At 65.2% G+C, this 56562-nt stretch carries 52 protein-coding genes and 1 pseudogene (2 of these 53 running past the window's edge); 23 read left to right on the top strand and 30 right to left on the bottom strand.

Going from position 1 to position 56562, the window contains the following annotated elements:
• The 5 genes and pseudogenes from EH209_RS01385 to EH209_RS01365 all read right to left on the bottom strand — a co-directional run.
• On the bottom strand, positions 1 to 2958 hold the 5' portion of the coding sequence (locus tag EH209_RS01385) for a PAS domain-containing protein (protein ID WP_126661210.1). The gene continues 228 nt to the left of window position 1, outside the view; the window shows 2958 of its 3186 coding nt (coding positions 1-2958); the start codon lies at positions 2956 to 2958; its stop codon lies beyond the left edge, outside the window.
• Positions 2959 to 3058: 100 nt separating this feature from the next.
• Positions 3059 to 3429 (bottom strand): annotated as a pseudogene (locus tag EH209_RS01380) (gamma-glutamyltransferase); the annotation flags it as partial.
• A 27-nt stretch (positions 3430 to 3456) separates the two neighbouring features.
• Positions 3457 to 3786: a cupin domain-containing protein gene (locus EH209_RS01375; RefSeq protein ID WP_126661209.1), complete on the bottom strand. Its 330-nt coding sequence runs from the start codon at positions 3784 to 3786 to the stop codon at positions 3457 to 3459.
• Positions 3787 to 3864: 78 nt separating this feature from the next.
• A complete protein-coding gene (locus EH209_RS01370; RefSeq protein ID WP_126661208.1) occupies positions 3865 to 4980 on the bottom strand; it encodes a DNA-methyltransferase in 1116 nt (371 codons plus the stop codon).
• Between the two features lie 100 nt (positions 4981 to 5080).
• Positions 5081 to 5653, bottom strand: a complete 573-nt coding sequence (locus tag EH209_RS01365) for a hypothetical protein (RefSeq protein WP_126661207.1) — start codon at positions 5651 to 5653, stop codon at positions 5081 to 5083.
• Positions 5654 to 6108: 455 nt separating this feature from the next.
• On the opposite strand from EH209_RS01365, the gene EH209_RS01360 reads away from it, so the two are divergent.
• Positions 6109 to 6759 carry a hypothetical protein gene (locus tag EH209_RS01360; protein ID WP_126661206.1) on the top strand — a complete coding sequence of 217 codons (651 nt, stop codon included), beginning with the start codon at positions 6109 to 6111 and terminating at the stop codon, positions 6757 to 6759.
• Here EH209_RS01360 and EH209_RS01355 read toward each other — a convergent pair whose 3' ends face one another.
• Entirely contained in the window at positions 6760 to 7347 is a 588-nt protein-coding gene (locus EH209_RS01355; protein WP_126661205.1) for an NADPH-dependent FMN reductase, read from the bottom strand. It lies immediately after the preceding gene.
• Positions 7348 to 7493: 146 nt separating this feature from the next.
• Positions 7494 to 8453 (bottom strand): A/G-specific adenine glycosylase, encoded by a 960-nt coding sequence (locus EH209_RS01350; RefSeq protein ID WP_126661204.1) that lies wholly within the window; start codon positions 8451 to 8453, stop codon positions 7494 to 7496.
• A gap of 431 nt (positions 8454 to 8884) precedes the next feature.
• Between EH209_RS01350 and EH209_RS01345 the strand changes: the two genes are divergently transcribed.
• Entirely contained in the window at positions 8885 to 9208 is a 324-nt protein-coding gene (locus tag EH209_RS01345) for a hypothetical protein (protein WP_126661203.1), read from the top strand.
• A gap of 72 nt (positions 9209 to 9280) precedes the next feature.
• Here EH209_RS01345 and EH209_RS01340 read toward each other — a convergent pair whose 3' ends face one another.
• The 4 genes from EH209_RS01340 to EH209_RS01325 all read right to left on the bottom strand — a co-directional run bounded on the left by EH209_RS01340 (position 9281) and on the right by EH209_RS01325 (position 15866).
• Entirely contained in the window at positions 9281 to 9745 is a 465-nt protein-coding gene (locus EH209_RS01340) for a response regulator (RefSeq protein ID WP_126661202.1), read from the bottom strand.
• 244 nt (positions 9746 to 9989) lie between these two features.
• Positions 9990 to 11894, bottom strand: coding sequence for a DHH family phosphoesterase (locus tag EH209_RS01335; protein WP_126661201.1), 1905 nt, complete (start codon positions 11892 to 11894; stop codon positions 9990 to 9992).
• 123 nt (positions 11895 to 12017) lie between these two features.
• Positions 12018 to 12959, bottom strand: coding sequence for a cation diffusion facilitator family transporter (locus EH209_RS01330; RefSeq protein WP_126661200.1), 942 nt, complete (start codon positions 12957 to 12959; stop codon positions 12018 to 12020).
• A gap of 654 nt (positions 12960 to 13613) precedes the next feature.
• Positions 13614 to 15866, bottom strand: a complete 2253-nt coding sequence (locus EH209_RS01325) for an NADP-dependent malic enzyme (protein WP_126661199.1) — start codon at positions 15864 to 15866, stop codon at positions 13614 to 13616.
• Between the two features lie 206 nt (positions 15867 to 16072).
• On the opposite strand from EH209_RS01325, the gene EH209_RS01320 reads away from it, so the two are divergent.
• A complete protein-coding gene (locus EH209_RS01320) occupies positions 16073 to 16567 on the top strand; it encodes a Mov34/MPN/PAD-1 family protein (RefSeq protein WP_126661198.1) in 495 nt (164 codons plus the stop codon).
• Positions 16568 to 16678: 111 nt separating this feature from the next.
• Entirely contained in the window at positions 16679 to 17110 is a 432-nt protein-coding gene (locus EH209_RS01315; RefSeq protein ID WP_126661197.1) for an adenylyltransferase/cytidyltransferase family protein, read from the top strand.
• 23 nt (positions 17111 to 17133) lie between these two features.
• Here the strand turns inward: EH209_RS01315 and EH209_RS23820 are convergent, their stop codons facing one another.
• On the bottom strand, positions 17134 to 17289 hold the full coding sequence (locus EH209_RS23820) for a hypothetical protein (RefSeq protein WP_164721980.1): 156 nt from the start codon (positions 17287 to 17289) through the stop codon (positions 17134 to 17136).
• A gap of 294 nt (positions 17290 to 17583) precedes the next feature.
• Here EH209_RS23820 and ilvD point away from each other — a divergent pair, with 294 nt between their 5' ends.
• The 3 genes from ilvD (at position 17584) to EH209_RS01300 (ending at position 20411) form a co-directional block, all read left to right on the top strand.
• Positions 17584 to 19374 (top strand): dihydroxy-acid dehydratase, encoded by a 1791-nt coding sequence (ilvD, locus tag EH209_RS01310; protein ID WP_126661196.1) that lies wholly within the window; start codon positions 17584 to 17586, stop codon positions 19372 to 19374.
• Between the two features lie 437 nt (positions 19375 to 19811).
• The gene (locus EH209_RS01305; protein WP_126661195.1) at positions 19812 to 20198 is read left to right on the top strand and encodes a hypothetical protein; all 387 of its coding nucleotides are present in this window, start codon (positions 19812 to 19814) and stop codon (positions 20196 to 20198) included.
• 6 nt (positions 20199 to 20204) lie between these two features.
• Entirely contained in the window at positions 20205 to 20411 is a 207-nt protein-coding gene (locus EH209_RS01300; protein WP_126661194.1) for a helix-turn-helix transcriptional regulator, read from the top strand.
• Between the two features lie 43 nt (positions 20412 to 20454).
• On the opposite strand, the gene mobA is transcribed toward EH209_RS01300, so the two are convergent.
• The 3 genes from mobA to EH209_RS01285 form a co-directional block, all read right to left on the bottom strand.
• Complete coding sequence (gene mobA, locus EH209_RS01295; protein WP_126661193.1) at positions 20455 to 21081, bottom strand: molybdenum cofactor guanylyltransferase; 627 nt, start codon at positions 21079 to 21081, stop codon at positions 20455 to 20457.
• A gap of 85 nt (positions 21082 to 21166) precedes the next feature.
• Complete coding sequence (yqeC, locus tag EH209_RS01290; RefSeq protein WP_126661192.1) at positions 21167 to 21961, bottom strand: selenium cofactor biosynthesis protein YqeC; 795 nt, start codon at positions 21959 to 21961, stop codon at positions 21167 to 21169.
• 47 nt (positions 21962 to 22008) lie between these two features.
• On the bottom strand, positions 22009 to 22713 hold the full coding sequence (locus EH209_RS01285; protein ID WP_126661191.1) for a glycosyltransferase: 705 nt from the start codon (positions 22711 to 22713) through the stop codon (positions 22009 to 22011).
• Positions 22714 to 23820: 1107 nt separating this feature from the next.
• Between EH209_RS01285 and EH209_RS01275 the strand changes: the two genes are divergently transcribed.
• Entirely contained in the window at positions 23821 to 24150 is a 330-nt protein-coding gene (locus EH209_RS01275) for a hypothetical protein (protein WP_126661189.1), read from the top strand.
• A gap of 93 nt (positions 24151 to 24243) precedes the next feature.
• Here the strand turns inward: EH209_RS01275 and EH209_RS01270 are convergent, their stop codons facing one another.
• Both EH209_RS01270 and EH209_RS25240 read right to left on the bottom strand, forming a co-directional pair.
• Complete coding sequence (locus tag EH209_RS01270; protein ID WP_126661188.1) at positions 24244 to 25482, bottom strand: cation:proton antiporter; 1239 nt, start codon at positions 25480 to 25482, stop codon at positions 24244 to 24246.
• 843 nt (positions 25483 to 26325) lie between these two features.
• Entirely contained in the window at positions 26326 to 26499 is a 174-nt protein-coding gene (locus tag EH209_RS25240; RefSeq protein ID WP_449271906.1) for a hypothetical protein, read from the bottom strand.
• A gap of 213 nt (positions 26500 to 26712) precedes the next feature.
• Between EH209_RS25240 and EH209_RS01265 the strand changes: the two genes are divergently transcribed.
• The 5 genes from EH209_RS01265 (at position 26713) to EH209_RS01245 (ending at position 30753) form a co-directional block, all read left to right on the top strand.
• Positions 26713 to 27699 (top strand): beta-ribofuranosylaminobenzene 5'-phosphate synthase family protein, encoded by a 987-nt coding sequence (locus EH209_RS01265; RefSeq protein ID WP_126661187.1) that lies wholly within the window; start codon positions 26713 to 26715, stop codon positions 27697 to 27699.
• Between the two features lie 342 nt (positions 27700 to 28041).
• Positions 28042 to 28878: an RAD55 family ATPase gene (locus EH209_RS01260; RefSeq protein ID WP_126661186.1), complete on the top strand. Its 837-nt coding sequence runs from the start codon at positions 28042 to 28044 to the stop codon at positions 28876 to 28878.
• A gap of 80 nt (positions 28879 to 28958) precedes the next feature.
• A complete protein-coding gene (locus EH209_RS01255) occupies positions 28959 to 29822 on the top strand; it encodes a hypothetical protein (protein ID WP_126661185.1) in 864 nt (287 codons plus the stop codon).
• Positions 29819 to 30367 carry a hypothetical protein gene (locus EH209_RS01250; RefSeq protein WP_249038725.1) on the top strand — a complete coding sequence of 183 codons (549 nt, stop codon included), beginning with the start codon at positions 29819 to 29821 and terminating at the stop codon, positions 30365 to 30367. The genes EH209_RS01255 and EH209_RS01250 overlap by 4 nt, the downstream gene beginning before the upstream one ends.
• 56 nt (positions 30368 to 30423) lie before the next feature.
• A complete protein-coding gene (locus EH209_RS01245; RefSeq protein WP_126661184.1) occupies positions 30424 to 30753 on the top strand; it encodes a transcription factor S in 330 nt (109 codons plus the stop codon).
• On the opposite strand, the gene EH209_RS01240 is transcribed toward EH209_RS01245, so the two are convergent.
• Positions 30744 to 31154, bottom strand: coding sequence for a DUF5518 domain-containing protein (locus EH209_RS01240; protein WP_126661183.1), 411 nt, complete (start codon positions 31152 to 31154; stop codon positions 30744 to 30746). The two genes, EH209_RS01245 and EH209_RS01240, sit on opposite strands and share 10 nt — an antisense overlap.
• Before the next feature lie 241 nt (positions 31155 to 31395).
• Between EH209_RS01240 and EH209_RS01235 the strand changes: the two genes are divergently transcribed.
• Complete coding sequence (locus EH209_RS01235; protein WP_126661182.1) at positions 31396 to 32151, top strand: cupredoxin domain-containing protein; 756 nt, start codon at positions 31396 to 31398, stop codon at positions 32149 to 32151.
• A gap of 92 nt (positions 32152 to 32243) precedes the next feature.
• On the opposite strand, the gene EH209_RS01230 is transcribed toward EH209_RS01235, so the two are convergent.
• Positions 32244 to 33578 (bottom strand): 4Fe-4S ferredoxin N-terminal domain-containing protein, encoded by a 1335-nt coding sequence (locus tag EH209_RS01230; protein WP_126661181.1) that lies wholly within the window; start codon positions 33576 to 33578, stop codon positions 32244 to 32246.
• A gap of 270 nt (positions 33579 to 33848) precedes the next feature.
• Between EH209_RS01230 and EH209_RS01225 the strand changes: the two genes are divergently transcribed.
• From EH209_RS01225 to EH209_RS01215, 3 genes are all read left to right on the top strand, one after another.
• A complete protein-coding gene (locus tag EH209_RS01225) occupies positions 33849 to 34274 on the top strand; it encodes a high-potential iron-sulfur protein (RefSeq protein WP_126661180.1) in 426 nt (141 codons plus the stop codon).
• A 91-nt stretch (positions 34275 to 34365) separates the two neighbouring features.
• Positions 34366 to 35709 (top strand): DNA polymerase Y family protein, encoded by a 1344-nt coding sequence (locus EH209_RS01220; protein WP_126661179.1) that lies wholly within the window; start codon positions 34366 to 34368, stop codon positions 35707 to 35709.
• Positions 35710 to 35852: 143 nt separating this feature from the next.
• Complete coding sequence (locus tag EH209_RS01215) at positions 35853 to 37136, top strand: J domain-containing protein (RefSeq protein ID WP_126661178.1); 1284 nt, start codon at positions 35853 to 35855, stop codon at positions 37134 to 37136.
• Between the two features lie 788 nt (positions 37137 to 37924).
• Here the strand turns inward: EH209_RS01215 and EH209_RS01210 are convergent.
• From EH209_RS01210 to EH209_RS01200, 3 genes are all read right to left on the bottom strand, one after another.
• The gene (locus tag EH209_RS01210) at positions 37925 to 38557 is read right to left on the bottom strand and encodes a uracil-DNA glycosylase family protein (protein ID WP_126661177.1); all 633 of its coding nucleotides are present in this window, start codon (positions 38555 to 38557) and stop codon (positions 37925 to 37927) included.
• A 107-nt stretch (positions 38558 to 38664) separates the two neighbouring features.
• On the bottom strand, positions 38665 to 39981 hold the full coding sequence (locus EH209_RS01205) for a TIGR00341 family protein (RefSeq protein WP_126661176.1): 1317 nt from the start codon (positions 39979 to 39981) through the stop codon (positions 38665 to 38667).
• 213 nt (positions 39982 to 40194) lie between these two features.
• Positions 40195 to 40911, bottom strand: a complete 717-nt coding sequence (locus EH209_RS01200) for a helix-turn-helix domain-containing protein (protein ID WP_126661175.1) — start codon at positions 40909 to 40911, stop codon at positions 40195 to 40197.
• Between the two features lie 318 nt (positions 40912 to 41229).
• Between EH209_RS01200 and EH209_RS01195 the strand changes: the two genes are divergently transcribed.
• The gene (locus EH209_RS01195) at positions 41230 to 41721 is read left to right on the top strand and encodes a metal-dependent hydrolase (protein ID WP_126661174.1); all 492 of its coding nucleotides are present in this window, start codon (positions 41230 to 41232) and stop codon (positions 41719 to 41721) included.
• Positions 41722 to 41765: 44 nt separating this feature from the next.
• On the opposite strand, the gene EH209_RS01190 is transcribed toward EH209_RS01195, so the two are convergent.
• Positions 41766 to 42641 carry a cytochrome oxidase assembly protein gene (locus EH209_RS01190; RefSeq protein WP_126661173.1) on the bottom strand — a complete coding sequence of 292 codons (876 nt, stop codon included), beginning with the start codon at positions 42639 to 42641 and terminating at the stop codon, positions 41766 to 41768.
• Between the two features lie 181 nt (positions 42642 to 42822).
• Here EH209_RS01190 and EH209_RS01185 point away from each other — a divergent pair, with 181 nt between their 5' ends.
• Positions 42823 to 43932, top strand: coding sequence for a M24 family metallopeptidase (locus tag EH209_RS01185; RefSeq protein WP_126661172.1), 1110 nt, complete (start codon positions 42823 to 42825; stop codon positions 43930 to 43932).
• Between the two features lie 57 nt (positions 43933 to 43989).
• On the opposite strand, the gene EH209_RS01180 is transcribed toward EH209_RS01185, so the two are convergent.
• Both EH209_RS01180 and EH209_RS01175 read right to left on the bottom strand, forming a co-directional pair.
• Positions 43990 to 44697 carry a helix-turn-helix domain-containing protein gene (locus EH209_RS01180; RefSeq protein ID WP_126661171.1) on the bottom strand — a complete coding sequence of 236 codons (708 nt, stop codon included), beginning with the start codon at positions 44695 to 44697 and terminating at the stop codon, positions 43990 to 43992.
• A gap of 119 nt (positions 44698 to 44816) precedes the next feature.
• Entirely contained in the window at positions 44817 to 45905 is a 1089-nt protein-coding gene (locus tag EH209_RS01175; RefSeq protein WP_126661170.1) for a glutamate--cysteine ligase, read from the bottom strand.
• 338 nt (positions 45906 to 46243) lie between these two features.
• Here EH209_RS01175 and EH209_RS24500 point away from each other — a divergent pair, with 338 nt between their 5' ends.
• Positions 46244 to 47827, top strand: a complete 1584-nt coding sequence (locus tag EH209_RS24500) for a short-chain fatty acid transporter (protein WP_249038724.1) — start codon at positions 46244 to 46246, stop codon at positions 47825 to 47827.
• Between the two features lie 5 nt (positions 47828 to 47832).
• The gene (locus tag EH209_RS01160; protein WP_126661169.1) at positions 47833 to 49227 is read left to right on the top strand and encodes a TIGR00366 family protein; all 1395 of its coding nucleotides are present in this window, start codon (positions 47833 to 47835) and stop codon (positions 49225 to 49227) included.
• A gap of 80 nt (positions 49228 to 49307) precedes the next feature.
• On the opposite strand, the gene EH209_RS01155 is transcribed toward EH209_RS01160, so the two are convergent.
• Positions 49308 to 50900: a long-chain-fatty-acid--CoA ligase gene (locus EH209_RS01155; RefSeq protein WP_126661168.1), complete on the bottom strand. Its 1593-nt coding sequence runs from the start codon at positions 50898 to 50900 to the stop codon at positions 49308 to 49310.
• A gap of 301 nt (positions 50901 to 51201) precedes the next feature.
• Between EH209_RS01155 and EH209_RS01150 the strand changes: the two genes are divergently transcribed.
• Positions 51202 to 51729, top strand: a complete 528-nt coding sequence (locus tag EH209_RS01150) for a DUF7282 domain-containing protein (RefSeq protein WP_126661167.1) — start codon at positions 51202 to 51204, stop codon at positions 51727 to 51729.
• A gap of 133 nt (positions 51730 to 51862) precedes the next feature.
• On the opposite strand, the gene EH209_RS01145 is transcribed toward EH209_RS01150, so the two are convergent.
• Both EH209_RS01145 and EH209_RS01140 read right to left on the bottom strand, forming a co-directional pair.
• Positions 51863 to 52498 carry a fibrillarin-like rRNA/tRNA 2'-O-methyltransferase gene (locus tag EH209_RS01145; protein ID WP_126661166.1) on the bottom strand — a complete coding sequence of 212 codons (636 nt, stop codon included), beginning with the start codon at positions 52496 to 52498 and terminating at the stop codon, positions 51863 to 51865.
• A complete protein-coding gene (locus EH209_RS01140) occupies positions 52491 to 53378 on the bottom strand; it encodes an NOP5/NOP56 family protein (protein WP_126661165.1) in 888 nt (295 codons plus the stop codon). The genes EH209_RS01145 and EH209_RS01140 overlap by 8 nt, the downstream gene beginning before the upstream one ends.
• 222 nt (positions 53379 to 53600) lie before the next feature.
• Here EH209_RS01140 and trkA point away from each other — a divergent pair, with 222 nt between their 5' ends.
• Complete coding sequence (trkA, locus tag EH209_RS01135) at positions 53601 to 54935, top strand: Trk system potassium transporter TrkA (RefSeq protein WP_126661164.1); 1335 nt, start codon at positions 53601 to 53603, stop codon at positions 54933 to 54935.
• A gap of 1 nt (position 54936) precedes the next feature.
• Here the strand turns inward: trkA and EH209_RS01130 are convergent, their stop codons facing one another.
• Both EH209_RS01130 and EH209_RS01125 read right to left on the bottom strand, forming a co-directional pair.
• Complete coding sequence (locus tag EH209_RS01130) at positions 54937 to 56484, bottom strand: TrkH family potassium uptake protein (RefSeq protein WP_126661163.1); 1548 nt, start codon at positions 56482 to 56484, stop codon at positions 54937 to 54939.
• Positions 56481 to 56562 carry the 3' portion of a potassium channel family protein gene (locus EH209_RS01125; RefSeq protein ID WP_126661162.1) on the bottom strand. 590 nt of this gene lie beyond the right edge of the window, so only the last 82 of its 672 coding nucleotides appear in the window; its start codon lies beyond the right edge, outside the window; the stop codon is at positions 56481 to 56483. The genes EH209_RS01130 and EH209_RS01125 overlap by 4 nt, the downstream gene beginning before the upstream one ends.

The raw sequence follows: 56562 nt of genomic DNA, 5'->3' as shown, positions 1-56562 counted from the left end.
TGTCGATCGCGCCCGCGTCGCGCCCTCGCGGCGGGCGACGAGCGAGACCGCGAACTCGCGGCGGTTGAGTTGCGACAGCACGTTCCTGACCTCGACCGTCTCCGGAACCTCGACGACCGCTCGTGTCCCGGTATCGTCGGCGACGAGCGACCGCAGCGTCCCGCCGTGGGCGTCGACGGCGGCGCCGAGAAACGGGTCCGCGTACTGGAGTTGCAACAGCGTCTCCGCGTCGGTGTCGGCGATCACGGACGCGTCGTCGATTCCCTCTAGTTCGGCGACGGCGGCCGGATCGACGCCGTCCGCCTCGTCGACGACCGCGAACACCGTCGGCGTCCCGTCGTCGCGGATCGCCCCGCCCTCGAACTCGACTCGCGCGTCCAGTCGGTCGGCGAGGCGACCCAGCGGATTCGGCCCCTCGAGGGCGAGCTCGAGTTCAACTGCGGGAACGCTCTCGCTGTCCAGTGGGGTCTTTCGTTTGACGGCGTCGATCGAATAGCCGACGGTTTCGCCGAGTTCGGCGAGCATGGATCGGAGCGGCTCGTCGAACGCGTCCCGATCGTCGCTGTACAGCGTCAGGACGCCGTAGAGGAAGTCGTCGTAGACGAGCGGCACGGCGTATACCGATTGGAAGCTCCGGGAGAGGGCTTCGCCGCGCCAGGTCCCCTCGCGGATCGAATCGGCGACGTTCTCGACGAACACCGGCGACCGCGTCCGCGCCGTTCTACCCGCCGGTTCGGCGGCGGAGTCGTCGACGGTCGTCACCGACACCGCGTCGAGATACCCCCGTTCGTGGCCCGCCCGTCGGCGGGGCAACAGCTGATTCCCGCCCGGGTCCGGCTCGCCGATCCAGGCGAACGAACAGCACTCGAGGTCGGCGAGGCGCTGGCAGATCCCGCGTTCGATCTCGGCGCGGGAGTCGGCCATCAGGAGCAACTGTTCGAGGTCCTGACGAACCTGGCCGGCCGCGTTGAGCCGCTCGAGGTGTTCGTTCTGGCGCTTGAGCTCCCACTCGTGGCCGTGGAGCCGGCGCGTTCGAGTGATGCGGTCGAGCGCCGCTTCGGCCGTCCTGGCGAACAGTTTGGCGAGTTCGAACGTCTCCTCGTCGTAGCGTCCCGGTTCGGAATCGAGAGCGACGAGGACGCCGTGTTCGCCGATCGGGACGTAGAGACCGCTGCGAGCGTCCGTGGTCGGGTCGAACACCTGCGGAGCGTCCCTGACGTCGTCGAACCGGGCCGGCCTGTCGTCAACGAACGCCCGCCAGGCGAGGCTCTCGCCGGGACGGAGTCGCGGGGGCGATCCGACCGTCGACTCGAGGCTTGGCGAGTAGGCCGTCGGCACGAGTTCGTTTTCCCGGTCGTCGAACCGGTAGACGACGGTCTCGAGATCGAGAACGTCGTTCGCGACGTCGACCACGTACTCGCAGGCGGCCTGCTCCGATTCGACGGTCAGCAGGTGGCTCGTCGCCTCGTGGAGGGCGTTCAACGCCGTCTGATACTGGGCGCGTTCGGTGACGTCGGCGGCGATACCGATCACGCGGTCGACTGTGTCGTCCTCGACGATCGGCCGACACCACTGTTCGAACACCCGGCCGTCGAATTCGATCGAAGAGTGGGTCGACACGCCATCGAGAGCCGCCCTGAAGTCGGCGCGAATCGCGGGCTTGTCGTCGAAGACGTCGAACGCCGACTCGCCGATGATGCCGTCGGCGACCGCCTCGCTGCGCTCGAGGGCGCGCCCTTCCGCCAGCGCGATCGTCCCGTCGGCCTCGAGCTCGAAGAGAACGACGGGGACATTCCGGATGATCGTCTCCAGCTGTTCCGTCCGGTCCTGCAGTTTCCGTTCGCGCTCGACCCGGTCGGTCACGTCCTGGAAGTACACCGAGAGTCCGGACGGCGACGGGTAGAGGCGGACGTCGTACCAGCGGTCGGTCGGTTCGTAGTAGTGTTCGATCGACGCGGGCTCCTGGGTTTCCATCGCCTTGGTCGCGGCCGTCCGGAACGGCGTCTCCCGGAGCTCCGGAAACAACTCGAGGATCGGATGGCCGATCACCGTGGCGGGATCGACGCTGAGGAGGGTCCCCGCCCGGTCGTTGACGTACGTGAACCGCAGCTCCGAATCGAGTGCGTAGAACGCGTCGCTGATCCGTTCGAGCGAGCGCTCGAGTTCGCGCTCGACCTGGTGGACGGCCGTCACGTCGCGGATCGACGCGACGATACCGTCGATCTCGGTGTCCGACTCGCCGCCGGCGCGGTCCTCGGCGGCCAGCCGATTCGTGAGCACGGCCTCGTGGACGTACCAGGCGTCGTCGGCGTGCTGACAGCGGTACTCGACGGTCGTCGTCGTCCCCGGCTCGCTCGCACAGAGGTCGTCGAACGCGGTCCGGATCGACGCGACGTCGTCCGGGTGAACGAGGTCCAGATAGTGGGTTCCGACGAGCGTCTCGGGCCCGTAGCCGGCGATCCCCTCGGCCGACGGACCGACGGCCGAGATCGTGCCGTCGTCGTCGACGACGAACACCGCGTCCGAAGAGTGCTCGAGCAGCGCACGGAACCGCGTCTCCTGACGCGCAGCCGTGCGACGGACGGCGTCGAACTCGGCGGTTCGGCGCAGTCGGTTGGCGAGCAGCGACGACCGCTCGGCCGCGGCTTCGGGGATTACGTCCGTCGCCCCGTCGGCGCGGAGCCGATCGATCGACTCGTCCGCGGAAGAGTCGAGCGCGTAGACGACCGGACACTCCCCGTCGACCCGCTCGAGGACCGCTCGGTCGTCGGTGAGCAGGCAGTCCGTCTCGTCGAGGGACGCGTCCTCGAGTTCGGTCGCCGGATCGAGCGGCCCGCGAATCGCGATCTCGTCGTCGTCCGCGTCGATCCCCGCCGTCGCCCGTTGCAACCACGTCAACGTCCCGACCGCGAGGACGCGTACCGGGGTCTGTTCGGGAACCTCGAGGCCGCGATGCATAGCTATCGATGGGAGGGGCGCGGATAAAAACCTCGTGGGGCGGACAGGTTCGGCCGGGGCGGCTGCAACGGTGGGACGAACGCGATCCAAATCAGTAGCCGATCGCGACGCCGTCCTTCCGCGGCTCGGTCGCGCCCGCGAGCGTCTCGTCGTCGGTCTCCTCGAGCGCGGCCTGCACGGTCTCAATCGTCGCGTCGGCCGGCGCCGGACCACAGGAACGCAGCGCGCCGACTTCGCCGTCGGCGATCCGGTAGTGCGCGAAGACGTCGCCGCCGAGCCCGGTCGCGGTCGGTTCGACGACTTGAGCGCGGCCGCCGTCGCGACGGCGGCATCGAAGGCGTTCCCGCCGTCTCGGAGGATCGAGAGCCCCGCCTCCGCGGCCAGCGGCTGACTCGTCGCGACCATCCCCCGGTTGGCGTAGACGGTCGACCGCCGCGAGTCGAACCGATCGAGAACGATAGCGTCGGTCAGACGCCACCTACGGACGCCGCCGCCAAATTACGAGGGGAGCGGACAGAGGCTGGCCGTGAAGACGACGCGCTCGTCGGTCTCGTTTCGCGCGCCGTGGACGGCGCCGCGCTCGTGGTGGACGACGCCCGGCGCGTCGACCGTCTCGCTCTCGCCGTCCTGCACGACCGTGACCGCCCCCTCGAGGACGTGGAAGACGTTCGTACTCTCCGGATGGTCGTGAGCCTCGAGTTCGGCGTCCGGGCCGAGCGCGAACGCCTTGACGAGCACGTCGTCGCTGACGATCAGTTCCGCCGTTTCGACCTCGCCGTCGGCCGGCTCGAGCGCGTCGACCGCATCGGGGTATTCGTCGAGCGTCATACCCGGCGGTTCGACGTAGCGTCCCAAATGTCCATCGACGCGGTAAAACTAACCAGATAGACGAGCCTGCCGAGGCTGTCACTCGAGAGTCAGCGGTACGTGTTCGGCGCGGTACCCGTGTACAGCGTTCGCGTCTGCAGCGGCCTCGTCGGTGGACCCATCGTCCGTTCCCTCGTCGGCATCCTCGAGCGTGCCGACGGCCGCGACCTCCCGAAGCTGGAGGTTCCGTTCCATCTTCGTGACGACCGGCGTCTCGTAGTTCGCGGCCCGGTACTCGAAGGACTTCTCCTCCTCGCGGCGGCGAGCGACGAACTCCCGGTGGCGCTCGAGTCGCCGTCGCCCGACCGACCGCGAGAGCGCCGGCACGTCGTCGAGGCGGTCGTCGAACACCTCGAGGAACGACGACTCGAGTTCCGAGCCGACGGAGTTGCGACCGGCACACATCGCCGCAAGCGTGGTCGTGCCGGTCCCCCAGAAGGGATCGAGCACGGTGTCGCCGTAGGCAGAGTACATGCAGATCAGCCGGTAGGGGATCTCGAGGGGGTAGGCCGCCGACCGGTTGCGGAGGTCGTCGTGATCGTCCGAAAGCGCCTGCAGTTCGCCGCGAACGTCGGTCCAGACGTCGGTGAACCAGCGGTTGCGCTCCTCCCAGAAGTAGGCGGCCTCGTAGCGCCGGTCGGCGCCAGGTTCGAACGACCGGCTCTCGCCGCCCTTGCGGAAGACCAGCACGTACTCGTGTTCGAGGGTCACGTAGGCGTTGGGCGGGATCATCCCGCTGCCCATGAACTTCGCGGCGCTGTTGGCCGGCTTGCGCCAGAGGATGTCCGGCAGCGGATCGAACCCCCGCGACTCGAAGGCCTCGAGGACCCGCGCGTGGTTGGCGTAGACTCGGAAGCTGTCGTCGACCGACCGGGTCGCGTCGCCGACGTTGATACAGGCGATGCCGCCGTCGACCAGCACGCGCTCGAGTTCGTCCCAGACGCGGTCGAGCTGGGCGTGCATCGCGTCGAAGGCCGCGCGGCCGTCGCCGGCCTCGAGCGCGTCGCCGACGGCCGGATCGAGGCGGGTAAAGAGGTCGTCCCACATCTCGATCATGGGGTACGGCGGAGAGGTGACGACGAGCTCGACGGAGTCGTCGTCGATCGCGGCGAGATCCCGGGAATCACCGACGAAGACGCGGTGGGTCGTCTCCATTGCCTTGACGTGTCGGCGTCGACCCCTTAGCTTCTTCGTCAGACGGTGCCGCTGATCGAAAATCGAGCGCGTCGGTCAGCGCCGGGAATAATCAGCCGGCTTATTCTTCTTCCTCGTCTGCGTCCTCGGACTCCGCCTCGGCCTCGACCGGCTCCTCCTCTTCCTCGTCGTCACTGCCTCCGATATCGTCGCCCGTCGCGGGTTCGAACTCTTCGATCGGCTCCCACTCCTCTTCCTCACCCCCCGAAAGGCGGCGGCGAAGCACGGCGACGGCGGCGATCGCGCCGACGGTGATCAGGAGTTGCACCAGCCGGCTCGAGCCGCCCTCCGACTCGGTTTCGTCCTCCATTTCGGGTGTCATCTCGGTGATCGACTCCTCCTCGTCGCCGCCCGCTTCCATGACTTCCTCGATGATCTCCGGTTCCTCGATGTCCTCGAGGGACGTCTCCTCGAGTTCGGGAGTCTGTCGGCCCGCGAGGAAGCCAAGTGCCGCGCCGGCGCCGAAGAGGGCACCCGCCAGCGGCAGACCGGAACCGCCTCCGGAGTCCGCTCCGCCGGCCTCGTCGACGGCTTCGACGATCGAGTCGCGCAGCGGGGACTTCATGCCTAGCCCGACGGCTTCCTTGACGATAGTCTCAGACAACATCTTCTCCTGTTGCTCGCTTTCGGCCATAATCGCTCCCGACCACATCCCCGTAAATAGTTCTGTCCACAGTTTCCAGTGAACGAATCGGTTCCTGACCAGTTATGGTGCGGCTACCGACCGACGAACGTCGTCGTAACTGCTACCTACGTTCGGGCCCCGCGACTCGAGCGTCGGAGCGTTCGTCGACCGCGATCGATACCGCGTTTTCGACCGACGGCGTAGCGGTCTCGAACCCGATGGTTCGTCGGGTGGCTTCGGTTCCGGAACGCTATTGCCGCCCCTTCCAGCCCGTACCTGTTTGCCGATCATCCCGTATCCGCCTTGGTGTCGGTTCGTTCGCGGACTCGTTCGCGAAACCGGTTCGAGAAACGGACTATTAGCGCCCTATATATTCGGCTCGGACGAACGCGTCGTTACGAATCCATTACTATGTGACATAATGACTCCCATAACGAAAGGCCTCGCCTGTGACGTGGGCGGGTATGAGCGTCATCCGACAGCCCGGCGTCCTCGGTCGAACGACCCGACGCCGCGTCGTCGGGGTGACCGCGGCGTTTTCGACGGCCGCCGTCGAAGCGGTGGCCGTCGGGCTCTGGTTCGCGCTCGTGGTCGGATCACCGAGCGCGTCGACCGCACTCGCCGCGCTCGGAATCCTGTTCTGCGGCTCACTGCTCCGGGCGAGCGTGTTCGGGGCGACCGTCAGCGATATCGGCGACGTCCTCTGTCCCCAGCGGCTCGGCGTCGCCCTCCTGTTGACCGGGAGCTGGATCGTCTGGCTGCTCGCGGCCCAGCAGATCGGCGGCGTCGGGGGGATCGCCGTCGCGACCGTCTTACACGCCAGCCTCCTCATCGGGCAGTTCGTCCTCGAGCGACGCGCCTTCTGCTTTCAGTCCTCGTCCCTGACGACGCGCGCACCGATCGTGCCCGGCCTGTTGCTGGCCGTCGGCGCGGCGGCGCTGCTGGCGTCGGCCTGGTTTACCGACTGGGCGGTCGCCACGCCCCCGCTGTCGCTCGAGGCGACGACGATCGTTCTCCGGGTCGACGCGGTACAGGTTGGCGTCGTCGTCTTCGGCCTCATGGCCTTCCTCGCCCACCAGCGGCGGTTCGAACGGCTCCTCGAGCCCTGCCCCTGATCACTTCCCCTCGGCGCCGACGTTCTGGTCGCTCTGGAACGAGTCCGGATCCGGCTCGATCGTGGCGTACTGGACCGCGCGCCGACCGAGCGTCGCGACGCGCTCCTCGAGTTTCTCGTCGGCGAACGCACCGTCCTCGATCGCCGAGTGGGAGTTCGGGACGGCCGCCTCGTGGGGAATCACCCACGCGTTCAGTGCCCGACAGACCGACCGCATGTGCTCGAGGGCGGTGACAGGGAAGGCGCCGCCGGAAACCGCCAACAGTCCGACGGTCTTGCCCTGAAACTCGTCGAACCCGCAGTAGTCGAGGGCCGTCTTCAGCGGCGAGGAGTAGGAGCCGTGGTACATCGGCGAGCCGAGAACGATCGCGTCCGCCTCGCGGAGGCGGGTCGCCAGTTCCTCGGCGTCCCCCGCGTCCTCTCGATCTCGATCCGCGTCGAACGTCGGCAACTCGAACTCGCGCAAGTCGAGCAGTTCGGTCGTCGCGCCTCCGCGCTCGGCGGCCTCGAGAACGCGCTTGAGGGCGGCGCGGGTCGTACTCGCCTCGCGGAGACTGCCACAGACTGCGGTGACGTGAACGTCGGACATGGCCGAATCGTGGGCTTCGAGCGCCATATATGCGTCCCAACTGGAGGGGAATCGCCCTGCCCGCCCCCGAACGGAATCCTCCGTTCGGTCGGTGCCGCCGGGTCACGGCCGGGCGGTTCCTTGAGAATCTCGCGTTCCGTCGCTCGCTATCGTCGGAGCCGCGCTACGAGTCCGCCGTCCGCAGACTCCTCGAGGTCGACTAACCCATCGGACTCGAGGTCGGTCAGCAGCCCCGTGAGCCACTCGCGTCCGTACTCGCCGTCGGGAACGTAATCGACGCGGATGCGGTGACCCAGGGTGTCCAACTCGAGTTCGTCGTACTCCCGCAGGGTTCCGATCACCCGTCCGCGGAACTGGCGGCGACTCCCCTCGAAGCTCGGCTGTGTCGGGACGTCAGGCGCGGTGAAGTCGCCGCTGGCGTAGGCGTCACACCACTCGCGCCAGGGGCAGCCGACCTCGTCGCACTTCGGCGTCTGGGTGCAGGCGACGCCGCCGAGTTCCATGATCGCGTTGTTCCAGACCCGCGACTCGCCGTCGGGCATGAGTTCGCTCGCGGCCGTCTCGAACGCGGCGTCGTCGTCCGGGACGGAGAACGCGCGGTAGGCGACACGCTTGACGTTCGTGTCGACGACCGCGTCGCCGTTGTTGAAGGCGAAACTCGCCACGGCGTTGGCGGTGTAGGGGCCGACGCCCATCAGTTCCTGCAGTTCGTCGGGCGTTTCGGGGAAGTCGCCGCCGTACTCCGACTCCACTTGCCCGGCCGCCTCGTGGAGGTACTTCGCCCGGTTGTTGTAGCCGAGGCTATGATCCGTCCAGAAGCCGACGACGTCCGCTCGATCCGCGGCGGCGAGGTCGGCCGTCGTCGGCCAGCGCTTGAGGAACTCCTCCCAGGCCTCGACGACGCGGTCTAGTTGGGTCTGCTGGCTCATCACCTCGCTGACGAGGATCTCGTAGGGATCGTCGGTCCGCCGCCACGGGAACTCGCGGTGGTCGTCCTCGTACCACGCGATCAGGGCCTCGCGGACGGCCTCGAGGTCGTCGGGGAGCGACCAGTCCCCGTCGCCCGCACCCGAACCGGCGTCGGCATCGTCGTCGCTCTCACTCATCGGTCGATCTAGCGACCCGCCGGTCTTACTGGTGGCGGTTCGGGATCGATTCCAGTGGCAATTCGATCGCCGATCCGTCTCGCTTCGGCCGACTATTCCACGTGCAGTGGCGCGCTGACGGCGCGCCTGAGCACTGCGAAGGTGCGCCGGTGACTGTGTGCGAGGTCTTCGCGAGTGTCACGAGCGAACGGCTTGGAAGACGCTGTGCGTCTTCCAGTAGATGAGGAGCGACTATGGGGAGCGAACGAATCAGCTGGAGAAGATCGTGGGAATTCCCGGTGCCACGATAGCAGCGAGTTCGCCGCTCATCTCTCCGATGGACCGACTCGAGTGACGCAGTCCACTACCGAACGCACTGCTACGGATTCAACCGCTTCGGCTGGCGAGTCGACCACGAAAGCCCTATCCCGTCGGCTCGAGTCCCCTCCCGTATGAGCCTCGACGATCTTAACGACGACGTGACGGACGCCTACAGCGCGCTGGACGAGGACCTCACCGTCTCGCTGGACCGGGAGACGCACAACGAACTCGCCCTGCTCGAGACCGCCCTCGAGCCCGAGGAGACGGACGAACTCGTCCGGCGGGCGATTCACATGCTCTTCCAGTCGACGATCGATACTGGAAAGCTGGACTTCCAGCTGCGAACGGCCTACGACGTCACCTACGACGAGTACCTCTCGGGGATGACCTTTGAGGAGATGACCGGCGCGGATCAGTATCCAACGATGGACGACGAGCGGCGCTATCAATTCTAACTTCCAATTGAATCCCGCAGCTGACGCGGTACGCTGCGATTCGAAAGTAGTCGCTCCGCGGAACCGACTCCCTCAGAGCCGATCGATCCGGTTGGGGAGCCGCGCGGTCGCGATCCAGAACTCGGCGACTCGCGCCATCGTCTCGGCGAGCGCCGCGGGTTCGGACGGCGTCGGCAGGACGGCGTTAGCGCCCCGATTGTAGGCATCAGTGACGACGTCATCCTCTGGCTCGTCGACGGTCACGACGACCGGAATTCGGGCGAGCGTCGTTTGCTCGGCCATCCGCTCGAGCACCGCGAGTCCGTCCGGACCCGGGGCCGGAAGCCCCAGGCGGAGCACGACGAGACAGGGAGCCGGCGCGTCGGCATAGTCGTCGCGCCCCTCGAGAAACGCCAGCGCCTCGTCACCGTCCGAGACCACGTGCATGGTCGTCGCCCCCGTGTCCGAAAACCCGTCTCTCGTGTGGCGAGCGCGCTCCTCGGACGGTTCGACGAGTAACACGTCGGCCGGTTCCGCTGATTCGCTTCGATCGATCATCGAATCCGGTCACCTCGGTCCCATCGCCCGTCTCGGGGCTCGCTCTCGACCGTCGGCGAGACCGGGCGCTCGAGAGCAGTATCTCGTCCCCGGTTGTGACTGTCAGTCACCCGGTGTACGTCGATTCGTGTCGGGAGAGTTATGATACAGTTCATCGATGGCCGCTGCTCGGAACCGCGTCCGTCTCGGTTCGAGTCCGGTCGACGCCCGCTGGCGACAGTCGGACTCGAGTCGCGAGTCACCGTTAGTCGTCGATCGGCGCCGCGCTCGAGAGCGCTTCGTCGATCTCCGCGTCCTCCATCTTCTCGACTAAGGCGTCGATGACGTCCTCGCGTTTGCCCTTCACGAACTTGATCGAGCCGACGACGAGGTGGCCGCCGCCGGAGACGCCGCCGCCGGGAACCTCCTCCTCGAGTTCCGAGACCATGTTCGGAATGTCCAGCCGCACACCGTCGCTCCGGAGGACGGCGAAGTCTGGCCCGTAACCGACCGTGATCACGGGGTCGCCGGTCTCTTCGATCTTCCGGTCGTGGATTTCGCCCGTGGTCTTGCCCGGCGCGGGGTAGGTAAAGCGGTGGGCGTAGTTCTCGACGTCGATCCGGTAGAGGTGGGCGCCGTTGTCCAGGTCCTCGTGCTCGAGATGGGGCATCGCTGCGTCGAGTTGCTCGTCGACCTCCTCGCGGGCCCGGTCAGCGAAGAAGGAGACGAGTTCGCGGTGGCGGTCCTCGTCGGCCGAATCGATCTGGAGCAGGTCCTGGATCAGCTGGTCGCCGGAGTTGTAGCGCAGCCAGAAGGCGGCGTAATCCAGCGCTTCACTGAGATCCTGAAGTCGATCCTCGTCGTAGCCCTCCTCGGAAGCGAGCTCGAGATAGTCGTCCATCGCGTCGGCCTTCGAGCGGTCCGAGAGGCCCGCGACGGCGGGGACGTGTTGGAGTTCGTCGCCGAGGTCGGGGTAGATCATCCGCGCGAGTTCGACGCAGCACATCCCCGTCGTGATCCGGTAGTCCTCGTCGTGGAGGTAGGGGTTCACGTGGGCGTCGAGCAGGTCCTCGACGGCGTCGGGATCGGGGTGGTGGTGGTCGACGACCGCGATCGGGATGTCGTAGTGGGCCAGCGTCTCGTAGGCCGGAACGTCCTCGGCCGTCGAGCCGTTGTCCAGCATAAGAAGCAGGGGGAGCTGCTGGCCGTGTTTCTCGCGGTCCTCGAGGGCGAAGTTCAAGTCCCGCGTTGCGTCTTCCATCTCGTAGAACGGCGCCTTGGCGGGCAGGCGCTTGATGAGGTGGCGCGGGGCGTTCTCGTCCTCGTGGACGTCCGCGATGAATCGCTCGAGAGCGATCTGGACGGGGACGGCAGCGCACATGCCGTCGCCGTCGGCGTGGTGGCGGACGCGGATGGGCCGTCCCTCGAGGACGGTCCGGCGAAGCAACTTCGCGACCTCCCGCAGGTTCGGCCGCAGCTTCTCGAAGGCGGGCCAGTCGATCAGCGGCTCGACGTCGTGGGGTTCGGCGCGCTCTTCGAGGGCGTCCTCGAGGCGGTCGCTGGCCTCGTCGGCGTCCTCGTCCTCGAGTTTCGAGAGGCCGTCGACCTCGATCTGGATCGAGCCCTCGCGACGCTCGGGCGTGCCGGTTACGCGGACGACGTCGCCGACCTCGGTGGCGGGGTAGGCGCGGACGCCGGCCTCCTCGAAGGCGGCGCAGGGGACGACGCCGTACTCGTCGGCGACGTGGAAGATCGTCGGGCCGGCGGTCTGTTTGACCTGGACGACCTTCCCCTCGAGGTGGATCTGGTCGCCGATGTTCGCCTTGAGCCGGTCGGTGCCGGTCAGGGCGTAGTCGTGGGCAATGTTCTCGAGGGTGTACTCCGCGATGTCGACCGGCTCGAAGGCCATGTCGCCATTGTCGCGGACGCTCTCGAGTTCGACGACGAGCTCGTCGCCAACGGCGAAGGTGCCCTCGAGGACCGATTCGTGGACGAGCCCGGAGACGGACTCGGAGAGATCGACGAAGACGCCGTAATCGACGATACCGTTAATTTCGGCGAGATACGGTCGGTTTCGCTCTACATCCTCTGCCGTACACTCGGCAGCGAGATCGTAGACGACGGAATCCCCGTCATCTGCGCCGGGTTCCCCGGCGGACTCACGTGTCATCTTGAACCGTAGTTTGAGCCGGTCGCGTATAACCCTTGTCAAGAAGCGATACGCCGGCTCGAGAACATCTCCGCCGAATCATCGCTCGCCGAGACGTATCGACTATCGGACCGGAAGCCGGAGTCAGTGACCGTGCGTGTCGAGATGGACGATCTGATCGCTGGCTGCGGGACAGAGTTCGACGGTCGCGTGGTCGACCTCGTACCGTTCGAGTTGGTCGTGGACGCGCCGCGTCACCGCCTCGGCCTCCGCGAGCGTCTCGACGTTGGTCTCGAGGTGTGCGGTGGCGACGGTGAGCTGGCTGCAGACCTGCCAGGCGTGAAAATCCGCGACACGCTCGACTCCGTCGATACCCACGAGGGCCGTCCTGACAGCCTCGCCGTCGAGGGGCATCCGGTGGAAGAAGATCGCTCCGCTGCCGCGCAGCACCGTCACCGCCGACCACGTGATGACGACGGCGATGAGCGCCGCGATGACGGGGTCGATGACGTGGACGCCGGTCACCTCGATGACGGCCGTGGAGACGATGACGGCGACCGAGCCCCCGGCATCGCCGAGGAGGTGGTAGAACGCCCCCCGCTCGTTGAGGCTCATCTCGCCGCCGTGCAGGACGTAGACCGACCCGATGTTGACCAGCAGCCCGCCCGTCGCGATGGCGAGCGTCGGTCCGGTCCCAATCGCGACGGGCTGGAGGAATCGCTGATAGGACTCCCAGAGGATGAATCCGACCATCGGCAACAGTAGAAGGCCGTTGAGGAACGCGGCGAACGGCTCGAGGCGGTGGAGGCCGTACGACCACCGATCGCCGCCGTCGTGGCGGGCGGCGACGTAGGCGGCGGCGAACGCCATCACATAGGCGAGCGCGTCGAACAGCATGTGGAACGCGTCGCTGAGCAGGGCGACCGACCCGAACAACAGGCCGCCCGCGAGCTCGGCGAGGAATCCGAGGAGATTGATGGCGGAGACCGCGGCCAGTTTCCGACTGCTCGCCGAGGACGTGTCGTGGCCGTGGTCGTGCGAGCCGTCCGAGTGGTCGTGCCCGTGGACCGACTCGTGATCGGTCATTGTGTTCCGGCCTTGAGACGCTCTTCTTATTAAACCAGCTGCTATATACTGCGGTTTATTACACAGGACTTACTAGCTATATCCGGATCAGTTAGTAACAGTAAGTCGTTGCACAGGTTCGGTATTTAGATGGCCATGAAGATCTCGGTCAGTGCCAGACCGCTGGCAAACGCTTACCGAACGCAACGATACGTTAGTACATCGTGTGATTCTATCGAGTGTGATGTTACCAATAGTGTTTAGATGGAGTTCCGCTTAGAGACATTACAACCGAGTTCTTGGTACTGGGTATTTGGCAGGGAGACCGATAGTAGCGGGCCCAACGGTCGATATTCATCGCGAACCGAGGACGGATAGTGACCGCCCATACCACTGGACCGTCAGTATGTTCCTGTTCTCCATTCTCGTTCCGATACTCGGGTTGATCGCACTTTGTATACGGTATACCGGCGTTGCGGGGCGCAGTTGCTACCACAGGTTCGCATACCGAAGATACCTGTTACGGAGAAACGGAATCACGATACTGGACGGGCGGAACGCGGCCGGGACGACGCTGACGATTGATCCGTCAGACGCGATGCGAACGGATGGTCCGCCGGAGTACGAATCGACGCGGTGGGACCGGAGATCAGCGCCGGAGTCGGGTCGGTTCCGCTACTCGCCTTGCGCGTCGACGGTCGCGACGGCCGCGAGGTTCACGATGTCGCTGACCTCGTCGTCCCGCTGGAGGACGTGAACCGGGCGGTCCATGCCGACCAGCATCGGCCCGATCGCCTCGGCGCCGCCCAGCCGCTGGAGCAACTTGTAGCAGACGTTGCCCGCCTCGAGGTTGGGGAGGACGAGCACGTTCGCAGGTTCGTCGAGGTCGGCGAACTCGTAGTTGTCCTCGAGCAGTTCCTCGACGACGGCGGTGTCGGCCTGCATCTCGCCGTCGACGGGGAAGTCGACGTCGGGATCCGCCCGGAGCCGCTGTGCCGCCCGGCGGGGTTTGCGCGTTCCCTGGTTGTCGACGCTGCCGAAGTCCGAGTACGACAGGAGGGCGGCCCGCGGCTCGACGTTGAACCGCCGCGCGAGGTCGGCCGTGTGGCGTGTGATCTCTGCTAACACGTCCTCGTCGGGGTCCTGGTTGACCGTCGCGTCGGCGAGGAAGACAACGCGGTTCTTGAACGTCAGCATGTAGACGCCCGCGGCGTAGTCGGTGTCGGGCGCCGTGCCGACCACCTGCAGTGGCGGACGCAGCGCCGAGGGATAGTGGTTCGTGAGCCCGGTGAGCATTGCGTCGGCGTCGCCCTGGTCGACCATCACCGACGCGAAGTAGTCGCTGTCCCGGATCCGCTCTCGCGCCTCGGTCCTCGTCACGCCCTTGCGCCGGCGGCGCTCGTAGAGCGCCTCGGCGTATTCCTCGTAGTCGCCAGTCGACGGGTCGACGATCTCAGGGTCGAGCTCGAGGTTGAGATCGGCGACGGTGGCCCGGATCTCTTCGGCGTCGCCGATCAGCACCGGCCGCGCGAGGTCGCGGTCCTCGAGCTGGGCCGCCGCCCGGATGATCTTCTCGTTGGTCCCTTCGGCCAGCGCGAGCCGCTTCGGGTCGGTCTTGGCCTTGTTGAACACGGTTCGCATCATCTCGCGGGACTTGCCCAGGCGGGCCTCGAGGTCCTCGACGTAGGTCTCTAAGTCGAGGTCGGTGCGGGCGGCGCCGCTTTCGACCGCGGCGCGGGCGACGGCGGGCGCGACCTCGAAGAGCACGCGCGGATCGAGGGGTTTCGGAATGATGTACTCGGGGCCGAACTGCAGCGGCTGGTCGCCGTAGGCCTTGCGGACAGCGTCGGGGACGTCGGTCCGCGCGAGGTCGGCGATGGCCTCCGCGGCGGCGACCTTCATCTCCTCGTTGATCTCGCTGGCCCGGACGTCGAGCGCGCCCCGGAAGATGAAGGGGAACCCGAGGACGTTGTTGACCTGGTTCGGGTAGTCCGAGCGCCCAGTGGCCATGATGACCGTGTCGTCCCGGGCGTTCTTGGCCGTCTCGTAGTCGATTTCCGGGTCGGGGTTGGCCATCGCAAAGATGATTGGGTCCTCGGCCATGGACCGCACCATTTCCGGGTCGACAATCCCGCCGACGGAGAGGCCGACGAAGACGTCCGCGTCGACCATCGCGTCGGCGACGTCGCCCTGAGGAACGTCGCGGGCGAACTCGCGGCTGTAGGGATCGAGGTCGCCGCTTTCGGCCCGTTTGGTCGTCAGGATGCCGTCGATGTCGACCATCGTGATGTTCTCCTTCGGGACGCCCAGCGAGACGAAAAACCGGGCGGTCGCGATGGCCGCCGCGCCCGCGCCGGAGAAGGTAACCGAGAGCTCTTCCATATCCTTGCCGGCGATGTCGACGGCGTTGAGCAAGGCCGCACCAGAGATGATCGCGGTGCCGTGCTGGTCGTCGTGAAAGACCGGGACGTCCATTCGCTCGCGCAGTCGCTCCTCGATCGTGAAGCAGGCGGGCGCGGCAATGTCCTCGATGTTGACGCCGCCGAACGTCGGCTCCATCGCCGCGACCGATTCGACGAAGGCGTCGACGTTGTCGTGATCGAGTTCGATGTCGAAGACGTCGATGTCGGCGAAGCGCTTGAACAGCACGCCCTTCCCCTCCATGACGGGTTTCGACGCCTGAGCGCCGATGTCGCCCAGCCCGAGTACCGCCGAGCCGTTCGAGACGACACCGACGAGATTCCCTTTGGCCGTGTATTGGTAGGCGTCGTCTTCACGATCGGCGATCTCGCGACACGGCGCGGCGACCCCGGGCGAGTACGCCAGCGAGAGGTCGCGCTGGGTAGTCGTCGACTTCGTCGTGCGGATCTCGATCTTGCCGGGGGGCTCTTCGCGGTGGTACTCGAGCGAATCGTCGTCTAGTGACATAAATGCGAATACGGAGAGCCGCCGGAAAAACAGTATGCTAGTAGGGATAGATAATATATACACACCTAGTTGACGATCGACAGATATCACGGATGATCGGGACGATTACGCGGCGAAGCCGCAGCCGCCGGCCCGCCGCTCACCGCGGAGCCGTCGCCGAAACGACCATCGGAACGTTTAGCAACCGCAAGCACGCAGGTCGTGTCATGGGGCTGTTCGACGCGCTGTTTCGCTCGAGTTCGATCCTCGGCATCGCCGAGGAAACCCTCGAGTTCGCCCTCGAGTCCTCCGAAGCCGCCCATCCCGACGAGTACATGGGATTTCTCCGGGGAACCGAGGCGGAGCGACTCGGAATCGACCGGGACGGACTCGTCATCACGGATATTCTCGTGATTCCCGGCACCGAGTCGAACAGCGTCAGCGCGACCGTCAAGACGAGCCAGATCCCGAACGACGTGAAGGCCCTCGGCAGCGTTCACTCGCACCCGAACGGCGTTATCAGCCCGAGCAGCGCGGATCTGGAGACGTTCGGTCGGGGCAGCGTCCACATCATCATCGGCGCGCCGTACCGACGCTCGGACTGGCGGGCCTTCGATTCGGGGGGCGAGCCGACCCAGCTGAACGTGATCGACGTGGAACTGCCCGAAACCGAGGACTTCTTCGATTTCACGCAGGCGGATATCGACGACGAACTTCGATAGTATGATGCTCGAGACGACTCCCGGTCCGGTCCGCGGACCGACTGCGAACCCGAGACGACGAACCGATCGACCGACAACCGAGGGAGCCGCGACGGGGCTTCGGGGGGCGCAATGACGCGGACGGTCGTCGCCCAGGGGACTTTCGACATCCTCCACCCCGGACACGTCCACTACCTCGAGGAAGCTGCGGCGATGGGCGACGAACTGCTCGTCATCGTCGCCCGGAAGTCGAACGTCGACCACAAGGAGAAGCCGATCTGTCCGGCGGCGCAGCGCCGGGACGTCGTCGCCGCCCTCGAGGTCGTCGACGACGCGATCGTCGGCCACGAGGAGGATATCTTCGCGCCCATCGAGGAAATCGACCCCGACGTGATCGCGCTGGGCCACGACCAGCACCACGACGACGACGCGATCGAGGCCGAACTCGAGCGCCGCGGAATCGACTGCACCGTCGAACGCGCGAGCGCCCGCGACCCCGAACGCGAAGACGAGATCCTCTCGACGCGGCTAATCATCGATCGGATCCTTGAGCGCCGCGGCTGAGGGCCGAACTGCGGGCGCTCCCGTCAGTTTTCCAGGATAACCGGCGGGGGGAGCCGCATCGAATCGATCGTGTGGCCCGTCTCGACAAAGTGTTCGATGGCCTGCTCCGAGACCTCCGCCTCGGTCGTGCCCCCAGCGGTGCTGGCCTGCCAATCACACTTCAGACAGTACTTATACATTCGTGGCTCTGTCAGTCACTCTGTGACAGCGGCGGGAAAGGTTCGTGCAGGAAATCGAAGGGCGCGAGCGTATGCAGGGCCGAGAACACCAGTGTTCGCATTCAGCTGTTGTGTGCAAGTGAGTGAATCAGAACCGGTTTTCGGCAGTTCTGACAGCTTCGTTTACTGTTGGTATCAGTCGCAACGGTCGTCAATCGGACCGCCACCGATCGCCCGAAGGTGTTCGCTACGAGCGTGATAGTGGCCGATACCGGTATCCGAGGACTTTAAGCGCCGAGGTAGCAATCTCCCGGTATGAGCCAACAGCCCGAGCAGCGGTCGCCCGCGGAGGGCAAACCGGACGACCTGCCGAGCAACGAGGTCACGGAAGGGGTCGAACGCGCGCCCCACCGTGCAATGTTCCGCGCGATGGGGTACGACGACGAGGACTTCGACTCGCCGATGATCGGCGTCGCGAACCCGGCCGCGGACATCACGCCCTGTAACGTTCACCTAGACGACGTCGCGCAATCGGCCTACGACGCCGTCGACGAGGCCGGCGGGATGCCCATCGAGTTCGGGACCATCACCATCTCCGACGCCATCTCGATGGGGACCGAGGGGATGAAGGCCTCCCTCATCTCCCGGGAGGTCATCGCCGACTCCGTCGAACTCGTCGCTTTCGGCGAGCGCATGGACGGGCTAGTCACCATCGGCGGCTGCGACAAGAACATGCCCGGGATGATGATGGCCGCCATCCGAACTGATCTGCCCAGCGTCTTCCTCTACGGCGGCTCGATTATGCCCGGCGAACACGAGGGCCGCGAGATCACGGTCCAGAACCTCTTCGAGGGCGTCGGCGCCGTCGCCGACGGCGAGATGTCCCGGGACGAACTCGACGAGATGGAGCGCAACGCCTGCCCCGGCGCCGGCTCCTGCGGCGGGATGTTCACCGCCAACACGATGGCGTCGATCTCCGAGACCATCGGCTTCGCGCCGCTGGGGTCGTCCTCGCCGCTCGCCGAGGACGAGGATCGCTACGAGGTCGCCCGCGAGAGCGGCGAGCTCGCCGTCGAGGCCGTCGAGGAGCGACGCAAGCCCTCGGACTTCCTCACCAAGGAATCCTTCGAGAACGCCATCGCGCTTCAGGTCGCCGTCGGCGGTTCGACCAACGCCGTCCTCCACCTGCTGGCGATGGCCGCCGAGGCCGGCATCGACCTCGACATCGAGGAGTTCAACGAGATCAGTGCCCGCACGCCCAAGATCGCCGACCTCCAGCCCGGCGGCGAGCGCGTCATGAAGGACCTCCACGAGGTCGGCGGCGTCCCCGTCGTCCTCCGCGAACTGCTCGAGGCGGACCTGCTCCACGGCGACGCGCTGACCGTCACCGGCGAGACGATCGCCGAGGGACTCGAGCGCATCGATCCGCCGGCCATCGAGGACGGCGAGGCGCGCAGCGCCTCGGATAGTTCGAGCGGTGATGAGCCGCGAGAAACAGTCGACGCGGACTTCCTCAACACCGTCGACGAGCCGATCCACGAGCGCGGCGCGATCCGCATCCTGACGGGCAACCTCGCGCCCGACGGCGCCGTCATCAAGATCACCGGCGAGGACCACCTCCACCACGAGGGTCCCGTCCGGATCTTCGAGGAGGAGGAGAACGCGATGGCGTACGTCCAAGAGGGACGCGTCGAGAGCGGCGACGTCATCGGGATCCGCAACGAGGGCCCCCAGGGCGGCCCCGGCATGCGCGAGATGCTCGGCGTCACGAGCGCGGTCGCCGGCCAGGGCCACGCCGAGGACGTCGCGCTCTTTACCGACGGTCGGTTCTCCGGTGCCACCCGCGGCTTTTCCATCGGCCACGTCGCGCCGGAGGCCGCCGTCGGCGGCCCCATCGCGGCCCTCGAGGACGGCGACATGATCACCATCGACATCGATGACCACGAGCTCTCCGTAGACCTCACCGACGAGGAACTCGAACAGCGACTCGAGGAACACGACCTGCCCGAACCGAACTACACGACGGGCGTGCTGGCGAAGTACGGCCAGATGTTCGGCTCGGCGGCCAACGGCGCCGTGACGAACCCCGGCGCGAAGCAGGACTAACGAGTTGGCAGCGTCCCGCGCCGAAGGCGCGGTTTCACCGCCGCCGAACGGAGTGAGGTAGCGGCTTTTTCGCCCACGGTTTTCGACGAGGGGTGGCGAGCCTCCGAGCCTCCCGAGGAGAAACGGTGGACAGCCAGGTGTTCGGCTCGGCGGCGAACGGTGCCGTGACGAATCCCGGCGCTAAAGACGAGTAATCGAGTCGCCTGTTTCCGTCGAGAAGTACCGGATCGCCCGGGACCGTCTGTTTGCTTCGTTGATAGCGTTCGTCGTCGACCGATAGCGGAGCGTGACTCGAGCGATCTGCGACGCTGCACGGTCAGCGTCGCGATCCGCACTTCGTTCTCAGTATGCTGTCAAATACAGACGACGTTTCGAGTATCATTCCACGTCATTATGGAAACTTATTAGTCCATTTTGTCGCATATACTTTACACAAAATGTCAGCAGTGAAACGGTACGCGGCGTTCGCCGTCGGACTGTTCGGACTGATCGTCGGGATCGTCGGGGTTAGCGAGGGCAACGCGCTGCTCGCGCTGAGCGGCGGCCTCGTCGGAGCAACTGCCCTCGGCTTGTATCAACACGTGAGTGCCGATCGCGAAAACGACGAGCGACAGATGGCGATCCACTATCGCGCCGGATACGTTTCGTTCTGGGCGCTGTACTGGTTCGTCACCGTCTTCGCAATGGCCGGAATCAACTCGAGCGAGAGCGGCGGTATGAGCTACGAGCTACCGATGGGGACCTCTCAGCTCGTGCTGACGGCCTGGGTACTCGGGACCGTCTCCATGATCGCGACGAGAGTGTGGTATAAACGGCAGTTTTGAGGACCCATGGAAAATGATCTCAAGGTCTGGCGGGCGAAAGCCGACGTCACGCAGGCCGAACTCGCAGACGAGGTAGACGTCTCCCGGCAGACGATCAACGCCATCGAGCGCGGGCGGTACGATCCGAGCCTCGAGCTCGCTTTCGAACTGGCGCGGCACTTCGATTGTCGGATCGAGGATATCTTCACGTACGAGCCCGCAGACGACGATTGATCGACGGGACAGAACCGCAATCGACCCGAACGGTCGTCCGTTTTCACTCCTCGAGCAGTCGCTCGGCTTCCGCGAGCGCCTCCTGCGTGTCGATCCCCTCGAACGTCCGCTCGGAGACCCCCTCGAGGGCGTCCTCGCCGACTTCCGCGACGTCGATGCGCTCGAGCGCGGCGACGATCCGCTTGTCTTCCGAGTCGAGCGTCTCCGCGCAGGCTTCGGCCATCGCGTCGGCTCGGTAGACGGCCTGGGTCGTCTGGTACCAGCCGTCCCCGAGGCGGACGACGGCGCCGTCGCGGCCGCGGGCGCGCTCGTGGAGCGTCTCGAGCAGCGCGGGATCGACGAAGGGCATGTCGCAAGCGACGACGGCCGCGTACTCGCGGTCGACCGCTTCAAGGCCGATCTGAATGCCGGCCAGCGGTCCCCTGTCCGGGACGGGATCGGTCGCGTACCGGGGCTCAAGGTCGCTGCCCGCGAGCGCGTCTTGAATCGCCTCGAGCTGATCGTCGCGACAGTTGACCACGAGGTCGTCGGTCACGGTCGCGAGTCGGTCGACGACCCGGCGGATCATGGGCGTTCCCGCGAGGTTGGCGACGGCCTTGTCCGACTCGCCGAAGCGCGTGGAGTAGCCGCCGGCGAGGACGACGCCGCCGAGCGAGCGTTCGCTGGTCACGGACGACGATAGGACCAGCTATCCCATAAACTACGCCCTCATTCCATCGCATTTGGGACCTCGAGACGGGTCGGGATCGGCGGCGTCACTCGATGACGTCGACCAACGGCTTGTCAGCGATCATGCTCGTCAGGACGACGCGCGAGATTCGTCCGTGGGCATCCGCATCGGCGTCCGCGCTCCGCTCGAGGATCCGAGTCGCGACCTCGCGGCCGATCGCACGGTCATCGGCGTCGTCGACCATGTTGAGCACCGGCACGTACGTCGCGTCCGGCGGCACGTCCTTCAACCCGCCGTCGGGGCTGGTGAGGATCGTCGCGACGTCGTCCGGCCGAATCGGGTCGCCGAGATCGCGTCCGGTAACGGCCGCGACGCGCTCCGGCCGGTGGACGGCCCCCTCGTCGAGGGGTCGGCCGACCGCGTCGACGCTGGCGATCGCGAGCACCGTTTCGACCGTCTCCGGAAGCTGCGGCTCGCGCTCGTTCGGCGCCTTCAGCAGCCGCGTTCGCGCCCCGTCGGCCTTGACGAGAACGTGATCGACGCTCGTTGCCGCCGCGATCCGGTCGACGACGGCCGTGTCGTACCCCAGGTAGCGATCGTCTCGCTCCTGTTCCGGGACCAGGCCCAGGGGCCACTCGAGGCCGTTCGCAGCGCCGTCGGGCTCGCCAGCGGCGGTCCGCTCGAGCAGCTCGATCGGGTCCTCGGTGACTCGCACCGCGGCGACCTGCCGGTCGAAGATCGGAATGCGGACGGTCGCCGTCACGACGGTGCGCTCGAGGCGACCGGCGAGTTCGTACAGCGTCGATTTCTTGCCTCCGGCGCCGACGACGCAGGTGAGCGAGGCGTCGGCCGCGAGGGCGTCGACGAGATCCGAATCCATAGCCGTCGGTACGACGGCCGACGAGAAAGAGCCGACGGTCGGTCGCGCTACGAAAAGTGATCCCGCGTCGGCGACCGCCCTGGCAGCGCGTACTCGAGGTAGCCGACGAGGTACGCCAGCAGGAGCGGGAGATACCCCTCCCGCTCGTGGCGTCGAACCGACGTCCGGACCGGACAGTCTGAATCGTAGACGACGGATCCCGCCTCGCACAATCGTAGGGAGAGGTCGGTATCCTCGAGGAAAGAAAGCGACTCGTCGAAGCCGTCGACCGTCTCGAACGCCGACCGGCGCACGCTGCAGTTCGGCCCCGGCTGCTGGACGAATCCGACGGGCCAGCTGGCCCGGTACCACCAGTCCGAGAGGAGCCGAAAGCGGATGCGGTGAGCCAGCCCGTCGGCGAGCGGCCGGAGCGGGCCGCCGACGCCGACGACCGCCGTCGTCGCGTAGTGGCGCCAGTGGCGTCGCACCCACGTCGGCGGGACGACCGTGTCGGCGTCGGTAAAAAGCAGGACGTCGCCGGTCGCGGCCGCAGCGCCCCGGTTGCGCGCCGCGCCGGGACCGTCGCAGCGGTCGTCGGTGAGCACGCGGTCGACCGCCCCGTGTTCGCGAGCGACCCTGCAGGTCGCCGTTCCGCTGGCGACGACGATTACCTCAAGTTGCCCGTCGAACGACTGCCGGGCGAGCGACGTCAGCGTGCGCTCGAGGCGCTCCCCTTCCTCGCGGGCGGCGACGACGACCGAGGCGGTGTCCATGCGTAGCGACTGTCGACGCGATTGATATAACAGTGCTCTTTACTCGAGATCTGAAGTGAGAGTGAGTCTCCAGATTCGATAACTACGTCTGCATATTTATCGAGAATCGCGTAGGCGTAGATACACTCCACTGAAAAGGAAAATTGTTGCCACCAGCAATAGACCACCGCTCAGCACGTCTCTAAGGACTCCGGAAACTCCGGGATTTTCCACAATTCCAAAGGTGCCTTGAAATACTATCGACTGAATTACCAAAGCTAGTCCTCCAATCGATATCAATAATCGTGAATTCACCACATTCTGGTCGGCTCTCATACCTCTAAAATAGAGGGTGGGATGATATAATTTTTCAGAGTTACTCTGTTCGGTTAGCTCCCCATACTTATCATAGGACTCTTGTATGGTTAAAGAAAGAAATCCCGTTACGCTCTCCTGCTACTCCAGTTTTGCAGTATCTCGCGGGTCGAACTCGACAGATGCTTCTAATCCAGGATCGACGGCATCGTACGTTTTCAAATTCGTCGACCCGCTCACTTCGATCATATCGTGGTCCTCGAGTCTACGTAATTCGTTAAGTGTGGATGCTTATCGATCGCTGGGATTCCTACCAATCAGCGTATCTCTTCAAAGAGTCGTGCTGAATACAAAGCGCGAATGTCGCACGAGATTTGGCTTGATCTGCGAAGGAGGTGTCCCTTTTATCCCCGGCCATTCTACCTTTGAGCCCTAAGAAAACGCTGGCTTCTGGTCAGCGTTAAAGTCCCCTGGAATCGATATGTCAATCGTGATGGGGAGATGCGATGATAATATGGCAGCTTGTCCCACGCTACGACGGTCTCGGAATTCGGTGAGGGTCAGTGTGTCTCGGGTCGGACAGTCTCTAGGGAAACCGTATGATCTCTACCTCACCCTTCGCGCATTAGGATAAGATCCACCATTAACCTAATGTCCAGTTTATATAATTTTAATTTTGTAGAAATTGCATCCGTAACAGGTGTGGTATTCAATAGGAATATAACTTTATAACCGTCAATTTGGATTCTTATCAGGTGGACCCAAGCATCTTGGTTGCAGTATCTCTTTGTATTCTGAACACAAAGGTTCCGTATGAGGTTGAAAGAAGGCATAAATAAGGCAGAAATAATACTTATTGGATTATTCCTCGTGATTGTCCCAGCCGTGATACTCTGGTTCACAATTGGATTTCTAATGCTTGTAGGGGGATTGGCCCTCGGTGAACTGTCAATAGTCGAATTAATTGAGCTGTATATTATCGAGTTGATCTTATTTAGTGTTGGCTCCTACCTTCTTTTCAGGTTCCACAGGTATTTGGTCACAGAACGGCTTCCCAAGATGATCAATAAGAAGGACGAGTTGCAATCAGACAATGGAAATGCTACTGAGAAAGAGACTTCCAGCAGGAATGAGAGCGAATAACCATACCTCCATGCTTTTGTATGGTTATATTTTGGAATCAAAATAATATATTGATTTCATGTGGTATTTGGAGGTTTTGCCCCTCATTTTCACTTAATCGAATTCGAGTTCTGGATCACTCATGAGGACGAGTTCGCCTGCCTGCTCGAGCCAGTCGATTCCCCATTTCACAGTTGGCGGAACAAGCGCTGTGGTGAAAATCGCCGTGAAGACGAGAATTGAGAACAGTTCTGACTCGATAACGCCTGCTGAGAGGGCAACGGAAACAATGACGATTTCGACAGTTCCCCGCCCATTCATTCCAAGGCCGATAACAAGTCCTTCCTTTGAGGAGAGTTTCGTTGGAAGGGTGAACAGCCAGCTTCCAAGAATCTTGCTCACGAATGCAGTTATCACGATCAGTACGAGAAGTCCCAGACTTTCCATAAAAACATCAAGTGTAAGGTCGAATGCGACAGTAACGAAGAAGATCGGTGCGAACAGACCCATCGCCAAGTCGTAAATCACGTCGTACATATGGTTATAGATATCTTGTTCAAGCTGGGCCTGCCGAAGAAACAGGCCTGCAATAAATCCCCCGATTATCACATGAAGATCGACGACCGCTGCGAAAAAGGCGAAGATAAGTGCGACAACAAGTGCGACTGTGAATACAGACGTTTTGTCAACATATTCGTGCCGTTCCATCCAATCTTCTAACTGACCCCAGAGATAGGGCAAAAACCTATCGCCGAAGAGGAGTGCCGCTGTAAAATACAGAAGCGCTTCACCAGCGACCAGACCAAGACCCAGAGGAATCACATCCCCTGTTTCGACAAATCCCATGACGCCGGTAAACACGACCATCACTCCAACGTCGGACAGTAGCACACCCCCAAGGAGAACACCTGCAACCCGTGTGTCGAGGACATCTAAATCAACTAAAATTCTGGATTTTGTTGCTAGTGAAGTAGCAGCCATCGCGATACCGATGAACAGTGCTTGGTCGATCGTCACGCCGATGTTTTCTCCGACTAAATAACCAAGACCGAATGGGACAACAAAACCCCCGAACGCGACCATCAGTGATTGGGGACCAAGCTTAAACAAATCATGAATATCGACTTCCATACCAACGTAGATCATTAGCAGAAACACTCCAAACTCCGCGAAAAGTTCAAGTGTTTCACTGGGCTGCAGTATGCCTAATAACGCGGGTCCGAAAAGGATTCCCGCGAGGACTTCTCCCATGAGTGCGGGATAGCCGATACGTTCTACTAGGGTCCCAAATATCCACGCGAGCGTGATTACCAACAGAAGGTTGAGGAGATCAATCCCAGCAGCTTCGGCCATAGATAGCTGCGACTACACCTCCAGACGGTAAATGAATTGTTGATATATGGGGGAAGTACTATTATAACAACTAATTCGTTCCTTTTTCAGACATTAGAAATGCACATTCCAGCGTTTTAGCCCATATATCCGTGGAATTCGAGACGACATTTGTCTCCATAACGAATTGATGAAGGATGATGATGATACTCGCCTCAGCGGTCACTCCATACGATGCTAGGGTTTCGAGATCCCATATAGAGGTGTCAGGTTCTACAGGTAGTTGATTCTCTACCAACTGTGAGGAATAAACAACGTCCGTTTGGTGTAGAGATCCTCTATATTCAGCACGCAATTTCTGCTATCTTCCAGACAGATCAGTCGCCGCTCCGTTACCTACTTGACCTGTATGTAATACTCGCCGAGGTCAACATAATCGGTACGCGGGCCATTCTATGACACCCTCCTGTTTTCTTTTTCCAGTGATAGAGTAACTTCACCAGCCGTTGGTTTTATTCACAAAAGAAGATCCGAATTATGGGGGTTGGGGACTCGTGTATGATACACCCTGTGAATGGATTATTCGAAGATGAAGTGTGAGTTCTTCTCTATGAGGGGCTACGAATTCACAGCTCGGGCAGGTGTACTCTTGTTGATTGGGCATCCTTACTTCGGATGATTCTGAACTCAGTAGTAGTCCAGAATTCGTGGTTTCACCGGAAGACTGGGACATCATTATCACACTTGGAGCTTAGTCATATGTCTGCTTCTAGGAGGATTGTGTATTGGTCTATATCAGTACTGAACGGTATAGACCATAGACCGTGTCATACGAACTGAACGACCGATAGAAGGAGAGTTTGGCTAGCAGTAGTAGACCCAGAATGTATGTTCGTTCGAACAGTCGATTTCCGTGTGCTCGCCGAACGCGGCGACATACGGACTAACTTTCAGCTCCACGTCCTGTTCTGGGACTGGAACGCTACTGTTCTCCCCGCATTTCGGACACGCGACTTCTCGAGTTTCTTGGATTTGCATCAGCACTGATCATGTACTCTACGTCACGAGTGGTAATGAATGACACCCGTCTTTATTTGATAGACTCGCGGTCACTATATTCCCTGTACTGAGCGCCACATTCACCAGAGACATTGAAGAATGAATCAGTGTTACTGTCTGTCAATACCGCCTGCGACGACAGTCGTTGCCAGCGTCGAAACCCCCTTCCCGGGGGCCTTCCTACGGCCGGGCATGACGACCGCGACCGTCAGCGCTGGAGCGCGACTCCACGTCGGCTTCCAGAACCTCTCGCTCGCTCGCAGACGACTCTACGGTGGGATCGGCGTCGGACTCGAGGAGCCCCGCGTGACGGTCACCGCCGAACCTGCCGACAGCGTCGAGAGCGACGATCCGCTGGGCCGGGAGTACGCCGCCCGCGCCGTCGAGGCCCTCGACGTTCCGGGAGTCGCGGTCACGCTCGAGGAGCGGCTGCCCCGCCACGTCGGCCTCGGCAGCGGGACCCAACTGGCCCTCTCGGTCCTCGCCGCGACGGCGCGGGCCCACGGCCTCGCGCCCTCGACTCGAGCCCTCGCGCCGGCGATGGGACGGGGCGGACGCAGCGGCGTCGGCGTCGCGACCTTCGAGGACGGCGGCTTCGTCGTCGACGCCGGCCATCCGACCAACCGCTTTACCACCGAACCACCGGCGGAAGGCGACTGGACGGTGCCCCCGGTCGTCGCCCGCCACGACCTCCCCGAGGATTGGCGCTTCCTCGTCGCGGTTCCCGACGCCGACCCCGGCCGCAGCGGCGACGACGAGGACGCGAGCATGCGCGCCGTCGTCGAGCGCGCCGACCCCGCCGTCGCGGACGAGATCGCCGGCGTCGTCACCCGCAAATTGCTGCCCGCCGCCGCGGAGGGCCGCCTCGAGTCCTTCGGCGAGGCGGTCGCCGAGATCGGCCGCAAGAACGGCGCCTGGTACGCCGACGCACAGGGCGGCGTCTTCCGCCCGCCAGCGGGCACGCTCGTCGAGGCGCTCGAGGACTGCCCGGTGCTGTCGGGCATCGGCCAGTCGTCGTGGGGCCCCGTCGTCTACGGCGTGACCGACCGCAGCCACGCCGCCGAGGCCGAATTGGCGGCTCGAGACGCGCTGGACGATAACGGACTCGAGGGGCGCGTTATTCTGTCGAAGCCGGCTTCAGAGGGGGCTCGAGTGCTGTCCGATAGCAAGCGATTGTAACCCGCTCGAGTAGTTCTGCAGCGGCGCACGCTGTCGATCATGGCCGAGCGACGCGAGGTGTGACCGACGGGAGCACCCCGACTGTGAATAGCGCGGGACCGACGGTCCCGCGAACCATACGAACGGGCGCGGAGCGCCCGTGAGTAGACGGGGAACGGAGTGACCCGTGACGATAGTGAGGGCTGATCGATACCGTCGTGCGAGGGATGAGCGAGTAAAACGAGCGAATCGGTTGGGGGGAGTGGCCACTCCCCAGGCAGCGTTCTCTCCGAAGTCACGCCGTCGAGGGCAGCCTGACGAACTGCCACAACGCGTAAGCGGGTCCGTTCCAACGGAACGGGTATGAAACGGCTGCCCCTCGGAATCTCGAGGCTCGACCGGATGATCAGCGGGGGCGCACCCGCCGGCAGCGTCGTGTTGCTCGCGGGTGAGGCCGGGGCCGGCGCGCGGGAGTTCGCCTACACGAGCGCGGTGTTGAACGGTCTCGCGGGCTCGGCGCCCGGCGAGTTCGATCGTTACTACGGCGACCTCGAGTCGGGGACCGAACTCCCCGACGCGGTCCACTACATCTCGTTTACGGACGAACGGGCCGCGATCACCGACGAGATGGGGCTGGTCATGGACGGCGACCTCGTCGACGCGGGGATGGACGGCGTCTCCGTCGTCGAACTCGCGGAGTCGTACTTCCAGCTGACGCCGGTACCGACGGACTGGTACGCCGAGCGCGCGACCGACATCACCGAACTCGGGAAGCGGACCGATCGCAGCGGCGTCCTCGAGGCGCTGGGCGAGTACCTGACCGAGCACGCGGCGGGGAGCCTCGTCGTCGTCGACTCCGTGACCGACCTCGTCGCGACGGCCGACGACCGGCTGGCCTGGGCCGATCTGACGGTCCTGCTGAAGGGGCTCAAACGCGCCGCCCACCGCTGGGGCGGCGTCATCCTGCTGCTGGTCAACGCGGAGGCCCTCGAACCAACTGAGCTGGGGCGCCTGAAGGAGGCCACTGACGGGACCCTGCTGTTCGAGTGGGAGAGCGGCGGCTCCGAGCGCGCGCGAACCCTCGTCGTCGAACAGTTCCGCGGGGTTCTCTCGCGACTCGAGGACGAGGACATCGTCCGGTTCGAGACGGCGATCAACGACAGCGGATTCGACATCAGTAACGTTCGAAAAATCCGCTAATAGACCCTCTACCGTGCGTATCGAACGGTGAGTCCGAACCAACCCTTAAGCCCGCTTCGACCGAACCGTAGATCGAACAAATGTCGAGCGAAGACGACGGCGGCATCTCGTTCGCCCCACCCGGCGAGGTCGATGACTGGCTCGCCCGGGAGGCCAGCCGGCGCGGCGAGAGCCGCGACGACGTCTGCCGTCGTCTGGTTACGGCGGCCCACGCCGTCGCGACCGACGACGACATCGAGCCGAGCGATCTCGACGACCTCACTGCCGTCCAGGCCCGGATCGACGCCCAGCGCGACGAGTTTATGGAATTACTCGAGGACGTCCGGAGTCGCGTCGTCCAGGTCAAACGTGAGACCGACGCCAAGGCGCCCGCCGACCACGACCACGCCGACCACGTCGGCGAGGACGAGTTCGCAGCCATCCGGGAGGAACTCGAGACCCTCGAGGCGATCGTCGACGATGGCTTCGAGAACTTCGAGGCCGTCCTCGAGTCCCTCGTCGACGAGACGGCGGCGCTCGACGACCGGACGACCGCGCTGGCCAACGCCGTGCTGGACCTCCGCGACCGCCGGGACGCCGTCGCCGAACGGGAGCGTCACCGGGCGGCGGCCGATCGGCTCAAACGAGCGGCCAACCAGCTCGGAATTCGCACCGCCGTCTGCGACGCCTGCGACGCCGCGGTCGACCTCGCGCTGTTGACCGAGCCGGCCTGTCCCCACTGCTCGACGGCGATCACGGACGTCGCCGAGAAGACCTCGTTCTTCGGCTCCCATACGCTCGTGACCGGCGAACCGCCGGCTCTCGAGGGACGGGTCGACGCCGGCGACGACGCGCCGTCGTCGGCGGAACCGATCTTCGACGCGCTCGAGGCGGATCCGACGGACCGCGACGACTCGGACACGACATCCGTCCTCGACTTCGAGTCGGAGGAAACGGTCCGATGACCGACGATACGCCGGACGACAAGGCGGACGAGACGGAGCGGGCCGACTCGAGTCGGACGGACGACCTCGAGCCGATCCGGCTAGACGAACTCGAGTCCGACCGGTCGATCGAATTCGAGGCGGACGCCGCGGGCGGTTCGACCTCCTCTGAATCCGACGACACCAACCGAACCGGTCCCCTCGGCGACTTGGCCACCGCGGTCGACGAGCGGCAGGGCGCGGCCGGAGACGACGCCGACCCCGACGGGATCGACTTCGACGAACTGTTCGACCGCGAGAACGTCGCGGCGCTCGACCGCGACCGACTCTGGGAGCGCCTCGAGAACGACGATGCTCCAGCAGCGTCCCCTCGCGACGAGGAGCGAGAGATCCGCGAAATCGAGACGGACGGCTACTGCCATCAGTGCGAACACTTCGCGTCGCCGCCGACCGTCGCGTGTACCCGCGAGGGAACCGACATCCTCGATATGCCTGCGCTGGATCGGTTCCGGGTTGCCGACTGCCCGGTCGTCTTGGAGGACGAAGCGCTCGAGGGTCGCGAGTAATCGCCCGCGGGCCCGCGAGAGGTGCACTTTTCCTGCTCGATCCGCTACACCCGGTTATGCAGTTCTGCGACGATTGCGGCTCGATGATGAAAGCTCAGGGCGATCGCATGGTCTGTACGAACGACGACTGCGGCGCCGCGAGCGAACGCGACCACGAGCAGGAGGACGCGTTCATCACCACCGAGTCCCAGACCGACGACGACGTGATCGAGTCCGACGAGAACGCCAACTTCGAGGGGAAGCCGAAGGCGACGGACGTGGTCTGCGACGAGTGCGAGAACCAGGAGGCGTGGTACACCCTCAAACAGACCGCCTCGGCCGACGAACCGCCGACGCGCTTTTTCAAGTGTACCGAGTGCGGGCACCGCTGGCGCGGCTACAACTGAGTCCGCGATCCGAATTCGCTCTCGAGGACGGTCCCGATCACCGCGCCGACGATACTCAGGGCGAGGGTGTACGCCGCGATGCCCAGCAGGAAGAGGACGATCACGGCCCCGAAGCCGCCCGGTCCCAGAATCCCGAGAAACCAGAGCGCGACCAGCCCGAACAGCAGTTTCGGGACGAGCATGACGAGCCCCGCGAGCGCGCCGACCCGAAGTCCCTCGTCGGTCCCGCCGCCCTCGAGGTAGCCGGCGACGGCCCCGCCGAGAACGGTCGATCCCGGGAGGAACGACAGCACGATCCCGACGCCGCCGCCGAGCAGGGCGTTGACGATCCGGTTCGAATCCGAGCTCGCGTCCGAGTCCGTCCCGTAGGTGTCGATCGGTGGCGGCGTGTCGGAGTCCATACCGCGCGATACTGTTGCTGAGACAAAAAGTGTTCGCCGACGATACGATCGCGGGGGTTCGAGCGCGGACCCGCGGTCGCGCCGCTCGACGACCCCGTCGGACCGCCCGCCGGGTGCGGATTTCGACCCGCGAACCGACGCGGGAGTAATCTCCAACTGGCGATGACGGTTTCTCCACAAGAACCGTTTGTCAGCGCAATATCACCTCATAACTAATCCGGAATGGGGGCAGGTGGCCGCTATGGATCGCAGACAGATCCTCAAGGCGGCTGGTGTAACGTCGACGATTCCCCTCGCGTCCGGACTCGGCGCCGCGCGCAGTGGTGAGCACGAGAAGGCCGACGGTTCCGACCGCGGACAGGCGCGACGGGAGTGCGCTCAACCGCAGTGTATCCACCCGGTGCTCGGCTACTCGGGCCTCGAGGGCGAAGAGCAGGTGCCGGCGCCGCTACAACCCCAGTACGAGGTCGATCTGATCACGAGACCACCGAATGCGGAATCGGAGCGGCCGCTGCCGGAGTTCTTCTTCCAGCCGACCGGGCTGGCCGTCGAGCCCGGCGACGTGGTGCGCTTCAATCTGGAAACGCCCGACCACACCGTCACCGCGTATCATCCGCAGCTCGGCCGGCAACGCCGCGTTCCCGAAGGGGTCCCGGCGTTCTCGTCGCCGGTGCTGGGCACGGGAACGTTCTGGCTCTACCGCTTCGATCAGCCGGGCGTCTACGACGTCCTGTGTGCGCCCCACGAGATCTTCGGGATGGTCGCGCGGATCGTCGTCGGCGACCCGCCGGCCGAACCGGCGTTTGGTCCGTCGGGGCCGGTCGAAATGGGTGGCGAGGAAATCGAGCTTCGACCGCCGGCACTCACCGCGGGGCTGGTGTATGAGGATCCGCTGTTGGAGCCGTCGACGATCGCAGAGCGGGGGAGCGTGAGCTGGGACGAGCTCGCTCCGGAGAGCAAAGAGGTGCTGCTCGAGTTCCCCGAAGACGGAGAGTAGTCGACTCGAGACGCGATACCGGGCCGGTATCGCGCCGTCCCGCCGCGGCTCGTCCCGTCTATTTCACCGCTCGAGTGCGCTTCGAGCGCCGCTCAGTCGGGCAGCTCGAACCCGACGGTCCCCTGCTCGAGGACGTCCTTTCGGGTGTCCACGTGGCCGACCGCTTCGTAGTCGATCGGTCCGTCGACCTGGTGGGCATCGGCGCCCGGTTCGTCTCCGATATAAACGACGTTCGGGTCGGTCCCGACGTCCTCGAGGAGCCGGAACGTCGACTCGGCGGTGCCGGCCTCCGCCCGAACGAGCGTTCGCGCCTCCCGTTCGGTCAGCCCGTCGTCGCCTTCGGACGGATCCGTCTCGCCGGTGAGGACGGCGATCGCTTCCTGCAGTTCGTCCTCGGGCGGGTTCTGCGCTCGCACGCGAGCCAGTTCGGGATCCTCGAGGTACTGTCGCGTGTCGCTTTCGGGATCATTCATATCGCCGAACTGGATCGCCTCGGGCGGACAGGCGTCCTCGCAGGCGGTCCTGCCGACGAATTCCTCGCCCTTGGTGCCGTCCTGGCGGGTCGCACAGAACGTACACTTCTCCATGACGCCCCGCGGCGCGCGGCTCCCGACCGGCCGACCGCGAGCGTCGTAGACGTGATCGTCCTCGAGTTCGTCCGCCGAGACGCCCGGATCGTCCCACTGGAAGTAGTTGACGCCGTAGGGACAGGCGACCTGACAGTACCGACAACCGATGCAGACGTCGTAGTCGGTCAGCACGAGGCCGTCGCTGTCCCGGGTGTGACGGGCGGTCGTCGGACAGACCTTCTCGCACGGCGCGTCCGTACAGTGCTGGCAGGGTCGAATGAGCCGGTTGTGGCCGTCGGACGCACTGTCCTCGTAGTCGAGGATGTACATCCAGTTGGCCCCCCGTTCCCAGTTGTGTTCCTCGGCGCAGGCGACGACGCAGGAGAGGCAGCCGTCGCACTGCTCGAGGTCGAGCACCATCCCCCACTGCGTCCCCGCGTCGTCACCCTCGGGTGCTTCCGCCTCGGTCGCCGACGGCGCCGGATCGTCGTCCGCCGTCGCGGCCCACGCACTGAGTCCGACGGCTCCCGCCCCGGCGCCGACCTTGCGCATCACGCTGCGACGCGATTCTTCGTCGACGCCGAACGGCGAATCCGTCCCCGCGTCGCGCCCGTCGTCCGGCCGCTCGAGCGGTCGATCGTCCTCGCCGAACTCCGCGACCACGGCCTCGTGGTACCGATCGTAGAACTCGGCTTCCGAGAGCTCTCCCGCCGTGACTCGTTGGGCGTCCCGCGCCATCTCGAGCCCGAGTTCCGTATCGTGCTCGGCGTCCTCGAGCATCCGTTCGAGCTCCGTCCGTCGGTCACCCTCGGGCCATCGGCTCGGCCTGTCGTCGGTTGCGTTCTCGTTGTCACCCATCGTAGCCACCCACCGTTGGTGAATTTCGATCACGTCCCGTGCTAGCTAATAACACAAATAACGACTCGCGATGGAATAATGGACGCCCTTGTACTCGCCGGGGCGTCGAGACGGGGCGGCGATTTGTTCGAGGGAGGGGACGGTATCGCACGGGGTTCGGGTCCGTCTCGAGCGCGGTGTCGGACCCGAAGGGTCGGAACCGTCCGGCGCGACGGAATGTCTGAATCGCCGCACACCGGACTTTTGATGTGGTAACACATAGCAAATAGTATGGCAGATGAGGAATCAGGGGAGTCGCGACGCCGGGTGCTTCGGGCCACGGGATGCGGGTCGGCGATCGCGCTCGCCGGGTGCGTGTCCGTGGGCGAAGACACCAGTCAGGAAGCCGGTGAACCGGCGCGCGACCGACCGGCCGACTGGTGTTTCGACCGGTTAGACGATACCGTCCCGGACGTGGAGGCGAACGCGGTGAGTATCGACGGGGTCGAGCGGAAGTCGGAGGGCGAGTTGACGTCGAAGGAGGAAGCGAGCTACCAGTGCGGGCCCGCGGACGGGAACCACTGCGGCACCTGTACGTACTACATCGACGACCGCGACGGCGACGCAGTCGGGGCGTGTACCGAAGTTGCGGGCGAGGTCCGGTCGGCGGACTGGTGTGCGCTTTGGGCGCCGAGGGAGGAGATCCAGGACGAGTAACCGCGACCGGCGACTGCGGGTCGCCGATCGGACGACGGCCGAGCGCGGACACAACGTTCACAACGATTCGCGCGAACCCCCCAGTAGACGAATGTCCGATGGGCCGCGGCTGCCAGGCGTCGAGGCGGACGAGGACGAGGAGGACCGCATCGTCTGTCACGTCGACGCCGACTGCTTCTACGCCTCCTGCGAGCGACTGCGCGAGCCCGAACTACGGGGCGAACCCGTCGTCGTCGGCATGGGCTACGAACCCGGCGAGACCATCGGCGCCGTCGCCACCGCCAGCTACGAGGCCCGCGAATTCGGCGTCGAGAGCGCCCAGGCCATCTCGACGGCCCTCGAGAACCTGCCCCGTCGAGCAGCGCTCGAGGCGGACGCCGCGGACCACGACCCCGATCTCACCCGCGAGGAAACCGGGTTCTACCGCCCCGTCGATATGGACTACTACGAGTCGGTCGCGAGCGAGGTCCGCGAGATCCTCCACGACTGCGCCGACGTCGTCCGGGAGGTGAGCATCGACGAGGCCTACCTCGACGTCACCGAGCGCACTGCCTGGGAGGTCGCCGACGGCTTCGCCCGCCACGTTACGGACCGAATCCGCCGGGAGGTCGGCGTCACCGTCAGCGTCGGCGTCGCGCCGACGATGAGCGCGGCCAAGATCGCCAGCGACTTCGACAAGCCCGACGGCCTTACGGCCGTCCGCCCCGGGGAGGTACGGGAGTTTCTGGCCCCGCTCGAGGTCGACCTGCTCCACGGCGTCGGCCCCGTCACGGCCCGCAAGTTACGGGAGATGGGCCTCGAGACCGCGGCCGACGTCGCCGCGGCCGATCCGGAGCCGCTGGTCGAGGCGTTCGGCGAGCGCGGTCGAGAGCTGTACGACCGCGCCCGCGGCGACGACGACCGCCGGGTCAAGCCGAAGGGCGAACCCAAGAGCTTCTCGCGGGAATCGGCCTTTGCCGATCCCGTCTCGGAACCCGAGCCGAAGTACGAGCAGATCGAGACGCTCGCGTCGGCGGTCGCCGACCGCGCACGGCGCGAGGGGGCGCTGTACCGCACCGTCGGCATCAAGGCCGTCCTGCCGCCGTACGACGTCAACACGCGCGCGAAGTCCCTCTCCGGGCCGGTCGACGACCCCGACCTCGTCGAACGAATCGCTCGCGATCTCTTCGCCGAGTTCGAAACCGATCCCGTCCGTAAGGTCGGCGTCCGCGTCGCCAACCTCGAGTTCGCGGCCGCCGATCAGGCCAGCCTCGACGGCTGGGAGCGACGCGCCGACGAGCAGCGCACCGACGGCGGCGGGGCGACCGACGACGACTCGAGCGACGAATCCGAATCGACGCCCGATTCGAACGACGGCGACGAACCGGCGCCGCCGGACGCCTCCCGAGACCTCGAAGACGGACAGTCCTCGCTGACCGATTTCGCGAATCGGTGAACGTCACCAGTTCAGATAGGTCACCGCAGCCGAAATAATCAATTAGGTGGAGCGACGAGAGATACCATCCTGCACCGAACGACACGATAATTATATGCCGAGCCGACAACTCACATCAGATAACACGATCCCGTGACTCTCACATGACTGAGGATTTCTACGACCTTCTCGATATTCCTGACGACGCCTCCCAGGACGAGATCAAGACCGCCTACCGCGAGCAGGTGCGCGTCTACCACCCTGACCACAACGATGACGACCGGGCTCGAGCGCAGTTCACGGCGGTCAAGAAAGCCCACGACATCCTCGGGGATCCAGTCGAGCGCCAGGCCTACGACCGCCTCGGTCACGAGGACTACGTCGCGAAACGAACCAGCGGCCTCCCCTCGGCGGACGTCTGGCGGTCGAGCGACTCGGACGACGGGACGTCAGACGCCGACGAGGAACCGGAGCGGGCGACGGCGACTGCGGGTGCGGGCGCGTCGACGGCCGGAACGAGCGGATCGACGTCGACGACGAACTCGCGCTCGAGCACCGGCTCGAGTTCGGGCACCGCCTCGAGCGCGACTGGATCGACCGCGAGCGCGGGCGCGACGTCGAGTTCGAGCACCGCGGGAACGAGCGGGACGACCGGAACCGGTTCGACCGGGACGAGAACAGCGGGCCGAACGACGACGGGAACGACGAGGACCGCGGGAACGTCTCAATCGAACGCCGACGCGACCGCGGAGTCCGAACCCGGCGGGTTCGGCGACAACGCTGTCGTCCGCTGGTGGCGCCGCCAGAACTTTTCCCTGCCGCTGATCTGGCTGTCGGTCTTCGTCTACCTCTCCGGACTCGGCCACTTCGCGTCCGCCAACCGGTCGGCCCTCGAGACCCTGCGAGCCAAACTGGCCGCCGCCGGCACCGATCCCGACGCCCTCGTGACGACGCTCTCGAGCGGGCGCTACGGGATCGACTCGAGCGTCGCGTATCTGATGGCGTTCGAGCTCGTCGCACCGCCGCTCGTGGAGCCGCTGTGGTACGCCGCGCTGGCCGGTGCGGTCGGCCTGACGCTCCTGACGTTGCTCGGCGTGCGCGCCTACCGGGACGGCGACACGTGGGGGCCGGTGTCGATCGACGAGACGATCGTGGTCGCGCTCGCGGTCACCGCGACGACCGTCCTCGTCGGCGGGCCGCTGCTGGCCGGCGCGGTGCTCATGCCGATGCTGTTCGCCGTGATCGTCCGCCACACCCGGCGTGGTCCCGGCTGGAAACCGTCGTACCTGTACGTCGTTCCCGTGCTCGCCCCGCTGGTCGGCTTCGGGCTCGCGGCCGCGGACGCGGCGACGCTAGGGAGCGATCTCGCGGTGCTCGTCGTCCTGCCGATCGTCGGCGGCCTGGGACTGCCGCTGCGGGCGACGATCCGGAAGCACTTCGGCTGGTGACTCGAGCGGTCGATCCGTTCGCTCGAGTACCGACGTGCGAACCGTTCCGTTCCTCGGTCGATTTTGTTGCAGTCGCTTTCGCACGAGGTGCTGGGACAGCGATTCGGTCCGAGAGCGTCGGTCAATCGCCGGACGGAGAGATGGAATTACTAACAGTGGATATAGCGCGATTTTCGTTATGCAGCAATACAACTGAAGCTCAATCGGCCGGTAACTACGTATGCTTACTGAGCACGGGCTGCGGTATCCCTTATTCTCGAATTCAAGTTACCTATTGTCTATTATCAGAAAGAGTAATTATTTGTAATTATAAAATTGAAATATTGTATCGAGTCCTATGAATAGACTGAATCTGACTCAGACCGACCAAAGGAAAATCGGCGCTGTAATCGTTAGTATGACAGTTTGGTTCTCCATTTTTGAGATATTCTTCAGTCTGATAGGACGAGTTGACCAACCAATTACTCCTCCGTTTCTCGAATTCTATGCAATATCTGGTTTTGTTTGGTCACTTCCAATGATTGTGGTGTATATTGCAGCTAAGGATAAGACTCCATAAAATATGTCCAACAATCAATACGTCAATATTATCAATATCTCTGTGCTGGATTTGCCCTACATTGACCGATGCATGAGTTCCCTATACTGACCGCGATTTTCACGGTCGACGTTGAATAACGAAATCGTATTCCCAACTACTGCTAACGCAAGGAGCAACAGCGAAACTGCAGCGAACACCGTTTTCGAGGATGTCCTGGTCCGAATTCGCAAGCGCCCGAAGGTCTGCCTCAGCCGACCAGCGTCGCGACGCCCTTCGTCTGGCGGTAATCGCGTCCCAGGATCGCCTCGAGCCGCGCGACGATCGCTTCGTCGTCGGTGTCTTCCCACTCGGTCGGCTCCCGAATCGGGACGATCAGGAAGCCGCGGCCGCGGATCTCGGTGGCGTGGAGGACGGCCATATCGAGGTCGATCCGGTGCCGTTGCGTGGTGTACTCCCGGAGGACGTGATCGGTCGCCCGCTCGCCGACCGGCAGCAGAATGTGGGCGTTGATCGCCCGGAGTTCGGCGTCGAAGAACCGCTCGAGGTCGGCGTAGGATTCGTCGCTCGGCGTCTCTCCGGGCGGCAGACAGCACATGTGGATGTAGCTGCAGTAGAGGTTCTCGAGGTCGGGTCGATCGAACGGGCCGCCGGCGAAGTCGACCGCGCGAGCGACCTCCTGAATCGCGACGCCGGACTCGGTTTCGGTGAACGGCACGCCGGTCGACCGCCCGCCGTGGACATCGGGGTGGTCGCCGATTAGGTGGAAGTCGGCGTTGGCGTCGCCGTAGCCGAAGACGGCGGTCCGCTCGTCGGGCCCGGTCCGATCGAACGGCGGTCGTAGTCCGAACGGGTTGCTCGTCCGCTCTGTGACGTTCTTCACGCCTATCGAAAGCTCATCGAGAGGCTTAACCGCCCCGATTACTCGCAGTCGATGCCGCAGGCTCGATCTCGGGAGCGAGCGTTCCTCGCGGCGCGAGCGCATCGAATCTATCCCCGCGGAATGTAGTAGACGACCACCTCGGCGCGGTGGGCGTCGACGAGCGGCCCGGTCGGCAGGTGAAACGCCGACTCGGCGCGGATGCTCCCTCGGGATTCGATCTCGTTGCCGATCCGCGGCGGCTCGGTGCCGACCGGATAGCCGACCCGAACGACGACGCGTTCCGGCTGGCGGAGCGGGACCGGATCGGTGTACTCGACCGTGACGTCGATGAGCGTGAGTTCGGCGTATTCGGGCGAATCAAGAACGGCCGCCACGTCCTCGTTGATGTTCTTCTCGTAGACCCCAGTCCGGTAGGTGTCGTAGGTCACGGCGCCGAGAAATCCCGAAAGGACGACGATCGTAACCGCGAGTGCGACGGCGCGTTTCCTCGTGGCGACGCGAGCTTCGTCCTGTTGGAACCAGCTGTCCGGCCGATACCCCTTGTACCAGAGCACGGCGAGACTGGTGATGTTGATCGTGAAGATGTTGACGAGGACGAGGACGCCCGCGGCGAGCGCGACCTCCGGGAGCCCCCATGCGAGACCGATGCCGACGACACCCAGTGGCGGAACGAGCGCTGCAGCGATCATGACGCCGACGAGGGCGGCTGACGTGCCGGCGGTGAGCGTCCACGCCCCCGCGACGCCGGCACCGGCCGCGATGACGAGCGAGAGCATATCGGGGGTGAGACGGCCCTGAATCTCCGATATTTCGAAGATGTCGAGCATCGGTGAGACAAGTCCGGTCGTCCGAGCGACGAACGCGAAGGCGGCGGCGGTGACGACGCCGACGCCGAGCCCGAGCGCCTGAAGCTTGATCCCGCGCCGGAACAGCGCGCGGTCGTTGATGACCGTGCCGACGCTCGCGCCGAGCGCGGGACCGATCAGCGGTGCGATCACCATCGATCCGACGACAACCGCCGGCGAATCGAGTAGCAGACCGGCGGTCGCGACGAGCACGCTCATAATCGTCATGACGAGATACGTGCTGAACCGAGGGGTGAGGTCCTTCGCTTGGGACTGCAGCTCCTCGCGAGAGATCCGTGCGGTGTTCTGGGCGTATCGCTGTTCGAGTTCGTCGTACCGTTCGGAGACGACGGTTTCCGCCTCGACGATCACGGTGTAGGAATCCTCGTCGAGTCCCGCGTCCCGGAGTTCATCGAGGACGGATTCGACCGCGGGCGCGGGTAACGGGAACGTGATGACGACCGAGGGTTCGTCGCGGCTCTGCTCCTCGACGAGAGTGAAATCGAGACCTTCGTTCTCGAGCGTCTCCTCGACGGTTTCGCGCTGTTGCTTCGGAATAAGTACTTCCACGAGCCGCATGGGATCACGTCCATCATACCGTGGATAAACGTTCGTCCTCCCGCCGGCCGCAGCGACGAGGAACTCGAGAGGAGATCGGAGACCGCTGCACCCCTGCAGACGCGGATGTGGACGTCCCTGAACGCCTGCTTCACGACGATCCGAACCGAAGAACCCGCGTTCCGCCGATGCGACAGCGGCGGCGAGACGGCCGCCGCCCGCTCGAGTTGCGAGTCACGGATCCGACTGCGTTTCGACCTCGAGTTCGTCGTCCAATCGACGCGAGAGAGACGCCGTTTCGTCGTCGGTATCGACGGCGATTGTCGAGCCGATGAGCGCCGCGAGGCCGCGACGCAGCCGCTGTGAGACCGCCGAGTCGGACACGTCGAGCCGGTCGCCCAGTTCGACCAGCGTGGTTCGCCGCGGGACGTCGAAGTAGCCGGCCTCGTAGGCGGCGACCAGCAGTTCCCGCTGGGCCGTCGTCAATCCGAACCCGCGGTCGACGCTCGGTTCGTCCGTCTCGTGGAGGCGGACGAGTTCGATCGAGATATCCCGCTCGAGGCAACTGCTATAGAAGGCCGATAGGTCCTCGGAGGACGGAAACCAGAGGCGGAACGTCCAGCGGGTCTCCGTGCCGACAGCGCTCGTGACGATCACGTCGCGCTCGCAGATCGTCTCGAGGACGCCGTCGACCCGATCGTTCCACGCGATCTTGACGAGGACGTGATCGTCGATTTCGTCGACGATCGAGACGGCGGCGACCGTCCGTTCGGACTCGAGGGTGGCGACGATCGAGTCGGCGACGTCGGCCGGCGCCCAGAAGTACGGGACGACCGACTCGCTGGTCGGGACCGTCGTCTCGACGGTCAGCGTCACGTCCTCGTCCATGTCGAGCAGCGACCCGAGGGGGAACTCCGCCGCCGGGACCACGACCGTCGCGACGAGACTCATCGTTCGCTCCGCACCGTTACCGGCGGGCCGACGCGGCCGGTACGGTCCCGTCGTCGAACTCGATTCGGCTGCCTCGATGCGCTCGCCGTCCGTCCGGTAGCAGGGTACATGGAGGGATCGTCGGTGAAACATCCACAGGTGCTTACAAGAATTGGCGGGTTTGCTATCGAAGTAGTTTAAGTGACGGCAGCTATCTGATGGCGGCTCGAGGCGATTAGCGGACGAATCCGTCGGTCGCGATCGAACCTGTCCGAAAACAGCGGACGGGAGCCCCCGCAGCGGTGTGTTTATTGTTCGTCACGGAATGTCACTGAATATATGTATCAGGTCGGCCATTACGGGACGGCGCTGCTGGCGTACGCGCCGCTTGGCACCGCCGTCGCCCTCGGCGGACACGAGACGGCGGCGATACTCGGCGCGCTCGCCTGTGTCGCGCTCTCGACGCTCCCTGATTGCGACCAGAAAGTGCCGCTCGTCGAGCACCGCGGCCCGACCCACTCGCTGGCGTTCGCCCTGTTAGTCGGCGCCGGGCTCGCCGGGATCGCCGCGACGTTCGCCGGCGCCGGTTCCCCCCTTCTCGGCGCCGGCCTCGTCGGCTTCGCCTTCCTCGTCGGCGCGCTCTCGATCTGCTCGCACCTCTTCGCGGACGCGCTGACGCCGATGGGGATCCGTCCCCTCTGGCCCCTCTCGAGTCGCCGCTACACGCTCGCGGTGACCCGGACGGCGAACCCGCTGGCCAACTACGTTCTGTTGAGCCTCGGGGTCGCGGCGGTACTCGCGGGCACGGGAATCGTCGCGACGCTCGGCTGACGGCGTAGTGAGGCGACGAACGGCAGAACGAATTGTGAACGCCGTTATCGGGACGCCGGCGTCCGCGACGTCCTCGAGGCGCGGCGCGTCAGACCGACGCCCGCGAGGAACGCGACGAAGAGCAGTCCGGCGCCGACGGTGTAGAGGGTTTCGAACGCGGGGTTGACGGCCTGTCGGCCAAGGTAGGCGACGGCGAGTGCGAGCACCGCCGTCGCGCTCAGGAACGCGGTCAGCCGCCTCTCGTCGAACCGGCGGCGACCGATGATCGTGGCGACGATGACGGACGCGAGGATGACGAGCGTGACGCCGTACTGGAACATCTGCATCGACGGTCCATACGTCGTGACGTCGCTGATCACCGTCGGACTGATCACCACGTGGGCCGGGAGCGCGACGGCACCCACCACGAGCGCGCCGGTGACGTGATCCGCCGTCAGCCGCGGCGCCCAGACGAGGACGGTCGCGACGGTAAACACCACGAAGATCGAGATCGCGGTCCAGAAGTGGAGTCCGAGAATGTCCATCGTGTACGTCGTGACGGTTTCGCGACCGAGGATGACCTGAATCGGCGTCAGCACCAGTCCAGCGACGACGAGCCCGGCGACGCGGCGGTCGACGTCCGGCAAGCGCACGGCGGCGATGGCCGTCCCGATGATCGCGAAGCCGGCGAACATGGCGACGAAGCGGTGGAACCACTCGTAGAAACTCGGGAGGTTCGCCGGGAACAGGTTGTACGGGCCGGCGTCACACTGGGGCCAGTTAGCCTGGCAGGCTAGCCCCGACCCGGTCGCCTTCGCGGCGATGCCGAGCAGGATCGTCGCCGCGACCATCACGAGCGTCACCGCGAGCAGATGCGGAAAGCCGAACCGTTCGATCAGCGGACGAACTACCGGACGAGAGGTCTGACTGTTGGTCGACACGGACGTTCGACGATGGCTTAGGACGGCCCGTACTTAGGTTACCCGAGTCGTTCTTACCGCGCTGGAATCGGGCCGCTGACCCCCGACCCCATCCGATTTACGGCGCCAGCCGAAGGACGTTCGCCGCAGCCGACGGCTTCGCGTTCGCCGCATTCAAGAGTCGGCCACGCCAGCACTCGACATGGAGAAACGCGAGCGCCTCGAGACCTACCTCGAGTCGAACGACCTCGATTCAGTCTGGTTCGCCCGGCCGAACTCGTTCGCCTGGCTGACCGGGGGGAACAACGTCGTCGACCGCGAGACCGACGCCGGCGTCGCCGCCGTCGGCTACGACGGGACGACCCTCCGAATCGTGACGGACACCATCGAAGCCGATCGGATCACCGACGAGGAGTTGCCGGATCTCGACGCCGACGAAATCTCGATCGAACAGTTCCCGTGGCACGACTCGTCGCTCGAAGCGGCCATCGCGGCCCGCGTCGGCTCCGACGAACGGGCCGCCGCGGACGTCGACGTGCCGGGCGTAGAGCGCGTCGATCCGACGCCGCTCCGGCAGCCGTTGACGAAACAGGACCGCGAGCGCTACCGGCGGCTGGGACAGGAGACGGCCGCCGCCGTCGAGTCGGTCTGTCGGGAACTCCGGGCCGTGGACACGGAACACGAGGTCGCGTCGGCCCTACGGGTCGCCCTCTCGGCCCGCGATGTCGAGGCGCCCGTTGTCCTCGTCGGCGGTGCCGAACGCGCCCAGCAGTACCGCCACTACACGCCGACCGAGGCCGAACTCGGCGACTACGCGCTCGTCTCGGTGACGACCCAGCGGGCCGGCCTCCACGCGAGCTGTACTCGGACAGTCGCCTTCGACCCGCCGTCGTGGCTCGAGGAGCGACACGCGACCGCGGCCCGCGTCGAGACGACGGCGCTGGCGGCGACGCGAGCGGCGGCTGGCGACGGAAACGCGGGGACGGCCGGCGACGTCTTCGCGGCGATTCGGGACGCCTACGACGCGCTCGGCTACGCGGGCGAGTGGGAGAAGCACCATCAGGGCGGCGCCGCCGGCTTCGCCGGCCGGGAGTGGATCGCGACGCCCGACCACGAGGCCCCGGTGACGTCGCCGATGGCCTACGCCTGGAATCCGACCGTCGAGGGCGCGAAAAGCGAGGATACCCACCTCGTTACCGCCGACGAGGTCGAGTCGCTGACGGACACGGACAACTGGCCGACGACGACCGCCAGCGCCGTCGAGTTCGAACTGGAACTCGAGCGGCCGGCCGTGCTGACGCTCGAGGACTGAGCCGAGAAATCGAGAGAACTGGGGCGACGAGTGGCCGGCGACGGTTTCGCGGCGACGTTACTCCTCGGGGCCGGGATCAGACGACGACTCGGTCGCGTCATCCTCGTCGGCTGGGTCGGCCGAGTCGGCGTCGCGTCCCGCGGCGGTGGTGTCGTCGGAACCCGAGCGCGACGTCTCGGACGCGCCGTTCGCGGCGGGCTCCGGCGGTTCGGTGTCGTCGACGGTGATCGTCACCGGTTCGTTGCCGCCCTCGAGACCGGGATCGGACGCACCGTGGCGATCGAGGAGTCGATCGAGTGTGAAGATGGTGTTCAGTTCCTGTTGGACCTGATCGACGACGCCGCCGACGAGTTCGCTCGGCTGAATGGCCGTGTACTCGTAGGGGTTGTTGCCGGCGCCCTCGCTGGCGCGTTTCTCCCGGTTCACGCGCTCCTCCTCGTGGAGTTCTGCGAGAGCCTCTCGAACCGTGCTCGGATAGAGGCCGGTCCCCGTGGCGACCTCCTCGGAGGTGCTGCCCGGATTGGCCAGCAGGTAGACGTAGATCTTCGCGCGGGTCTCCGTATCGAGGATCCACGAGAGCAGATCGACGATCCGGCCGTCGACCTCCTCGACGGCGGCCGTTCGATCGCCCTCGTCTCGAGGCTCAGCCGGATCGTCCGCGCCGGACTCGAGGGGCGATTCGTCGAACTGATCGTCCGATTCGTCGCGCTGCGGGCGGCCGCTCCCGTCGCCTCCCCGACGCTCGTCGGTGTCATCTGAAGCCATATATCCTCTCGTCCGGGACGAGGCTTCCCACAGGGGTAAACCTTTGCGGGAATCAGTATCACGAACTGTTTCCGGTCGATACGAACGGCCGAATCAGGCAAAGACTGGCGGCGGCGCACTCACTCGGTTCCGAGCAGCAGCGACTCGCAGAGGGCGTCGGGACCCTCCTCCTCGAGCAGGCGCCGCTGTCGTTCGGCGCCGCTGTCGCGCTCGTAGACGCGCTTGATGCCGTTGATCCCCAGGCGCTCGCACTCGCGGTCGACGAGTTCGCCGAGATCGATCGTCCCCTCCATCTCGCGGTCGATGAGGCTGGCCTCGTGGCCGTGGCGGATCGCCCGCCACTTGTTCTCGTCGAGCAGTTCGCGCCGGTGGTCCCGGCCGTAGCCGTCGGCGCCGTCCTCGTACTCCTCGGCAAGCGCTTCCACGAGGGCGTGGGCGTACTCGACGAACGCGAGGATGATTTCGGGATCGGCCTGTCCGTCGGGCGTCCGCAGTTCGACGGTCCCGTGGGCGGTGTGGGGCCGCACGTCGTACCAGAGTTCGCCGCGGTCGCGGATCGACTCGGTCTCGAGCATCCGGCGTTCGAACCGGTCGAAGGCCTCGTAGTCCTCGAAGTAGGTCGGCATCCCCGTGTTCGGCAGCGCCTCGAAGATCTTCGCGCGAGCCGACTGGAGCCCGGTGTCGTACCCGTTCCAGTACGGCGAGTTCGCGGAGAGCGCGAGGATGATCGGGACGAACCAGCGCAGTTCGTTGGCGATCCAGACCGCCTTATCGGCGTCGTCGACGCCGACGTGGACGTGGACACCCGCCGTCGTGTTCCGGTGTTGCGGGTACTGGATGCGGTCGAGTTGCGACCGGTACCGCGGCTTTTCGGCGTGTTCGAGTTCCTGCCACTTTGCCAGCGGATGCAGCCCCGCCGCGGCGATCCGGTAGCCGTGGTCGGTTGCGTGATCGACCAGCGCCCGTCGAATCTCGAGCAGCGTCTCTCGGGCGTCGGCGGGATCCTCGATCAGCGGCGTCTGGGTCTCGATGACGAACTTGAACAGTTCGTGATCGAGCCGTCCCTCGAGGATCTCGGGCGGGTCGTACTCGTAGACGAGATCGTCGGTGCCGCTCGTGGGGCGACCGTCGTCGTCGACGACGAAACACTCCTCTTCAATCCCCAGCGTGCCCATGCGCGTAAACGAATCCCGGGACCCGCGTTCCATCGTCTGCCGTTTTCGACCGCGACGGTAAATACCGTTTGGACTCGGCAGCGCGGTGACGGCGACCGGATCGAACGGTCGTCGTCGCAGGCTCGAGCACCCGATCGGTAGTCGAAATCCGACCGGACGTCTCGCAGATTAGGACAGTTTTCGACGGCCGGTATCCGACCAAAGCAGTCGGTTTTCGTGATGGTCTCAAGTTGTTTTGGCAGTTCACTTATCGGTCTGGTTCTGGTCTCCCTGTAGACAGCTATGGTACCGAAAGCGAACGGTCCGCCGCAGCGACCGGTTCGGGTGCACCGTCTGGGACCGCAATCGCTGTCCCCGAGCGGAGGGGGATCATGAGCGTGGCCTCGAGCGAGAAGGGCGCGGTCCGTCGCTTTTTCACCGGACTCGGCGAATTCTCGAGCAGGCTCGTCCGGCGCTATCTCCCCGACGCGTTCATCTTCGCGCTCCTGTTGACGTTTCTGACGATGGGTATCGCGGTCCTGGTCACCGATACGGGACCCGCCGACGTCGCGACCCACTGGGGAGCGGGCTTCTGGGAGGTCGTCACGTTCTCGACGCAGGCGACGCTAGCGCTTTTGACCGGCTGGGCGCTGGCGGATTCCCCGCCGGTCAAACGCGGACTTCGGCGGGTCGCGGCGATCCCGAGCAGCCAGACGGGAGCAATCGTCGTCGTCGCATTTTGCAGTCAGTTGCTCGGGCTGTTTCACTGGGGCGTCGTGTTGATCGCCGGCGCGATCCTCGCCCGCGAGGTCGGCATCGCGATGGCCGAGAAGGACGTCGACGTCCACTATCCGCTGCTGGTCGCGGCCGCCTACGCGGGGCTGCTCCCATGGCACCAGGGCCTCTCCGCGGCCTCGCTGTTGCTCGTCGCGACGGACGGCCACTTCGCCGAGGAGAGCATGGGCGTCATCCCCGTCTCCGAGACGATCTTCCACCCATTCAACCTCGCGCTGGTCACGGCGACCGTCGCCGTCGTCGTGGTGCTCATGCCGCTGATGGCGCCCGACGAGGAACATATCAAGACGGTCCCCGAGGAGAAGCTGCGGCAGGCGCGCGGCGAGGTGATGACTGATGGGGGTGAGAGATCCGAAGGATCTCGATCCTCGTCAGACCGACGGTCTGACGTAGTTGAGGCGAGCGAAGCGAGTCGAAGCTCATCAGAACCTCGTTCTGATGTAGGTGAGCCGAGTGAAACGAGGCGAACGTCGGAATACCGTTCCGACGGTGGGATGACCGCGACCACCGACGCGCGGCCACACCGCCTGCACGAATCGCGACCGAAGGAACTTCTGCTCGATAGCACGGCGCTCTGCGTCGGAGTCGGACTGCTGATCTGGACGTATCTGGGCTACCTGTTCGTGACGGAGCCGTTCATGGACGTCCTGAACATCAACATCCTCATTTCGGCGATGTTCGGCCTCGGCTTCCTCGCGCACGCGTCGCTTCGCAGCTACATCGAGGTCTTCCACGAGGCGATCCGCGGGGCCAGCCAAATCATCATCCAGTTCCAGTTCTACGGCGGGATCATGAGCATCATGGTCTTCTCCGGGCTGGCCGAGTTGATCGCCGAGACGGCCGCCGCCTACGCGACGGAGACGACGTGGTATCTGATGGTGTTCGTCTCCGGCGGCATCGTCAACTTCTTCGTCCCCTCCGGCGGCGGCCAGTGGACGGTGATGGGCGAGATCTACGCCTCGGCCACCCAGTCGATCCCGGGAACGCAGATGAACCACATGATGATCGCCTTCGCGATGGGCGACCAGTGGACCAACATGGTCCAGCCGTTCTGGGCCATCCCGGTGCTCGGCATCGCCGGACTGACCATTCGGGACATGATGGGCTACGTCGTCGTGCTGTTCGTCTTCTCCGGCATCGTGATGGGAGCCGGGGCAGTCCTGATGGGGGTCGTCGGGTGATCGCTATGAGCGGCGAAACACCCACTCACGACGCCGAACGGACGGACCAGTCGGTCGCCGACGACGCCGGTCGAACGGGATTTGTTCCCGCATTCGGTCAGTACTTCCCTGAGTCGCTCGTCGGTGCAGTCTTCCTCGCGGGACTAGCGCTCGTCGCGACGGCTCCGTTCCTCGAGCCGCTGACTCAACTCGAGGTGTTTGCGACCGGCTTCTACGACCTGTTCGCGCTGCAGATGTTCCTGATTCTCTTCTGGGTGCTCAGCGCCGCGGTCGTCGAAGCGCCGCGCGTCGGCGCCGTTCTCGACGGGGTCGCCGACGTCCTCCCGACGAGCCAGCGGGGGATCGTCTTCTCGACGGGCGCCCCCTCGCTGGCGCTGGGCTGGGTCAACTGGGCGCTCGGGCTGATCGCCGGCGTCCTCGTCGGCCAGAAGCTCTGTCGGCGCGCTCGCGCCGAGGGGACCGCGGTCCACTACCCGCTCGTGCTGACCGGCGCCCTACTGGCGCTGGTCGTCACGAACCAGGGGCTCTCGAGTCCCGGCGCGTTGCTGATGGCCGACGGGAGCGGCGTCGCGAACGTCGTGGCTGAGGACGCCGGGAGCGTTTCGATGTCGTCGTTCGTGCTCCACCCGGTGAACCTCGTCTCGACTGCAGTCTTCGTCGCCACGCTGCCGCTCTTACTGGTCTGGCTCGCACCGGACGAGGAGTCCGAGATCGAACCGCTCGCGGAGCGCAACCGCGTTCTCGAGGGGTCGATCGCCGAGACCCTGTCGCACTACGTGCCGGCGCGGGACCACGATGACTGGCAACTCGGCGATCGGCTCGAGAACAGCCGGCTCATCAGCCTGGCGACGGTCGCCGTCGGCCTCGCGTCCGCGGGGTGGCACTTCGGAACCGGCGGCGCGCTGACGCTGCCGTGGCTCGCGTTCACGTTGGTCGTGCTCGGCTTGTTGGTCCAGGGACCGCCGATGGCCTTCCGGGAGAAAACGGAGGACGCGACGCGGTGGGCCAACCACGTAGCGATCCCGTTCCTGCTGTACGCCTCGGTCGTCGCGTTGCTGACCGAAGCCGACCTGTACGGGCCGATCGGCGACGCGATCGCGAGCACGGGCGTTCCCGGCGCGGCGTCGTACGTCGTCGCCTTCGTCCTGGGCTTGCTCGTCCCGGATCCCGCCTCCGTCTGGGTCCTTCAGGGCCCGGCGCTGGCGGCCGCCGACGTCGATCTCGCCGTCTCACTGATCGCGACGATGTACGGCGCGGGCGTCTCGAACCTCTGGCTCGCGTTCCTGTTCGCCGGCATCCTCTCGATCCGCGGCTTCGACTGGCGGGAGTTCGCGACGTATGCAGCGATCGTCACGCTGTACGTCTCGGCCGTCGTCCTGGGGCTGTTGCTGGTCGTCTGATCCCCGAGACGGACCGCGGATCAGGCGGTCCGTCTCGACTTCGTTTGGAACATCGCCTCGAGCGCGCCGTCGAACGCCGATCAGGACGCGACGTGCTCGGCCTCGGGGTCGACGTCGGTCTCGTCCTCCCGCAGTTTGAACTTCTGGATCTTGCCACTGGGGTTCTTGGGCAGTTCGTCGACGAAGTAGTACGTCCGCGGGCGCTTGAAGTCCGCGAGCCGATCGCTCTCGAGGACGAACTCGTTGAGGCCGGCCGCGTCGACGCCGCCGGCGACGACGTACGCGACGACCCGTTCGCCCCACTCCTCGTCGGGTTCGCCGACGACGGCCGCCTCCTCGACGGCGTCGTGATCGAACAGCACGTCCTCGACCTCGGCCGGGTAGACGTTTTCACCGCCCGAGACGATCATGTCGTCCTTCCGGTCGACGACGAAGGGGTAGCCGTCGCCGTCGCGGTAGCCCAGATCGCCGGTGTAGTACCACGTCGTCCCGTCGGCCTCGCGCAGGGATTCAGCGGTCGCCTCGGGTCGGTTCCAGTACTCGCGCATCGTACACGGACTCGAAAGCAGGATCTCGCCGATCTCGCCCTCGTCGACTTCGGCGTCCGGATCGGCGTCAGGTTCGACCACGCGGACGCGGTGGTTGAGCGCGGGCAGGCCGGCCGACCCCTGCTTCGGAATCTGGTCCTCCGGCGGCTGGAAGACCGCCGCCGGCCCGAGCTCGGTCATCCCGTAGGCCTGGACGTACGCCTCGCAGAGGTGGTCCATGCAGTTCTCGAGTACCCGTTCGGGCATCGGCGCCGCGCCGTAGAGGCCGATCCGGAGCGACGAGACGTCGACGTCGGCCTCGGCGGCGGTCAGCGACAGCGCGTTCCACGCGGTCGGCGCCGCGAACAGGACCGTGACGCGGTGGTCTTCGATCGCCTCGAGGGCCGCCTCCGGGTCGAACTCGTGGTGGATGACGTTCGCCGCGCCGCGGTGGACCCGCGCGAACAGGCTACAGTGGAGCTCGGCGCAGTGGTACAGCGGCATCACCGACAGCCCGACGTCGTCGCGGGTGAGGTCCAGTTCCGCGATACACAGTAGATCGTGTTCGACCATGCTGCGGTGCTCGTGGACGACGCCCTTCGGCCGCCCCGTGGTCCCTGAAGTGTAGATGAAGGCGTAGACGTCGTCCTCCTCGACGGCCACTGCGGGCGGGTCGGCGGCCCCCGACTCGAGGAGGTCGTAGAATCCCCGCGCGTACGCCGGCGGATCGTCGCGGTCGTCGTCGATGAACACGTAGTCGTCGACGGTTTCGAGGCTCGGCCGCGCTCCCTCGACCGCCTCCCGCGTCTCGGACTCGAACAGGACTATCTCGGCTTCGGCGTCGTTGACGATGTACTCGATCTCGCCCGCCGGCAGGCGGAAGTTCAGCGGGGTGAAGACGGCGCCGAGCTTCGCGCACGCGTAGACGGTAAGTGCCATCTCGGACCCGTTGTACAGGACCGTTGCGACCCTGTCGCCCTTCTCGATCCCGAGGTCGCGCATCGCGTTCGCCAGCCGGTCGACGCGCTCGTTGAACTCGGCGTAGGTCCACCGCTGATCCTTCCGCGGATAGACGATCGCGTCCCGCTCGGGATAGCGCTCGACCGTCTGCTCGAGGGTGTCGCCGATTGTGGGGTGTTCTGACATACCACGACTGCGTACCACGAAGGATCTTATATTTGTTATCGAGGACACCTCCGTTCGCCGCCCTAGCCGGAGCACGCTGGTCGAGGACGTGGTACCGTCGCGAACGCTACTATGGAGTCGGCGACATCCGCAAGGCGCCCCTGACTCGAAGCAGAACCCGAGGTTACGCTATTGATTGCGAGACTAACGGGCGGAATAGCGCTCTTACCCTGATCGGTCCGTCCGTCGAATCCGGCTGTTTCTACTCCCGAAACGCTCGAACGAAACGTCCGGTTTTTGTCGAATTGTGACGGTGCCATCGATGGTTCCGATGCCACGTACGAGAACGATCGGCGTCGCAGTCGTCGCGGCGCTCGTCCTCCTCTCGGGGGCGAGCCTCGCGGTCGTCGCGACCGACGCCGGCACGATCCAAGAGAACGAGACGGAGAACGAAACGGCCACGGTGACGTTCGAGAACCAGACGTCGAACGGGACGGCAGTCGTGGTCAACAACACGACGCTGCCCGAGGGCGGCTTCGCCGTCATTCACGCAGCCGCACCCGACGACGGGAACGAGACCGTTACGAATCTGTCCGCGGAGTACGCACCCGGAGACGTCCTGGGTAATTCCACCTACCTTGACCCTGGCGAGCACGAGAACGTGACCGTCGAACTCAACGAATCCCTCGAGGAGAGCCAGGTGTTGATCGCGATGGCCCATCAGGACACTAACGGCAACGAGACGTACGAGTTCCCCGAGGCCGACGATCCCTACACAAGTGACGAGGAGCCGGTGATCGATGACGCACTGATCACGCTCGAGGACGAGATGAACGAGACGTCCGAGTGAACGAGACGAGGGGATCGCTACTCCTCGTTCGCTTTCGTTCTCTACTGGCGTGGTGAGCGGACGCGATAGCGGTTCAGCCGATCGGACGGTCGCTTCACATTGCGAGTTGCTCCGATCACAGCCGGGACGACTCTCATCGCGGTCGCGCGACGACCCCGAGATGGTCCGTGTGATAGTCCTCGAGCCGTTCGGTCTCCACGATCTCGTATCCTTCCTCGAGCTCCTCGCGCACGTCCGCGAAGACGTCGTCGGGATCGCGCGTGACGTCCTCGCTTCTGGCCTTCACGGCCAGCAACAATCGCCCGTCGTCGGCCAGGAAGCGCCGGTTCTCGAGGGCCACCCGCGCCTGCCCTCGGGTCGCGACGTCCTGAACGAGCACGTCGACGTCCGACTCGACGACGTGGGCGTACGTCTCGGGCTTTCGGGCGTCCTTGAGTAGCGGGAAGAGCCGCGGTCGGCTCTCCGCCGCCTCGAGCAGATCCCTCGCCGGTCGCGCGGCGAACTCGACGGCGTAGGTCGGGCCAGCGAAGTCCGCGACGTGACTCACGGTCGTTCCGCTGGCTGCGCCCAGATAGAGGACCGTCTCGCCGCCATCGAGGCTGGTGTCCATCCCCAACTCGAGCATCGCCCCGAGCTTCGAGCGGTTCGGGTTCCACGCGCGCCACTCGCCCTCGGTCGGTTCGCCGTAGACCGGCTCTCCCCGCGTCGCGAGTCGCTCGCTCCCGTCGAACGCGCGGCGCTCGACGCCGTCCGGAAGCTGTTCACTCATCGTCGGAACCTCCGTTTTCGTCGCCAGCGCCGTCGTCCGTCCGCGCCTGAATCGTCTCGATACGCTCCTCGAGTTCGGCCTCGAGTTCGGGCTTCAACTCGCCCGAGTAGTGGTCGACGCGGGCGGCGATGGCGAGTTTCCCGGCCACCGCGCGGGCCGCCGAGCCGCGCTCGTCGGGGTGGGTGCCCCGGACCGCGTCGTGCGTGTAGATGATCCCGTGTTTGGGCGAGGGCGCGTGCCCGCGCAGGTGGGCGAAGAGCGCGTCCTCGGCGCCCAGCACCTGAACCGTGCCGCTGGGTTTCTTGGCCAGACTCTCGAGGCCGCCGGCCAGCGAGAGCAGCCGCGCCGCGAGGACGGGGCCGGCCATCGCGGCGAGGTTGGGCGCCACCGTCGGCGCCGTCCGCTCGACGTACTCGCGCAGTTCGTCGGCCTCGTCGGCGAGACCGGCGACGCGCTCGGCCAGCGAGACGAGCGCGTCCGGCGCGGCGTCGGGCGTTTCGTCTCGACTCGCCAGTTCGCGGGCGTAGTCGACGCCCGTGCCGGCGTCGGGGTCGACGGTCCCCGCCCACTCGGCCAGCCGTTCGGCGAGCTCGTTCGCGGTCCGCGTGCAGTCGTCCATCGCCCGCACCGCGTGGACGAGCTGGCGGTCGTCGGCCGCCTCGCGCTCGGTCACCGCTGCCCTCGTCGCCGCCGTCGTCGCGGCCCGCAGGGCGTCGTAGTACTCCTCCTCGTCGTCGACGACCCCCGCCTCGACCGCGAGCGCGGGCCAGTCGTGGGGATCGTCAGCGGACCCCTCGCGAACTGCCGTCGCGGCCGCCTCGGGACCGTCGGATGCGAGAGCCCCGAACCAGCCGTCGTCCGCTCCGGTACTGTCAGTCATGTCTCTCCCTTGGAGGCCGCGGTCGTATATGCGTTCTCGAACGATGCCGGCTGGCACGCGCGCCTGAGCAATACGCGAGCGGAGACGGCGCGTCGCGATCCCTCGAGCGGAGGCTTTCGACCGCGCTGGCGACGTTCTAGAGCGGTGACCGATCGTCGAAACGCCTATCGGTCCGCCCCCAAAACGTCCGGGAAAGATGTACAAGCGACGGAGGTCCCAGCCATGTATGTACTGATCGTTGGCGCGGGACAGGTCGGCCAGATGATCGCCGCGAACTTAGCGGATACCCACGACGTCGCGGTTGTCGAACGCGATCCCGCGCTCGCCGACGAGATCACGTACACGTACGACGTGCTCTCGGTTCAGGGCGACGGGACGGAACTCGAGACACTCCGGGACGCTGGCCTCGAGCGGGCGGATCTGGTCGTCGCCTGTACCGACAGCGACGAGACCAACATCGTCGTCTGTGGCACCGCCAAGACCGCCAGCGAGACGTTCACCATCGCGCGCGTCCGACGCCGGACGCTGTTGAACACCTGGGAGGGGTCCCGGGGCGCCTTCGGTGTGGATTTCATGGTCTGTACGGATCTGCTGGTCGCCCAGACGATCTTCAGGATCTCCGGTTTCCCGCGGGCCCAGGACGTCGAAACGTTCGCCGGTGGCCTCGTCAGGATGGCCGAGTTCGAGATCGGCCCGGAGAGCCCGCTGGTCGGCAAGCGCGTCGAGGAAGCCGACCGGTACGACTCGATGACGTTCGCCGCCGTCTTTCGGGAGGAGCAACTGATCGTCGCCCGCGGTGACACCGAGTTCCGTGCCGGCGACCGGATCGTCGTCATCGGGAGCCCCAATTCCGTCAAGGAGTTCGCCATGGCGATGGTTCCGGACACGACCTCGAGCACCGACGACGTGGTCATCGTCGGCGGCAGCGAGATCGGGTTCCAGGCCGCCCGGGAGTTCGAGGCCCACGGCTTCGAGCCGCGGCTAATCGAGCGGGACCAGGAGCGCGCCCGCGAGATGGCCGAGGCGCTGCCGGACACGTTCGTCATGCAAAGCGACGCGACCGACACCGACTTCCTCACCCGCGAGCACGTCGACGAGGCCGACATCGTGGTCGCCGCCCTCGACAGCGACGAGAAGAACCTGCTCGTCTCGCTGCTGGCCCAGCGGGTCGGCGTCGACCGGACCGTCGCGATCATCGAGAACACCGAGTACACCGACCTCTTCGAGGCCGTTGGGATCGACGTCGCGATCAACCCTCGAGAGGAGACCGCCGAGGAGATCGTCCGCTTTACGCGGACGGATCAGACCGAGAAGATCGCGATGTTAGAACACGACCGCGCCGAGGTCATCGAGGTCGAACTCGACGACGACAGTGCCCTGGCGGGCCGGGAGATCGCGAAGTCGATGGAGGGGCTCCCCGACTGCGTCGTCATCGGCGCGATCTCTCGCGGCGGCGACCTCGTCACGCCCCGCGGGACGACGGTTCCCCGCGCCGGCGACCACGTCGTGTTGTTCGTCGACGCGACCGCCCTCAGCGAAGTGTCGGCCGCGCTGTGAGTCAGCGGTAGAGGCCGATCCGTCGGAAGACCGCGCTCAGCAACACGGCGACGGGGATGATCTCGAGGCGGCCGACCCACATGTTAATTATCAACATCGCCTTCGCGGTGTCGGGCATTCCCGGTCCGGTAATCCCCGAGTCGAGCCCGACGTTGCTCTGGGCGCTCATCACGTCGAAGATGACGTACTCGACGGGATGAGCCGGCGAGAGCGTCCGCAGGAGGACGGTCACGCCGACGGCGAGGAACGTGATCCAGAGCAGGAAGACGACCGCCGCTTCGGTGTACTCCCGCTGGAACTGGTCCTCGCTGAGACTCCGTTTGCCGATCCGGAATTGACGAATCGCGCTGTCCGGCTGGAAGACCGAACCGATCTGCCAGACCGTCCCCTTGACGAGCGTGATGACGCGGACGAGTTTGAGACCGCTGACCGTCGACCCCGCCGCGGCGCCGGTCAGCATTCCCAGACACGTCACGAACGTCGCTCCGGCCGACCAGACCGATTCCGTGCCCTCGCCGACCGTCGCCGTACCGAAACCGGTGTTCGACGTCGCGGAGACGAACTGGAACAGCGAGATCCGGAACGTCTCCTCGAACGTCTCGTACTGTCCGTTGGCCCAGAGGATCGCGGTCAGGGCCAGCGAACCGATCCCGAACCAGAGGAAGACCCAGCGCGTCTGGACATCCGTGTAGAAGTTCTCGAGTTCGCCCTTGAAAATCAGGTAGTGGATCGGGAACGCGATGCTGCCCGCGACCATCACCGGGACGACTGCATACTCGATGAGGGGGCTGCCGTAGTGGCCGATCGAGTCGGCGTGGACGGAGAACCCGCCGGTGGCGATCCCCGTCATCGCGTGGTTGATCGCGTCCCAGGCCGGCATGCCGACGAGGAGGAACAGCGCGATCGAGCCGAGCGTCAGCCCGAGGTAGATCTTCCAGATTTCCGTGACCGTATTGACGATGCTCGGGTGGATCTTCTCCGATCGGGCCTCGCTCTGGTAGAGCGTCAGCGAGCCGCTGCCCGGCCGCGCGAGGATGGCGACCGTCAGTACGATGACGCCCACGCCGCCGATCCACTCGGTAAAGGAGCGCCACCAGTGTAACGACCGCGGTAACTTCTCCTCGACCGCGGCGACGGTCAGCCCCGTCCCGGTGAAGCCGCTCATGCTCTCGAACACCGCGTCGAGCGGGTTCAGGAAGATGTCCGTCGTGTTGTCCAGCGGCGGCGTGTTCGCCCACGCGGGGTACGGATCGATCGCGATTGTCCACGCGATCAGCAGGAACGGGAGCCCGCCGAGGATGCCGACCGCTGCCCAGGAACCGGCCGCGGTGATCATCGCCTCGAGCTTTCCGGGGTCGGCCGCGCCGCGGTATCGGCGAGCGAGCGCAACTCCGAGCCCGGCCATCACGACCGCCGAGAGGAGGAACGCGGGGATCGCGTAGAACTCGCGGTGGATGGCGGCGATCGGGATCGAGACCAGCAGCATCAGGGAGACCACCTGAAGGATCCGGCCGACGTCCCGCCCGATTACCGGGTAGCGGGCCTTCATGGCTGCTCGCCGGTAAACGCCCGGACGGCGTCATCCAAGGCGGCGTCGTCGGTGAAGACGGTCACGTGATCGCCGGCG

Origin of the sequence: Haloterrigena salifodinae, from assembly GCF_003977755.1 — an archaeon.
Taxonomy (GTDB): domain Archaea; phylum Halobacteriota; class Halobacteria; order Halobacteriales; family Natrialbaceae; genus Haloterrigena; species Haloterrigena salifodinae.
Note: the sequence above shows the minus strand (reverse complement) of the source record. Positions and strands in the feature narration are given on the sequence as shown.

Coding starts and splice junctions, on each gene's coding strand:
- EH209_RS01155 (WP_126661168.1), bottom strand. CDS start 50,900: ATGTCAGAACACCCCACAATCGGCGACACCCTCGAGCAGACGGTCGAG.
- EH209_RS01275 (WP_126661189.1), top strand. CDS start 23,821: ATGAGGTTGAAAGAAGGCATAAATAAGGCAGAAATAATACTTATTGGA.
- yqeC (WP_126661192.1), bottom strand. CDS start 21,961: ATGGATTCGGATCTCGTCGACGCCCTCGCGGCCGACGCCTCGCTCACC.
- EH209_RS01220 (WP_126661179.1), top strand. CDS start 34,366: ATGTCCGATGGGCCGCGGCTGCCAGGCGTCGAGGCGGACGAGGACGAG.
- EH209_RS01365 (WP_126661207.1), bottom strand. CDS start 5,653: ATGGCCGAAAGCGAGCAACAGGAGAAGATGTTGTCTGAGACTATCGTC.
- EH209_RS23820 (WP_164721980.1), bottom strand. CDS start 17,289: ATGTATAAGTACTGTCTGAAGTGTGATTGGCAGGCCAGCACCGCTGGG.
- EH209_RS01325 (WP_126661199.1), bottom strand. CDS start 15,866: ATGTCACTAGACGACGATTCGCTCGAGTACCACCGCGAAGAGCCCCCC.
- EH209_RS01150 (WP_126661167.1), top strand. CDS start 51,202: ATGGTTCCGATGCCACGTACGAGAACGATCGGCGTCGCAGTCGTCGCG.
- EH209_RS01175 (WP_126661170.1), bottom strand. CDS start 45,905: ATGGAACGCGGGTCCCGGGATTCGTTTACGCGCATGGGCACGCTGGGG.
- EH209_RS01230 (WP_126661181.1), bottom strand. CDS start 33,578: ATGGGTGACAACGAGAACGCAACCGACGACAGGCCGAGCCGATGGCCC.
- EH209_RS01225 (WP_126661180.1), top strand. CDS start 33,849: ATGGCAGATGAGGAATCAGGGGAGTCGCGACGCCGGGTGCTTCGGGCC.
- EH209_RS01180 (WP_126661171.1), bottom strand. CDS start 44,697: ATGGCTTCAGATGACACCGACGAGCGTCGGGGAGGCGACGGGAGCGGC.
- EH209_RS01205 (WP_126661176.1), bottom strand. CDS start 39,981: ATGCGGCTCGTGGAAGTACTTATTCCGAAGCAACAGCGCGAAACCGTC.
- EH209_RS01340 (WP_126661202.1), bottom strand. CDS start 9,745: ATGATCGATCGAAGCGAATCAGCGGAACCGGCCGACGTGTTACTCGTC.
- EH209_RS01245 (WP_126661184.1), top strand. CDS start 30,424: ATGCAGTTCTGCGACGATTGCGGCTCGATGATGAAAGCTCAGGGCGAT.
- EH209_RS01350 (WP_126661204.1), bottom strand. CDS start 8,453: ATGAGTGAGAGCGACGACGATGCCGACGCCGGTTCGGGTGCGGGCGAC.
- EH209_RS01130 (WP_126661163.1), bottom strand. CDS start 56,484: ATGAAGGCCCGCTACCCGGTAATCGGGCGGGACGTCGGCCGGATCCTT.
- EH209_RS01145 (WP_126661166.1), bottom strand. CDS start 52,498: ATGAGTGAACAGCTTCCGGACGGCGTCGAGCGCCGCGCGTTCGACGGG.
- EH209_RS01285 (WP_126661191.1), bottom strand. CDS start 22,713: ATGGACACCGCCTCGGTCGTCGTCGCCGCCCGCGAGGAAGGGGAGCGC.
- EH209_RS01370 (WP_126661208.1), bottom strand. CDS start 4,980: ATGGAGACGACCCACCGCGTCTTCGTCGGTGATTCCCGGGATCTCGCC.
- EH209_RS01250 (WP_249038725.1), top strand. CDS start 29,819: ATGACCGACGATACGCCGGACGACAAGGCGGACGAGACGGAGCGGGCC.
- EH209_RS01215 (WP_126661178.1), top strand. CDS start 35,853: ATGACTGAGGATTTCTACGACCTTCTCGATATTCCTGACGACGCCTCC.
- EH209_RS01260 (WP_126661186.1), top strand. CDS start 28,042: ATGAAACGGCTGCCCCTCGGAATCTCGAGGCTCGACCGGATGATCAGC.
- EH209_RS01355 (WP_126661205.1), bottom strand. CDS start 7,347: ATGTCCGACGTTCACGTCACCGCAGTCTGTGGCAGTCTCCGCGAGGCG.
- EH209_RS25240 (WP_449271906.1), bottom strand. CDS start 26,499: ATGCAAATCCAAGAAACTCGAGAAGTCGCGTGTCCGAAATGCGGGGAG.
- EH209_RS01255 (WP_126661185.1), top strand. CDS start 28,959: ATGTCGAGCGAAGACGACGGCGGCATCTCGTTCGCCCCACCCGGCGAG.
- EH209_RS01375 (WP_126661209.1), bottom strand. CDS start 3,786: ATGACGCTCGACGAATACCCCGATGCGGTCGACGCGCTCGAGCCGGCC.
- EH209_RS24500 (WP_249038724.1), top strand. CDS start 46,244: ATGAGCGTGGCCTCGAGCGAGAAGGGCGCGGTCCGTCGCTTTTTCACC.
- EH209_RS01160 (WP_126661169.1), top strand. CDS start 47,833: ATGAGCGGCGAAACACCCACTCACGACGCCGAACGGACGGACCAGTCG.
- EH209_RS01200 (WP_126661175.1), bottom strand. CDS start 40,911: ATGAGTCTCGTCGCGACGGTCGTGGTCCCGGCGGCGGAGTTCCCCCTC.
- EH209_RS01195 (WP_126661174.1), top strand. CDS start 41,230: ATGTATCAGGTCGGCCATTACGGGACGGCGCTGCTGGCGTACGCGCCG.
- EH209_RS01140 (WP_126661165.1), bottom strand. CDS start 53,378: ATGACTGACAGTACCGGAGCGGACGACGGCTGGTTCGGGGCTCTCGCA.
- trkA (WP_126661164.1), top strand. CDS start 53,601: ATGTATGTACTGATCGTTGGCGCGGGACAGGTCGGCCAGATGATCGCC.
- EH209_RS01265 (WP_126661187.1), top strand. CDS start 26,713: ATGACGACCGCGACCGTCAGCGCTGGAGCGCGACTCCACGTCGGCTTC.
- EH209_RS01315 (WP_126661197.1), top strand. CDS start 16,679: ATGACGCGGACGGTCGTCGCCCAGGGGACTTTCGACATCCTCCACCCC.
- EH209_RS01345 (WP_126661203.1), top strand. CDS start 8,885: ATGAGCCTCGACGATCTTAACGACGACGTGACGGACGCCTACAGCGCG.
- EH209_RS01185 (WP_126661172.1), top strand. CDS start 42,823: ATGGAGAAACGCGAGCGCCTCGAGACCTACCTCGAGTCGAACGACCTC.
- EH209_RS01305 (WP_126661195.1), top strand. CDS start 19,812: ATGTCAGCAGTGAAACGGTACGCGGCGTTCGCCGTCGGACTGTTCGGA.
- EH209_RS01235 (WP_126661182.1), top strand. CDS start 31,396: ATGGATCGCAGACAGATCCTCAAGGCGGCTGGTGTAACGTCGACGATT.
- EH209_RS01330 (WP_126661200.1), bottom strand. CDS start 12,959: ATGACCGATCACGAGTCGGTCCACGGGCACGACCACTCGGACGGCTCG.
- EH209_RS01270 (WP_126661188.1), bottom strand. CDS start 25,482: ATGGCCGAAGCTGCTGGGATTGATCTCCTCAACCTTCTGTTGGTAATC.
- EH209_RS01335 (WP_126661201.1), bottom strand. CDS start 11,894: ATGACACGTGAGTCCGCCGGGGAACCCGGCGCAGATGACGGGGATTCC.
- EH209_RS01240 (WP_126661183.1), bottom strand. CDS start 31,154: ATGGACTCCGACACGCCGCCACCGATCGACACCTACGGGACGGACTCG.
- ilvD (WP_126661196.1), top strand. CDS start 17,584: ATGAGCCAACAGCCCGAGCAGCGGTCGCCCGCGGAGGGCAAACCGGAC.
- EH209_RS01300 (WP_126661194.1), top strand. CDS start 20,205: ATGGAAAATGATCTCAAGGTCTGGCGGGCGAAAGCCGACGTCACGCAG.
- EH209_RS01320 (WP_126661198.1), top strand. CDS start 16,073: ATGGGGCTGTTCGACGCGCTGTTTCGCTCGAGTTCGATCCTCGGCATC.
- EH209_RS01360 (WP_126661206.1), top strand. CDS start 6,109: ATGAGCGTCATCCGACAGCCCGGCGTCCTCGGTCGAACGACCCGACGC.